The organism is Telmatospirillum sp. J64-1, assembly GCF_006980715.1.
Taxonomy (GTDB): domain Bacteria; phylum Pseudomonadota; class Alphaproteobacteria; order Rhodospirillales; family Magnetospirillaceae; genus Oleiliquidispirillum; species Oleiliquidispirillum nitrogeniifigens.
Genome location: NZ_SBHN01000009.1, coordinates 1 through 57,671, shown reverse-complemented (window position 1 = coordinate 57,671; position 57,671 = coordinate 1). Strand labels below are relative to the sequence as shown.

Here is a 57,671-nt window from a genome sequence, read left to right as displayed (position 1 = left end):
GTTCCGTCTCAGTCCTGGCGCGGAGGAGTGCCGGGATTGCGGAACTGATCGCGGCTTTGCCGGATGACCTGGCGCAGTTCCGCTGCGCAGACGGGCTTGACCAGGGACTGATGCCCGGCGTCGCGGATGGCTTCTTCCTGTTCATGATCGGCGGCCAGCACCACGGCGGGAACGCTTTCCCCGAACCGGACCCTTAAATCATCGAGGGCGCCCAGGGTGAAGGACGGGTGCTGCGGATTGAGGTCGAAGAGGATCACGTCCGGCGGGCGGGGCATCACGCTTGCGAGAGTGTGGGGATCGTCGCTTTCGATGACCGTGGCACCGGCTTCTTCCATCATGATGCGGGTCACGGTGCGAAGTTCGCGGTCGTGATCGAGAAGTCCCACGACGACGCCATCCAGGCTGGGGCCCCCGTCCCCTGAGGCCTCGGCGGGATCGGTCTGGGCCAGCGGCAGTTCGATGGCGAAGACGCTGCCCTTGCCGGGCGTGGAGCGGACATCCAGGGAATGGCCCAGCAGCCGCGACAGGCGCAGGACGATGGACAGGCCCAGCCCCAGTCCCCCGGCGGCAGCCGCCCCGTCCGGCCGTTGGACCTGATAGAATTCATCGAAGATGCGGTTCAGCTGTTCGGGGGCGATGCCCTCGCCGGTATCCCAGACCTCGACCCTGATGCGTTCGCCCCGCCTGCGGCAGCCGATGAGGATGCGGCCCGTGCGGGTATAGCGCACGGCATTGGTGATCAGGTTGCGCAGGATCCGCCCCAGCAGCACGGGGTCCGAGCGGATGACGGCGCCGCAGGGCATGACGCGCAGGCGCAGCCCCTTGCCTTCGGCTTCCAGGCGGTTCTGGTCGCCTATTTCGTGCAGCAGGGGGCCAAGCGTCAGGGCTACCGGCGAGGGCTCGATGGCCCCGGCTTCCAGGCGGGCGATGTCCAGCACGGAATTGAGGAGTTCTTCCGAGGACCGCAAGGCCTTGCCCATCATGTCGATCAGGCGGCGCTGATGGGGCGGCATCTCTTCCTGTTCCAGCACACCGGCGAACAATGTGGCGGCATGCAGCGGCTGGCGCAGGTCGTGGCTGGCGGCGGCGAAGAATCTGGATTTCAGGCGATTGGCGTTTTCGGCTTCCTGCTGCGCGGCCAGCAGGCGGATTTCGGCATTCTTGTAGGCGGTCAGGTCGGTCACGCTGCCGACGAATCCCGCGCTTCCCTCGCCGGGCATGATCTGCGGTATCGCTTCGACCAGGATCCAGCGGATGCTGCCGTCGGGGCGGAGAATGCGGTACTCGCCCTGGACAGGCTGCTGCGATCTGGTCGCCTCGACCCAGCGGGCCTCGACCTGGGGGCGGTCGTCGGGATGGATGGTGGACAGCCAGCGTTCCATCGGCAGGGTGGTGCTGTCCAGTCCGCCGATTTCCACGCAGCGCTGATTGAGGAAGAAGGTCCGGGCCTCGATATCGGTCCAGAAGATGCCGGTGGGGACGACGCGGGCCAGGGTCTGGTAGCGGCTTTCGCTCAGGGCCAGCGCCTCGTTGCGTTCGGCCAGCGCCTGGGTGATGCAGCGGAGGTCCCGCGTGTCGCGCTGGATGCGCAGCCATAACGCCGTGGCAAGGCCGCCGATCAGTGTCACGCCGATCAGCAATGGGGGCAGGGTGGCGCTCAGGAAGGCGCCGCCCGGCATTTCCATGGACCAGCTCAGTCCTCCCACCACCCTGCCATCGGGGTCGTACAGGGCCAGGAAGGGCTGGTCCCGGACCTCCTCGTCTTGAGTGCCCAGCAGGCGCATGTCGCGGAAGGTGGTCTCGATGCGCAGGAGGTCCGGGATCACGGCTGTTTCCACATCCTCGGCAAGGATCAATACGGCCCCGGTCGGGTGGACCGGTTCATCGCGATAACTGAACACGGCCGCTGCACTGGCGAGGAAGACCCGGTCTCCCAGGGGCAGGAAAGCGTCGACGGAATAGGGACGTTCGCCCGCGCGGTCGCGCGCGGCGGTGATCAGGGCGGCGAGAGAGGGATTGAGGGCCGGGTCGAGGTCGGCTTGCGGGGAAGCCCCGGACACCCAGGCCGGCGAGGAATCCTGGCCGATGAGGATCAGAAGGTCGGTCTGGGGCGTTTGCAGGGCATGCCGTCCCAGGTGCTTCGTCAGCCATATCTCATCATAGGGAGGCTGGGCGGTGGCATCGGCCAGGGCGTCCCACCAGGCGAAATCCAGGGTGCGCAGGCTGAGATTGTCCGAGATCGCCACGATCCGCGATTCCACCCTTTCCATCGCCATCTGGCGATGGATGGCGTCTTGGCTGGCGGCTGCATAGAAGACGAACAAGGCGACCAGCACCCCGACGGCGAGGATGAGCACCAGGGGCAGCACGGAAGTCGCACTACGGACTTTCCAGCTGTTGTCCTTTCCCCCATCGATCATCATGACTCCGGCAGTCGTCACCAAAGCTGGGCCAAGCTTCAAGGATACGGAGCGTTCCACACTGCATCAATGGCAGATGGAAGTGTAACCTGAATAGTTATCGGGGATATCCGCAGCGTCATTCTGAGTAATATTGTTTTTCTCTTTATATCTGCTGTTGTTTTTCGAGTTAAAATGGAGAGAAGGGAAAATAAGGCTGATATTAAGGGCGAGGTTGCCTCACTGAAGGGATGGCTTTCCGGCGCGAGAGGCGATGCCGGATATTGAAAGGGGAAAGGTGGGCGGACCGGAAGCACAATGTCCATGAATAAAATAGGTGCTTTACCACGGTTCGGCGCTATGATGCGGGCAACCCGTGGCGGCCATGGATCCGTTCGGTAGAAGTACGTAGGATGCTTCTGCTTGCCTCGGCGCATCTTGCGTCATAGCTTGCGTGGCTTGGCACGGTTTGTTCCACAAATTCCGGGCATCCGGAAGCGGAGCAGGGGGGGGACGTGCGCAAGATCATTGCCGTGGCAGAAACTGCTTTCCGGCGGGTGTTCGGGGACCTGCGAGTGTCGGAAGTCCGTGATCTGATTTTTCTCCGGGATCAATCGCCGCTCGTCCAGCGCCGACGGGCCGTCCTGGTTATCTCGCGCATCAGGATGGTGGCTGCGGTCTTCGCCATCCTCACCCCCCTCTGGATCCCGGTGGATATCCTTGTCTTCGACAAAGCCCTGGGGCTTTCCCTGGCGGCGTTACGGGTCTTGGCGACCCTGGCCTTCGCCGGAATCGCCTTGTCCTTCCGCGCCTCCGAGGATATGTGGGCGGCGCGGCGGGCGCTGGTGCTGCTGCTGGCGGTCCCCACCTGCTTCTTCCTGATCAGCCATCCCTTGCTGGCCCAGTTCGACATCGATGACCCGCTCCAGCAGGTCATCGCCGCAGGCTACGCTTTCCTGCCTTTCGTCATGGTGGCGGGACTGAGTGTCTTTCCCATCACGATGCTGGAAGGGGCGCTGCTTGCAACACCGCTTTGGCTTGCCAATCTGCTCATTGCAGGAACCGGCTATCAGCTGCTGACATTCGCCTCGCATCTGGGGGCGCTGTGGCTGTTGGCCCTGCTGGCGGTGGTGGCGACCTTGGCGGGAATGAGTCAGCTTCACTTCATGATGCAACTGGTCACGCAGGCTTCTCATGACGGGCTGACCCGCGCCTATACCCGGCGTACCGGGGAAGAGCTGCTGGACCTGCAATTCGCCCAGGCCCGGCGGACCGATACGCCGCTGGCCGTGGCCTTCATCGACCTGGACCATTTCAAGGCCATCAATGATTGCTACGGCCATGAAGAAGGAGACAACAGCCTGCGCGAAGCCGCCGCCGCCTTGCGCCGCATCCAGCGGCGGGGCGACATCCTGATCCGCTGGGGCGGCGAGGAATTCCTGCTGGTCCTACCCAATACCGATCTCGGCGGTGCCCGGATTGCCGTGGACCGCCTCTGCGCCGCCGGCTTGGGCAAACGTCCCGACGGCAAGCGCCAGACGGCCAGTATCGGCATCGCCGAACGCCTGGCCGATGGCTGCCGCGAATGGGACAGCCTGGTGGAGAAGGCCGATCACCGCATGTATGTGGCCAAGCAATCCGGCCGGGACCGGGTGGTCGCCAAAGACGAAATGGCCGCGCCGGTCGCGTGACGCAGGAGGTTCCTCCCTTCGACGCGGCGGTGGTGCTGGGCGCCAAGGTGTATCCGGACGGGACGCCCAGTCCCGCCTTGTTGCGGCGGATCGAGAAAGCCGAAGAGCTGTGGCGCCGGGGCAGGGTGGGCCATCTGCTGCTGTCGGGTGGGGTGGGGGAGCCGCCGTTCCGCGAAGCCTGTGTCATGCGCGATATCCTGCAGGCGCGGGGCCTGCCCGGGCCGATCCTGCTGACCGAGGAAACCTCCAGGAATACGCTGGACAATGCCCGCTTCTGCGCCAGGATACTGGCGGAGCAGGGCTGGCGGCGGGTGCTGCTGGTCACCGACGACTTCCATCTGCCCCGTGCCCTCTATGCCTTCCGCCGGTTCGGTATCGCGGCGCGGCCTTGCGCGGTCCGGTCGCCGGCGCCCTGGCGTCTTCCTTTCCTGCTGGCTTGCCTGCGCGAAGCGGTGGCCTTCCCAGTCTATCTGTGGCGCGTGGAACGGGCGCGCCGCAAAGGGTAAGGGGCGGAAGACGCACGCCTTCTTCCGCCCCCGTGCCGCCCGTCAGACGGAGGTAGCGGCGCCGCGCTTATGCATTTTGCGCAGCACGGCCTTCTCGGTCTCGACGGCCAGGAAGACGACCACCATCGCCACGCCGATCAGCGCCCAGGTGTCGCCCCTGATTCCGGTGGTGCCGAACAGCAGCTGCATGGGCGCCGCATAGGTCCACAGCAATTGCAGCACCACGACCACGGCGATCGCACCCAGGGCGATGCGGCTGCCGAACAGGCCGTTGGTGTTCAGCGCCGATTTCTCCAGGAAGCGGGTATTGATCAGATAGGCGATCTCGCAGAAGACCAGCGCATTGACGGCGGCGGTGCGGGCATATTCCAGCGAGGATCCGTCCTGAAGCTCCATCATCAGCATCCCGAAGGTGACGCCGACCAGCAGGACGGTCACGAAGAAGACGCGCCAGATCAGGAAGGGCGAGAGGATCGGCGCGCCCGGCTTGCGCGGCGGATGCTGCATCACGTCCGGTTCCGGCGGCTCGAAGGCCAGGGCCAGGGCCAGGGTGACGGCGGTGACCATGTTCACCCACAGGATCTGCACGGCGGTGATGGGCAGGGTAATGCCGAGCAGGATGGCGAGCACGATGGTGAAGCCCTGGCCGCCATTGGTCGGCAGGATGAAGGTGATCGCCTTGATGATATTGGCATAGACCGTACGGCCTTCCTCCACTGCATGGGAGATCGAGGCGAAATTGTCGTCGGCCAGCACCATCTCGGCGGCTTCCTTCGCCGCCTCGGTGCCGTTGATGCCCATGGCGACGCCGACATCGGCGCGTTTTAGGGCCGGAGCGTCGTTCACGCCGTCGCCGGTCATCGCCGCGACCTGCCCCGAGGCCTGCAGGGCCTTGACCAGGCGCAGCTTGTGTTCCGGGCTCATGCGGGCGAAGACGTCGACGTCGTTGACCACCTGGCGCAATTCCTCGTCCGACAGCTTCTCGACATCGCTGCCGGTCATGATCCGGTCGGTCTGGCGCAGGGCGAGCTGCTGGCCGATGGCGCGGGCCGTCAGGCCGTGGTCGCCGGTGATCATCTTGACGCGGATACCGGCTTCATGGCAGCGGGCGACGGCACGAATGGCTTCCTCGCGCGGCGGGTCGGCGATGCCGAACAGGCCGAGCAGGATCATCTCTCCTTCCACATCGGCGAAGGCCAAGTCCACATGCTCCGTGGTGGTGTGGCGCACCGCCAGGGCCAGGGCCCGTTGCCCGCGCGAGGCGATGTCTTCGATCCGTTCCTGCCAGTATTCCATGTCCAGCGGCGCTTCGCCGCCGTCGTTCAGGCGCTGCCAGGAACTCATGCGCAGGATGACCTCGGGCGCCCCCTTGACGAAGATATAGCCCTTGCCGTCATGGTCGTGATGGAGGGTCGCCATGAAGCGGTGCTCGGATTCGAACGGAATGCTGTCGGTGCGCGGCAGGTTCTTGGCCTGGAAGCCCAGGTCCATCCCCGCCTTGGCGGCGACGGCGAGAAGCGCGCCTTCGGTGGGGTCGCCGTCCACGCTCCAGACGCCGTCACGCTGGGACAGCTCGGAATCGGCGCAAAGGGCGGCACCTTGGGCCAGTTCGCGCAAGACCGGCATGTTCTCGCAGGTGATTTCCCTGCCTTCGACGGTGAAGCCGCCTTCCGGCGCATAGCCGGTGCCGGATACGTCGATCATGGACTGGGCGGTGGCGATGACCTGCACCGTCATTTCGTTGCGGGTCAGGGTGCCGGTCTTGTCCGAGCAGATGACGGTGACGCTGCCCAATGTCTCGACGGCGGGCAGGCGGCGGATGATAGCGTTGCGTCCGGCCATGCGCTGCACGCCGATCGCCAGGGTGATGGTCAGGATGGCGGGCAGGCCCTCGGGGATGGCGGCGACGGCCAAGCCAACCACGCTGAGGAACAGGTCGGACAGAGGTACGTCATGGACGATCGCCCCGAAGGCGAAGGTGATGCCCGACAGGACCAGGATGGCAAGCGTCAGCCAGCGGCCGAATTGCCCGATCTGGCGCAGCAGCGGCGTCTGCAGCACCTCGACATCGGCAATCATGGTGCTGATGCGCCCGATCTCGGTATTCTCGGCGGTCGCCACCACCAGGCCGCGCCCCTGGCCGTAGGTCACCAGGGTTCCGGCATAGGCCATGGCCGAGCGGTCGCCCAAGGCCGCCGATTCGTCGACCGGCCGGGCGTGCTTTTCCACGGCCACGGATTCGCCCGTCAGGGCTGCTTCCTGGATTTGCAGGGTCTTGACGTCGAAGAGCCGCAGGTCGGCCGGGACCTTGTCGCCCGATTGCAGCAGCACCACGTCGCCTGGCACCAGGCTTTCGGCGGGCACGACCTGCCGCTTGCCGCCGCGCAGCACCATGGCCTGGGGCGAGAGCATGTTGCGGATGGCATCCAGCGCCTTTTCCGCCTTGCCCTCCTGGATGAAGCCGATCAGGGCGTTGATCACCACCACGCCCAGGATGACGCCGGCATCGATCCAGTGCTGCAAAAGGGCCGTGGCGACGCCGGCGGCCAGCAGCACATAGATCAGCACGTTATGGAATTGCAGCATGAAGCGCATGAATGCACTGCGCTGCTTCGGCGGGCGCAGGCGATTGGGGCCGAAACGTTCCAGCCGGTTTTGCGCCTCGCTTTCCTCAAGACCGTCGGGTTGGGCTTCGACCCGTTTCAGCACCTCCTCGACAGGAAGTGCGTGCCAGGGCTTTGGCTCTATGACGGACATGCGGCGTCTCCCAAGCTATCCTTATAAGCGTTGGGGATATAGTGACCAAACTTCGCAACTGCGAAAAGGAAAATAGGACGAAAAAAATATGGCAGGCTATTCGCCTTATTCGCACGCCCGCCCTTTGGCCGGTTCGCCGCCGCTGGACAGGTTATGGGCGGAATTGATCAGGCCGACATGGGAAAAGGCCTGCGGAAAGTTGCCGACCTGGCGCTTCAGCCTGGGCTCGTATTCCTCGGCCAGCAGGCCGAGATCGTTGCGCAGGGACAGCAGGTGCTCGAACAATTCCTCGGCTTCCTCGCGCCGCCCCTGGAGGACCAGGTTGTCCACCATCCAGAAGGAACAGGCGATGAAGGTACCTTCGTCGCCAGGCAGGCCGTCCACGTTTTCGTCGGGCGTATAGCGCAGGATCAGCCCATCCTCGCATAATTCGTCCTTGATGGCGTTGACGGTATTGACCACGCGCTCGTCGTCATGGGGCAGGAATCCGATCAGCGGGATCATCAGCAGCGAGGCGTCCAGCTGGTGGCCGCCATAGAACCAGGTGAAGGCCTTCCTGTCGGGATTGTAGCCCTTCTTGCAGACATCCCGGTGGATGCGGTCGCGCAGCATGCGCCACCGGTCCACCGGCCCGTCCTTGCCGAAGCGTTCCACCGCCTTGACCGCGCGGTCGTAGGCGACCCAGCACAGGATCTTGGAATGGGTGAAGTCGCGTTTCGGGCCGCGCACTTCCCACAGGCCCTCGTCGGGCTCCTCCCAGCGTTGTTCCAGGAAATCGAGCATGGTCTTCTGCACGTCCCAGGCCTCGTCATGGGGATGCAGGCCCATCTTTCGCGCCACATGGAAGACGTCCATCACCTCGCCATAGACGTCGAGCTGCATCTGCGGATGGGCGTCGTTGCCGATGCGGACCGGGCGTGATTCCTCGTAGCCGCTGAGCCAGGAAAGCTCGACCTCGTGCAGCCGCCGCTCGCCGCCGACGCCATACATGATCTGCAACTGCTCGGGCTTTCCGGCCACGGCGCGCAACAGCCATTCCCGCCATTCCATGGCTTCCTGACGGAAGCCGGTGACCAGCAGCGAATAAAGGGTGAAGGTGGCGTCGCGCAGCCAGCAATAGCGGTAATCCCAGTTGCGCACGCCGCCGATCTTTTCCGGCAGCGAGGTGGTGGCGGCGGCGACGATGCCGCCGGTGGGGCTGTAGGTCAGTCCCTTCAGCGTGACCAGCGAGCGCACCACCGCCTCCTTCCACTTGCCGCGATAGGTGCATTGGTCGGCCCAGTTCCGCCACCAGCTTTCCGTTTCCTCCAATTCCCGAAAGGGATCGCTGGGGGTGGGCAGGGGGCGGTAGGAGGGATACCAGATCATGCGAAAGGGCAGGCTTTTCCCGGCCTCGATCACGAATTCCGAGCGGATGCGCGAGCCTTCGCCCTCGAACTCGACGGGCATGCACATGCGGATACCGTCCGGCCCGGCAAAGGCGTGCAGGCCGCATTCGTCGCGCCGCAGCCAGGGCACCACAAGGCCGTAATCGAAGCGGAAGACCAGGTCCAGGCGCATATGCACCTTGCCGCGCCGTCCTTCGACGATGCGCACCAATTCGCGCCGGTCGCGGTCGGTGGGGCGGGGCATGAAATCGATGACGGCGACCACGCCTTCGTCGGTTTCGTATTCCGTTTCCAGGATCAGGGTGCTGTCGCGGTAGCGGCGTCTGGTCCTGCGGATTTTATCGCTGGGCGCGATCAGCCAGCGGCCGTTGTCCAGTGTGCCCAGCAGGGAACAAAAAATGGCCGGTGAATCGAAACGCGGCATGCAGAGCCAGTCGATCGAGCCATTCTTGCAGACCAGCGCGGTCGTGTAGGTGTTTCCGATCAGCGCGTAGTCTTCGATCCTCGCCGTCATCGCCGTCTCCGCTGCTTCCGGGCCGATGTCCTTAAGCTGGGGACAGGGGCCCGGATTGTCAGCGGTTTATTCGGCGTAAGTGCTTGCCGTGAAGCGGAACCAGTCGGACCAGTCCGACCCGTCATGGGCGCGGACATACAGCGCGTCGCTGCCCGGCGCGCTGCCGGCCCGCCACCAGGTTTCGGCCAGTTCCGAGGGAGAAAGCTGCACCGCCTTGGCGGCCGGTTGGTATTGGCCATGGGCATAGAGGCGCCCACTGTCGCTTGCGCTGGTGGCGCCCCAAAGCTGCCATGCGGTGATGCTGTCGCCGTCGGCATCCGAGGCGGAAAGCTTGCCGCCGATCCGGGTCCAGCTTCCCACTTCGCTGGAGAAATTCTCGCCGGAGGCGACGGGGGGCGTATTCTGCTTGGCGCTGACGCTGAATTTGCTCCAGGCGCTCCAGTCGCTGCCGTCCCAGGCCCGCACCCACAAGGAATTGGCCGTACCGGGCACGCCGGCGGTGAAGTAGACGTCGGCCAGGCTGTCGGCATCGACCAGGATATTGGCCTTTTCCGCCTGGGCCGCGCCATTGATCACGATGCGGCCGTTTCCTGGCGTGGCGTCCCAGAAGGTGTAATGGGTGATGGCATCGCCGTCGGCATCCTTGACGCTGAACCGATCCGCCAGCGGAAGGGAGGTACCTGCCTTGACCGTCGCATCGGTGGCGGTGACCGTCGGCGGCGTGTTCTTCTGCGCCGAGACCTTGAACGAGGTCCAGGCGCTCCATTCCGTGCCGTCCCAGGCACGGGCCCATAGGGAATCGGCGCTGCCGCCGGTTCCGGCGATATAGGCGACCGTATCCAGGGCCGAACTCGGGACGGTGATGGCGGTCTTCTCAGCTTGGCGGATGCCGTTGACGGCGATGTGGCCGTTGCCCGAGGTGGCATCCCAGAAGGACCAATGGGTGATCATGTCGCCATCTGCGTCATGGGCTGAGACGATGCCGCCCAGTTTCAGCGAAGCCCCGGCCTTGACCGTCTGGTCCGAAGCGCTGACCACCGGCGCCCGGTTGGCCTGCTGGAGCGGAACCGGAATGCTGGTATCGGCGAAGCGCAGAGTGTCGATCTGGTACAGCAGGTTGGTCCCGTCCCGTCCGTTGTTCAGATGCTCGACCCGCAGGCCGTCATTGGCGACATGGGTCAGGCGGTATTCGGCGCGGCTGCCCGAGAAGATGGCGGTGTTGGTGCCCGAGCCGCCGATCAGGATATCGTTGCCGCCGCCGCCCGAGAGGATGTTGTTGCCCGCACCGCCTTCCAGCCGGTTATCGGCATCGTTGCCGATCAGGATGTCGTCGCCGGACCCGCCTATGGCATTCTCGATGACCACGCCATAGGCGATGGTCAGGTTGCTGGTGCCGTCATAGCTCGGCTGGACCGGGGCGTTGTACCAACTCGGCAGCAGGTCGCGGGGGCTATCATGCTGGCCGATGCTGCTGAAGCTGCCGGGGCGCAGGTCGATCAGGCTGGGTCGGCTGAAATTGCTGGTGTCGATCGTGTCGTTGCCGCCGCCATCCCAGAGGGTCATGAAGAACGGGCGGTCCTCGAAACGGTAGATGTCGTCGCCCGCGCGGGTTTTGGTATTCGCCCCGTACAGGTGCTGGATCGCCGCCACGTCGTAGAGCATGGGCGTTTCCGGCTCGAGATGGTACCAGGTGTATTTGTAGCTGCGGCTGGTGCCCTCGACACTGACCATCAGGGAATCGGGCGCGGCATTGTAGGACATGACGGAATAGAGCTTGTTGTCCTCGATGCCGGGCAGGAAAGGGCCGGTATCCGACGCGGAATAGGCGCCCGGATGCTTCAGTCCCAAGGCATGGCCGATCTCATGGATCAGCGTCTGGTAACCATGCGATCCCGGCGTCAGGGTCTGGTTGCCTTCGCTGTGGCTGATCCAGACGTCGCCGCCGCGCGGATTGCCCAGCCAGCGCGAGCCGTTGTCGGCGGTATAATCGACGCTGGGATAGTAGGCATAGCCCGCGCCTTCGAAGGGGGCGGTGCCGAAGCGCATCTGCCCGCCATTCCCCGTGTCCGGGACTTCGACGAAGGTGATGTTGGCAATGTCTTCGTAAAGCTCCAGCACCGTGCGGACGGCCTGCTTCTGGGCTTCGCTCATCGGGGCGAAACCTGCGAACTCTCCTGAATCGTAGTAGCCCGGGACCCGATCCATGAAGCTGTAGCTTATGGTGACGGGACTGCCCGCCGGCTGTCCCGCATTCCAGCGCATGTGGTCTGCGGGGAGGAGGGCTTGGATGAAATATTCGGCCATGGCGCTACCTGCGAATCCGGGGAGAGCGGAAGCGCAGTAAACTATTGTCCGAAAGTTACGAAGCTGTGTTCGTGGGTTGTGTCAAATATGAGGCAAGTTTTGGCAGTGTATGGATAGGTCTATGCAAATAAACCTATGGTTAATTTCCTCTATTTAAAAATAGTTAACATAAGGTTATCGATATATAGTTTAGTTCTATCTGTCTGATGGGATAGGGTGGTATATCTCTCACGTCCAAGTTTCATTAAATCGCTACTTCTGGACTCGAATCTTCCCGTATGGTCGCAGACCTATAGGGTTACACGTGCAACGGGAGGGTTCATGCTTACGCATTCTGCCGACCTTAGGACTACTCTTCTCGAACAGGCCGCTGCCCAAAGGGCAGCGGTCCAGGCACAAGCCGAGGCCGCCCGGGCCGCGGCACAGGAGCAGAGGCAGGCAACCTTGGATCATGCCGCAGAAGTCCGTGAAGCCCGGACGGCCGACGAGGAAACGGGGGAAACCGAGTCGGGCTACAACCAGATCACCGGTTCCGGGGTCATTCTCGGCACGGCCGGACCCGATAGCATCACAACCGTCGATGACCAGCCCCCTCATGTGAATATCGGCTTCCGCATCGAGGCCGGAGGCGGGGCCGACATCATCGACACCACGGTCGGGGGGCGCGACGTCAACGAGATCTACACCCATTACGGCCTGTCCGAAGGCAGCGACACGATGGTCGGCGGCACCGATGCCGACACGGTCTATCTCGGCGCCCGCGATCACACGATCTGGGCGGGTATGGGCGATCACATCGAAGTGGTCGGTGAATTGGCGGGCTGGAACACGGTCAATCTCTATGGCGATGTCAGTGCCCTGGATGCCAGCGATTGGCAGGGCATCAGCGTCATCCGCCAGCATGCCGAAAGCCGGACGGCGGTCGATCTGCGCGGGCCGGATTCGGGCAATGCCGGGAATGACGGAACCGGCGTCCACCTTTCCGCCCATGTCGCCGGTTCGGCGGTCCATGGCGGCGCTGGTGGCGACGACATCACCATCCGCAGCGGCGTCGATGCTTTCGGCGGCGGCGGGGATGACCGGATCAACATGGGCGACGGTTTCCTGTCCGGCGTCACCGTTGATGGCGGCACCGGCTACGATACGCTGTTCCTGGCCTATCCCAGCACGCAGCCGCGCGTGACCGAACTGGCCGAGAATGTGCGGCTGACGAATATCGAGGAAATCAGCGGCGGCGGCGGCAACGGCTTCATCGCCTTCGCCGAGAATTTCGTCGCTGATCACCAGGGCGAAAGCGAGGTCATGCTCAATCTGGGCGGAACCAATTGGGGCGGCGACGACAGCTTCATGGAGCTGAAATTCGACAGCCGCCTGGGCCAGGCGGCGGAATTCGACGAAGCCACCAACAGCCTGCGGCTGACGGATACGGACAGCACGATCTGGCTGAATTTCGACACCAGCGGCGGCGCCACCGCCTTTTCCCTGACCGACATGGCAAGCCAGGAAGCGCAGACTTTCTGGATCGCGTGAGGATGCGGCGGGGGCAAGTCCCCCGCCTATTCCGAATAAGCGATGGTCGTGATCAGTCCCAGTTCCGCCTGGCGGGAATCCAGGCGGGTATGCTGGCAGACGATGGGCTGGTCGGACTCGATGAGGCTGGCATAATCGGTATCGCGCGGCACCGGTTCCGGGTCCTGCAATTCGTTGAAGCGCAGATGCATTGTCCGCTTGGCCGGAACGGTGACGCGATAGGGGCCGACGGGGTCGCGATCGGTGAAATAGAGGGTAATCCTCACCTGCGCATCGGTCTCGCCAGCATTGAGCATGCAGATTGTTTCATGGCTGGTCATCGCGGGTTCGGGGCCGGTGCTTTCGCCAGGGATATAACCCTCGGCGATGGCCCAGAGACGGCGTCCGATGGCGGGCATGGCAGTCTCCTTCTTCTTCTCAAATGTCACGGTTATGCAGGGCCATCCGGAGGACCTGTGCGGAATGCAGTGCTTGGCGGCCGGTGGCGCCTGCGATCTGTTCGCGGCAGGAAAAACCGTCGCTGATGATCAGGGTGGAGTCGTCGGCCTGGCGCACCGCAGGCAGCAGCACCCGTTCCCCCGCCTGCATGGCGACGCCGTAATGGGACTTCTCGAAGCCGAAGGACCCGGCCATGCCGCAGCAGCCCGAGTCCAGCTTGTGCCAGTCCAGCCTCATGGCATCGAGCAGATCCTCGTCATGGGCATAGCCGAAGACGGCATGGTGATGGCAATGGAGATGGAGCAGGGCGCGGCGTTCCAGCACAGGCGGCGCATAGCCCCGCCTGATCAGGAAATCCGCCAGGGTCCGGGTGCGTTCGGCGATGCGCGCCGCCCGTTCGTCATCGGGAAAGAGGTCCGGCAATTCGTCATGCAGGGCCGACAGGCAGGCCGGTTCGGGACCGACGATGGCCGCGCCGTCCTCGATCAGCGGCGCCAGTTCGTCCATCACCTGGCGCAGGTTTCGCCGTGCCAAATCCAGCATGCCCCAGGCGTAAAGGGGACGTCCGCAGCAGAGGGGACGCCTGGGCACGACGACGCGGAAGCCCGCATCTTCCAGCACTTCGGCGGTGGCCATGGCCACGTCGGTATGGAAATGATTGGTGAAGGTATCGACGAACAGGATCACCGGCGGGCAATGGGCATTGCGCGCCGCCCGCCGTTTCCAGCGCTGGCGGAAGGTCTGCGCTGCATAGCACGGCATCGCGCGTTCCGGGGCGATGCCGCCGATCGCCTTGACCATTCCCGCCAAGGCCGGGGTCTGAAGAATGAGGTTGCTGAGGCCCGGGAACAGCGAGGCGAGGCGCGACCACCAGAAGATCAGCCCCATGGAATAGGCCTCCCTGGGGCGCAGACGGCCCTTGTAGTAATGATGCTGGAACTCCGCCTTGTAGGTCGCCATGTCCACATTGACCGGGCAATCGCGCTTGCAGCCCTTGCAGGACAGGCAGAGGTCCAGCGCCTCGTGGACGGCTTCAGAGCGCCAGCCTTCCTCCTTCAGTGCGCCATGCATCATCTCGAACAGCAGATGAGAGCGGCCCCGCGTGCTGTGCATTTCTTCCCGCGTAACCATGTAGCTGGGACACATCACCCCGCCTTCCTTGCGCCGGCATTGGCCGACGCCGACGCAGCGCATGCTGGCATGGCCGAAACTGCCGCCATCCTCGGAGAAGGCGAAGGCGGTCGGGGGCTTGGCCGGCTTGAAACCTTCGCCGAGGCGCAGATGTTCGGTGCGGGAATAGGGCGAGACGATGCGGCCCGGATTCATCCGGTTCAGCGGGTCCCATAGAGTCTTGAAATCGCGGAAGGCCTTGATCAGTTCCGGGCCGAACATCCTGGGCAGCAATTCCGCGCGCGAGATACCGTCGCCATGCTCGCCCGACAGCGAGCCGCCATATTTCAGGACCAGGTCGGCGGCCTGTTCGGTGAAGCGGCGATATTTTCCGATCCCCTCTTGCGTGGTCAGGTCGAAGGGGATGCGGACATGGACGCAGCCATCGCCGAAATGACCGTAGAGCGAGCAGGGATAGCCGTAGCGTTCCAGCAAGGTGCGGAAATCGCGCAGGTAAGCGCCGAGACGGGCGGGCGGGACGGCGGCGTCCTCCCAGCCCTCCCAGGTATCGGGATGGCCGGGGACGAAGGCGGTGGCGCCCAGACCCGCTTCGCGGATGGTCCAGATGTCTTCCTGTTCGGTGGGGTCCTCGAACAGTTTCATCTCCGGCGGGTCGGTTTCCCGGCGCAGGGTGTCCATGCAGGCCCGGGCCTTGTCCTCGGCCTCTTCCGGGCTGTCGCCGCCGAATTCCGCCAGCAGCCAGCCTTTTCCACGGGGCAGGGCGTCGAGCATCTCCACATGGATGTTCTTGCGCCGCATGTATTCCGTCAGCGGGGCATCCATCCCTTCCAGCCCCACCGGCCCGAAACCCAGGATGCGCAGGACATGGTCACCGGCATGGTAGACATCGGGATAGCCCAGCACCAGCAGCACGCGGTGGGGCGGGCGGGGGATCAGGTTGACCTCGGCTGAAAGGATCGTGACGCAGGTGCCTTCGCTGCCGACCAAAGCGCGGGCGAGGTTGAAGCCGTTCTCGGGCAGCAGGGCATCGAGATTGTAGCCCGAAACCAGGCGCGGAATCTTCGGATAGCATGCGCGGATCAGACCGGCATAACTGTCGCGCAGGTGCTTCAGCCCGGCATAGATTTCGCCGCGCCGTCCCCCCAGGGCGATCAGGCGGTCCAGTTCCTCTTCCGGCGTCGGGCCGACGCGCAGGCGCAGGCCGTCATAGGTCAGCACCTCCATGCTTTGCACATTGTCGGCGACACGTCCGGCCATGATGGAATGCACGCCGCAGGAATTGTTGCCGATCATGCCGCCCAGGCCGCAGCGGCTATGGGTCGAGGGATCGGGGCCGAAGGTCAAGCCATGGGGTTGGGCCTCGTCCCGCAGCGAATCGAGCACGCAGCCCGGTTCGACGCGGGCTAGGCGCTTTTGCGGATCGACCGAGAGGACGCGGTTGAAATATTTCGAGCAATCCAGGATCACGGCGGCATTGCAGCTCTGACCGGCCAGGCTGGTGCCGCCCGCGCGGGCCAGGATGGGCACGCCATGATCGCGGCAGACGGCAATGGCCTCGATCAGGTCGCGCTCCGTTCTCGGCAGCACCACACCGATGGGAATTTGCCGGTAATTGGAGGAATCGGTGGCGTAGAGGGCACGCGCGCCCGTATCGAAGCGGACTTCGCCCGAGACGCGCCGGGCCAGGTCACGGGCCAGCGACTGCGAAGCCTCGGCCGAGAGGGAAACAGGCTTGGGCTGGGGCAGGCGCGCCATGTCTCTCCTTCTCGATCGGGACTGTCAGGCGGCCCAGCGTTCGACGACGTCGCGGCGCGGTTCCAATCCCATGCCGGGGCGGGAAAGATCGGGGGCCAGCTTGCCGTTGCGCGGCTTCGTCACGCCCTCGAACAGCATTTCCTCGATGCGCACATGGTCGTGGAAATATTCCATATGCCGCAAGGCGGGCAGGGCGCAACAGGCGTGGAGATGCAGGGCCGGGGCGGTATGGGCCGAAAGAGGCGTGGACATGGCTTCGCACAGGGCGCCGGTGCGCAGGAATTCCGTCAGGCCCATGCAGCGCGTGGCGTCGGCTTGCAGCACATCCACCGCGCCCGCCTCCAGCATCCGGAAGAAATAGCTCAGATCGTAGCCATATTCCCCGGCGGCGATCTCGACGCAGTGCGGCACCCTCGTCCGGATCATCGCAAGCCCTTCAAGGTCGTCCGAGGAGACGGGCTCCTCGAACCAGATCACGTCATGCCGGGCAAAGCCCTCGGCCATGGCGCAGGCCTGCTTGCGCCCATAGGCGCCATTGGCATCGACCATCAGGGAGACCGAAGGGCCGATGGCCTGGCGGGCGGCGGCGACGCGATCCAGGTCTTGGGCCGGGTTGCTGCCGACCTTCATCTTGACCATGGCGATGCCGCTTTCAGCCCAGCGGCCGAGTTGTTCCGTCAGTTCCGCGATGGACATGGATGTGAAGCCGCCGCTGCCATAGACCGTCACCGACTCGCGGACCATCCCCATCAGCCGCGCCAGCGGTACCGACAGCAGCCGCGCCTTCACGTCCCAAAGGGCGGTATCCACCGCCGCGATGGCTTCCGAGGCCAAGCCCGGGCGGCCGAGATTGCGCACGGCCTCGACCATGGATTTCCAGGCCGCCGGAATCGCCATGGCGTCGCATCCCACCACCAGCCCTGCCAGCTTGTCGCGGATCAGTTCAGCGGCGGCCTTATGGGCATAGGTATAGCCGAAGCCGGTGCGCCCGCCCGCCGTGACCTCGACCAGGATCATGGTGGTCGAGGTCCAGTCCAAGGTGCCGTCGGATTCCCTCTCCTCGGTCGGGATGGTCAGGGCATGGACCTTGACGCTGCGGATCGGGACAGGGGCGAGCATGGCCTCAGATGATCTCACGCGCCCTCGATCCCATGATCGTGGTTGCGATCTTCCCGGCATCGGGGGTGCCGCGAACCAGGGATTCCGCCAGCTTCTCGGCCTGCTGCAGGCTGACCTTGGGCGGCATCGGCGGTTCATGGGTGTCCACCAGGGCGTTGATGATCACCGGGCCGGGCTCGGCCAGGGCCTGGCTCAGGATGTCGCCGCAGGTCGCCGGGTCGTCGATGGTATAGCCCTTGGCACCGCAGGCCCGGGCAAACATGGCGAAATCGATGGGTTGCAGGTCGCAGGCGAATTCCGGATTGCCCAGGAAGACCATCTGCTCCCACTTGATCTGGCCCAGCGAGGCATTGTTGACGACGACGATCTTGACCGGCAGGCCGTATTTCACGCAATTGGCGAATTCGCCCATCAGCATGGTGAAGCCGCCATCGCCGACCAGCGCCACCACCTGCCGCGCGGGAAAGGCGACCTGGGCGGCGATGGCATAGGGCAGGCCGCAGGCCATGGTCGCCAGATTTCCGGAAAGGCTGCAGATCTGGCCCCGCCGGTATTTGATCTGGCGGGCATACCAGGTGGCGATGGTGCCGGAATCCGAGAAGAAGATGGCGTCGCTCTTCAGCCGCTTGCCCAATTCCCAGGCCACTACCTGGGGCTTCATCGGCTTGGATTGGTTGGTGGCGCGCTTCTCCATCAATTCCCACCATTCCTTCATGCCCGCCTGGGCCTTTTCCAGGAAGGAACGGTCGGGCTTGCGCTGCAACAACGGGATCAGATGGCGCAGGGTCTGGAGCGAATCGCCCACCAGCCCGACTTCGGCGGGATAGCGCAGGCCGATGCGTTCGGCCTCCAGGTCGATCTGCACGCAGCGCGCTTGGCCCGGCTTGGGATAATATTCGATATAGGGAAAGGTGCTGCCGATGATCAGCAGCGTGTCGCAACTTTCCAGCGCCTCCTGCGAAGGCTTGGTGCCCAGCAGCCCGACGCCGCCGGTGGTATAGGGGCTGTCGTCCGGCAGCACCATCTTGCCCAGCAGCGGCTTGCCGATGGGGGCGGCCAGTAGTTCGGCGATCTGTTCGAGCTCGTCGGTGCAGCCGATGGCGCCGCGCCCGGCCAGGATCATCACCTTCTGGCCGTCATTGAGGATCGCGGCGGCCTGGTGCAGGGCGCTCTCGTCGGGCAGGCCGGCGCTCTGGGCGAAGACCTGCGAGACATGGGCGGGCTTGTTGCGCTTGGAGGGCGTGTCCTTGCCCAGCGGCATGGACTGGATGTCCACCGGAATGGTGACATGGGCCACGCCCTTGCGTGCCAGGGCGGTACGGCAGGCCTGCGAGATCACGTTCCCCATATGCGCCGGTCCCATGACGCGGTTGTTGTAGACCGCGACATCCATGAAGACCTTGTCCAGTTCCACATCCTGCTGGGTATGGGTGTTCAGCAAATCGTGGAACTGCATTCCGGTGATGGCCAGGACCGGCACGCCGTCCAGCTTGGCGTCGTAGAGCCCGTTCAGGAGATGGATGCCGCCCGGCCCCGAGGTGGCGACGCAGCAGCCCAGCTTGCCCGTGACCTTGGCATAGCCGCAGGCCATGAAGGCGGCGGCTTCCTCGTGCCGGACCTGGACGAAACGGATCTTGTCCTGGCGTTTGCGCAACGCCTCGAAGACCCCGTTGATGCCATCGCCGGGCAGTCCGAAAATGACCTCCACACCCCAGTCGATCAGGGTGTCGACAAGCAGGTCGGACGCGGTTTCCGCCATGTCTCGGGCTCCTTTCCGTTAGCAGGCTCCTGCTTGGTCAACGAGCGAGACTTGTGCTGGTTCCCCCTTCTTATCAGGCGCAAATGGCTTTTTGTGCCGCCTCTTCGGGCCCAAATGGCGAGCTATCTCAACCGGCCAAAGGGAGATGGAAGCCATGAAGGACAAGGTCGTCGTCGTGACCGGGGCCTCGGCAGGGGTGGGGCGGGCCATCGCCCTCGAATTCGCCCGGCAAGGCGCCCATGTCGGCCTGATCGCCCGTTCGCGCGAGGGATTGGAAAAGGCGCGGGCCGAAGTCGAAGCCCTGGGCGGTTCGGCCCATGTGGTGCCCTGCGACGTCACCGATGCCGAAGGGCTGGAAAAGGCCGCCGAGGAGATCGAGCATGTGCTGGGGCCCATCGACATCTGGGTCAATTCTGCCATGGCGACGATTTTCTCGTGGTTCGAGGACATCACGCCCGAGGAATACAAGCGCGCCACCGAAGTCACCTATCTGGGCGGCGTCTACGGCGTGCGGACGGCGCTGAAGCGTATGAAGCCGCGCGACTGGGGGACGATCGTGCAGGTGGGGTCGGCGCTTGCCTATCGCGGCATTCCGCTGCAATCGGCCTATTGCGGGGCCAAATTCGCCCTGCGCGGCTTCCTCGATTCGGTGCGTTCCGAACTGATCGCCCAGGACAGCCATGTGAAGGTGATCAGCGTCCATCTGCCGGCCCATGACACGCCGCAATTCGAATGGAGCCTGTCGCATCTGGACCGCCATCCCCAGCCGGTGCCGCCCATCTTCACCCCCGAACTGGCGGGGCGTGCCGTCGTCTGGGCGGCGGATAGGGGCAAGCGCGAGACCTGGGTGGGCTGGCCCGCAATCCAGACCATCCTGGGCGCGCGTTTCCTGCCCGGTGCCTGGCTCGACCGCTATGCCGCCTCCCATGCGGTGGACAGCCAGTTCCTGACCGAGACGGTTTCCCCTGACCGCCCCGCCAATCTGTTCGAGACGCCCCCGGCGGAGATGCACCGGACGGCGGGCCGTTTCAACGACCAGGCCGAGGATGACAGCCTGGCCTTACGGCTGAACATGCTGCCCCGTCCGGTCAAGGCATTGGCCATTGGGGCGGCGGCAGGTTTCCTGCTGGCGCCGATGATGATGTTCCTCTCCAAAAGGAGGGCGACGGATGAGGAATTGGCCCTGCGTTCCAAGCCCTTACCTAGAGGACGAGGAGCAATGGCTGGAAACAGGGGGCATCGCCCATGGCCCAGGACGGCCCGGTCGCGCGGTTCGACCGTCGGCTATCGCTGATCGTCGTTTTGGTCGCCCTGGCGATGGTGGTGCTTTCGCTCGTTCTGCTGCGCGGTCTCACGGCCGAGGCGGCGCGGACGGCACCGCCGCAGCCGGTGCCCTTCAGCCATGCGCTGCATGTGGGGGAACTGGAGATCGATTGCCGTTTCTGCCATGCCAGCGTCGAGTTCGGCGCATCCGCCGGATTTCCGCCCATGACCACCTGCATGGGCTGCCACTATCCGGCGGAGGAACCGCCCGAGGTCGAGCCCTTGCGCTGGCAGCGCGTCGCGCCCTTGCCCGAGCACAGCTATTTCCATCACGGCATCCATGTCTCCAAGGGCGTGGGCTGCGAGACCTGCCATGGCCGTATCGACGAGATGGTGGCGACGCGGCGCGACAACGACTTCACCATGAGCTGGTGCCTGGACTGCCACCGGGATCCCGAGCCGCATCTGCGCCCGCGCGAGGCGGTGACCGTGATGGATTGGGAACCGCCGCGCGATCAGGCGGAATTGGGACCGGAACTGGCGCGGCTTCATGGCGTCCGCGATCCGGAATTCCTCACTCACTGCAATGTCTGCCACCGCTAGGGAACTCATGGACGACGAAACCGCCGATTTGCCCAGCCGCCGCGAATTCCTGAAGGTCATGGCCGCCTCGATGGCCATGGCGGCGCTGGCCGGTTGCGGCGAGGGGCCGCCGTCCGAAGCGATCCCCTATGTCGTCCAGCCCGAGGACGTGGTGCCGGGCCGTCCGCGCTTCTATGCCACCGCGACACTGTTCGAAGGCTATGCCCAGCCGGTGCTGGCGGAAATCCATGACGGGCGGCCGACCAAACTGGACGGCAATGCCTTGCATCCGGCGGCGTCGCGGGGCAGCGACCCCTTCCTGCAGGCTGCGGTGCTGGAACTCTACGATCCCGACCGCTCGGGCGAAGTCATCCGCGAGGGCGTGGTGGCGACCTGGGAAGAGGCCTTCACGGCCCTGGCCGACATCCCCGCCCCCCTGCGCCTGCTGACCGGCAGCGTCACCTCGCCGACCCTTCAGCGGCAGATCGAGGACCTGCTGGCCCGGCGCCCCGATGCCCGCTGGCATGTCTTCGAGCCGGTGGGGCGTGGCCTGCGCGCCCAGGCCACGGAACTGGCTTTCGGGCAGCGACTGGATGTGCATTGGCGCCTGGACCGGGCGCCGGTGGTGGTCAGCCTGGGCGAGGACCTGCTCGGCCCTGGTCCCGACCAGATGCGCCATGTGCGCGATTGGGCCGATGCCCGCAGGGAGGCCGAGCGTCCGCCGCGCCTGTGGGTGGCGGAGGCCACGCCCAGCCTGACTGGGGCGGGGGCTCATCGCCGCCAAGCCGTGTCGGAATACCGTCTGCCGATGATGGTTTCCGCCCTGGGTGCGGCCTTCGGACTCGCCGAGGCGCCGCCGGGCCTGACGGAGGAAGAACAGGACTGGATCGCCCGTGCCGCTGCCGACCTGCGGAACCGGGGCGGCATCGTCGCCGTGTCCTCGACCTTGCCGGTGGAAGTCCAGGCCCTCGGCTTGGCGATCACCCGGCAGACTGGCGGCGATGCCATGATCCTGACCGAGCCGGTGGCCGTGCCGGGGCAGGGCGGGCTGGCCGACTTGGTGGAGGAAATGGCGGCGGGGCAGGTGGGATCGCTGCTGATCCTTGATGCCAATCCGGCCTATACGGCCCCGGCCGATCTCGATTTCCCCGCGGCGCTGGAACGGGTGCCGTTGAGAATCCATGCGGGCCTCTATCAGGACGAGACGGCCTTGCTCTGCCAGTGGCATCTGCCGCTGGCCCATGCGCTGGAAAGCTGGGGCGATGCCCGGGCCGTGGACGGCACGGCGATCATCATGCAGCCGATGATCCGTCCCTTGCGCAACGGAATCGAGGCGGCGGCGATCCTGCCGGCGGTGCTGGGGCAGAGGGTTTCCGCGCTCGACGAGGTCCGCGCCACCTGGGCCGGGCCGTTGGGCAGCGAGGATGCCTGGCGGCGGGCCCTGCATGACGGGCTGGTGGAGGGCTCGGCCCCGCCGCCCGTTGCCGTCCAGGTCCGGCCGGTTCCGCCCGTTCCGCCGCCGGAGGGGCCACCGCAGGGACTCGAGATCGTCTTCCGGCCGGACCCCACCATCTGGGACGGGCGCTTTGCCAACAATCCCTGGCTCCAGGAATTGCCCAAGCCGCTGAACAAGATCGTCTGGGACAACGTGGCCCTGATTTCGTCCGGCACGGCCCAGGCGCTGGGGGTGCGGAACGGTGCCCTTATCCAGGTCACGGCCGGTGGGCGGTCGGTGAACGTCCCGGCCTGGATCATGCCCTTCCAGGCCGAGGATACGGTCACGCTGTTCCTGGGCTATGGCCGGAGGCAGGGCGGGCGCCTGGCGACGGGGATCGGTTATGACGCTTATACTCTGCGTCCCGCCGCTTCGCCCTGGCGGCTGACGGGGGCGAGCCTTGCGCGGGCCGGGGGGCAGGCGCGGATCGCCGAGACCCAGCTTTATCATGAAATGGGCGGGCGCGACCTCGTGCCCGTGGTGGCGCCGGGCGAGGCCATGCCCCAGCCGACGGAGCGCCAGCCCTCGATCTATCCGCCCTGGACCTATGAAAGCTATGCCTGGGGCATGGTCGTCGATACCGATCTTTGTACCGGCTGCAATGCCTGCGTGGTCGCCTGCATGGCCGAGAACAACGTTCCCGTGGTCGGCAAGGACGAGGTTCTGATCGGGCGCGAGATGCATTGGCTGCGGGTGGATTCCTACGATTTGAGCGGCGATACACGCTTCCTGCCGGTGCCCTGCATGCATTGCGAGAAGGCGCCCTGCGAAGTTGGCTGCCCGGTCAATGCCACCGTGCACGGGCCGGAAGGGCTGAACCAGATGGTCTATAACCGCTGCATCGGCACCCGCACCTGCTCCAGCTATTGCCCCTACAAGGTCCGGCGCTTCAATTACTACGAATATTCCGCCCGTCAGCCGGAGACGGCGCCGGCCCAGCGCAACCCGGATGTGACGGTGCGCGGGCGCGGGGTGATGGAGAAATGCACCTATTGCGTCCAGCGCATCAATGCCGCCCGCATCCAGGCAGAAATGGAGGGCCGCCCGATCGCCGAGGGCGAGGTCACCACCGCCTGCCAGGATGCCTGCCCGGCCGGGGCCATCATCTTCGGCGACCTGAACAATCCTGACTCGGCGGTTTCGCGGGCGCGGGCCAATCCGCGCAATTACCGGCTGCTGGAAGAACTGAACACCTGGCCGCGCACGACCTATCTGGCGGCGGTGCGGGACCGGGAGGGCCAGGCCTGATGTCCCGGCTGCTCTCTAGCGAGGAAACCTATGAAACCGTCACCCAGCAGGTGACGGACATCACCCTACATCCCCCGGCACGGCGGCGCTGGTGGATGCTGATGGCCCTGTCGCTTCTGATGCTGGGCATCTTCTTCCTGTCCACCGGCTGGCTGTTCATCGCCGGGGTGGGGATCTGGGGGCTGAATGTCCCGGTCAATTGGGGCCTGGATATCGTCAATACCGTGTGGTGGGTGGGGATCGGCCATGCCGGGACCATGATCTCGGCCCTGCTGCTGGTGATGGGCCAGCAATGGCGCAACTCGCTCAACCGCTTCGCCGAGGCGATGACCCTGTTCGCGGCCATCTGTGCGGCGCTGTTCCCGATCCTGCATCTGGGCAAGCCGGAACTCTTCTATTGGATGTTCCCCTATCCCAATACCATGGACCTGTGGCCGCAATTCCGCAGCCCGCTGGTCTGGGACGTCTTTTCCTTCACGGCCTATATCACCGTGTCCTTCCTGTTCTGGTATGTTGGCATGATCCCCGATCTGGCGACCATGCGCGACAAGACCACCAAGCCGCTGGCGCGGGCCATCTATGGCCGTCTCGCCTTGGGCTGGCGGGGCACGGCGCAGCATTGGGAACGCTGGCGCCAAGCCTATGTCGCCATCGCCTTGATCACCTTCCATCTGGTGGTGACGGTCCATAGCGGTGTCGCCATGCTGTTCGCCGGCGGGCCGGTGCCGGGCTGGCACACCACCATCTTCCCGCCCTTCTTCGTGCAGGGCGCCGTCTTCTCGGGCGTTGCCGTGGTGATCCTGCTGGCGGTGGTGCTGCGCCATGCCTTCCATCTGGGCAATCTGCTGACCCTGAAGCATCTCGATATCCTGGCCAAGCTGCTGCTGGCGACCGGATTGCTGACCGCCTATGGCTATCTCGCCGATGCCTTCCACGCCTGGTATTCCGGCGACATCCACGAGATGCAGACCCTGCATGACCGCCTTTTCGGGCGCTATGCCTGGAGCGCCTGGGGCTCGCTGTTCCTCAACATCGTGCTGATCCAGCTTCTGTGGTTCCGCCGGATCCGCCGGTCGGTGCCGATGCTGTTCGTGATCGCCCTGGGGGCGGCGGTGGGCATGTGGCTGGAGCGCTATCTGCTGATCGTCACCGGCCTGTACCGCGATTTCCTGCCGTCTTCCTGGCATGGCTACGAGACGACCATCTGGGAATGGGGGCTGTTCATCGGCTCGATCGGCCTGTTCGCCGTGCTATTCCTGCTATTCGCCCGCTTCCTGCCCTTGGTGTCGATGTTCGAGCTGAAGGAGGAACTGGCGGCGGAGCGGCGGATGAAGGGGGACGAGGAATGAACCGTCCCTGGGGGCTGCTGGCCGAATTCGACGATTCCGACCGCCTGATCGAAGCCGTGCGCCGCACGCGCGAGGCCGGTTACACCGAATTCGAGGCCCATACGCCTTTTCCCGTCGAGGGGCTGGCCGATGCCTTGGATTTCCAGGAGAACAAGATCGACCCCCTCCATCTGGCGGGAGGCATCGTTGTCGGCGGGGCGGCGCTGTTGCTGCAATGGTGGATCAATGTGGTCGATTACCCCCTGAATATCGGCGGGCGCCCGCTGGCGGCTTGGCCTGCCTTCGTGCTGCCGACCTTCGAGATCGCCACGGTCGGCGCCACGGTCGTCGGTGTGGCGGCGATGCTCTATCTCAACGGCCTGCCGGGCCGGAAGACGCATCCGCTGCTGAAGATGGAGCGCTTCCATCTGGCCTCCGATTCCCGTTTCTTCCTGTCCATCCAGGCCAGCGACCCGGTCTACGAACCGCGCCGCACCCGTGCCTTCCTTGAAGGGCTGGGGCCGGTCGCCCTGGACGAGGTGCCGCGATGAGAACGGCCTTCGGATTGCTGGGCATGGCCCTGTTTTTGGCCGGATGCGACGACATGGCCAACCAGGACCGGTACCGAACTTATGATCCCGCCCCCGACCTGCCCGGTGGACGGACATGGCAGATGCCGGTCGAAGGGACGGTGGCGCGCGGCCAGCTGGAAAGCCCGGCCCCGCCCGAGATCACGCCGGACCTGGTGGCGCATGGCCGCGACCGCTACGCCGTCTATTGCACTCCCTGCCACGGCGCCGATGGCGGGGGCAACGGGCATGTCGCCGGGCGTACCATGCCCCATCCGCCGCCTTTCACCGCTGCGGAACATGCAGCCAGCCTGGAAGAGATCGTGGAGGTCATCGAACGGGGCGTGGGGGTGATGTATCCCATGGCCGACCGCATCGGCCATGCCGACCGTTGGGCGATCGCCGCCCATGTCATGGAATTGCGGAACGGGGGAGGTGCCCCGTGACTTTGCGGATGGCGATCGCGGGCGGCGGGCTGGCCGCCTTCCTGCTGGGCATGGCCGCCGCCCTGGCCGGATCGGCCTTCTGGCTGGGCCTCTATCTGGCGCTGCTGGTGGGGCTGACCGCCGTTCCGCTGGGGGCGCTGGCCTTGCTGATGATCCATCAGCTGGCCGGGGGGGAGTGGGGCCGGAACCTGGGGCCGCTGCTGCGCGGTGCGACCCGCCTGCTGCCGCTTGCCGCCCTGCTGTTCGTCCCGGTCCTGGTGGGGCTGGAGGTCCTCTATCCCTGGGCCCGGCCGGGCTGGGAAGGCCCGGGCGGCAAGGGCGTGTGGCTGCAGGACTGGTTCTTCATCGCCCGCAGCGTCGTCTATTTCGCCAGCTGGATCCTCACCGCCTGGCTGCTGCTGCGGCCGGGCCGTCATCCGGTGGTGGCCGGGCTGGGGATGGCGGCCTATACCATCACCGCCTCGCTGGCCGGGGTGGACTGGCTCATGACCCTGGAGCCCGAGTTCAATTCCTCGGTCTTCGGCCTGCTGTTCATGAGCCAACTCGTGCTCGGGGCGCTGGCGCTTCTGGTGGCGGTCGCCTTGCGCAGCCCGATGGCCTTGCCGGCCCGGAAGACGCTGGCGAGCCTGCTGCTGGCGGCGGTGCTGCTATGGGGCTATCTGGCCTTCATGCAATATCTGGTGATCTGGTCGGTCGACCTGCCCCATGAGGTGAGCTGGTATCTGCAACGTTCCGAAGGAGTCTGGGCTCTTATCCCCTGGGGCCTGGTGCTGCTGCAATTCCTGCTGCCGCTGATCCTGCTGCTGTCCTGGGCGCGCAGCAGCCGCCGTATCCTGGCCGGGGTGGCGGTGCTGCTGTTTGCCATGCATATGCTGGAAGCGGGCTGGATGGTGCTGCCCGGCCTGCGGCTGTAAGCTATTCTGGCCGCTGTCGGGCGAACCAGGCGGAGACCGCCCTGACATCTTCGGGCGAGAGCAGGCGGGCGATATGCTGCATGCCGCCCACGGGATCGTTGCTGCGTTCGCCTTCCAGCCAGTGGCGGAACTGGAGTTCCATGTAGTTCCGTCCCTGTCCGGCCAGGTAGGGAACCGAATTCATCGCCCCTTCCCCTTGCCGTCCATGGCAGGCGGCGCAGGCCGGGACTCCGCTTTGCGGCAGGCCGTGCAGGGCGATTTCCTCGCCCCGTTGCAGCATCGCCATGTCCGCCTCGTTGGGCTCCGGCGGCGGGGGCAGGGGCGTGTCCAGCCCTTCGTAGAAGGCCCCGACATCCCACCATTCCTGAAGGCTCATCTCCTCGGCGATGGGCGTCATGATGTCGTTGTGCCTGGTGTCCTCGGTGAAGTTCTTCATCTGCTTGTAGATGTAATAGGCGCTGAGGCCGGCGAGGCGCGGGGCGCCGTTGGCGTCGTCGCCCTCGCCATGCAGGCCGTGGCAGGTGAAGCAGGGCCCGGCGCGTTCATTGCCGCCCGAGGCCAGGCGGTGGCCGTTCTCCGGGTCCGGGGTGACCGGCTGGGCGGCGGCCGGATGTAGGGCGGCGGCCAGGAGAAGGATCAGGCTGGTTCGGATCACATGCATGCCGGCACCAGGAAAATAGGCAGGGCCACCCAGATGGTGGCGACCAGCGAGGACAGGCAGAGCAGGAAGCCGATCTGGCCCAGGAAGGATTCGGTGCCGTCGCGGGGATTGCGCCTCCAGCGCCGCCAGGCAAAGACGGCCACTACGATGATGGCCAGGATGGTCAGCGCCGATACCGTCAGCCCCACGCCCGCGATCAGGCCTCGGTCCAGTTCGAACCGGCAGCCCATGATCTCGAAGACATAGACGACCAGGAAGAACAGGATCCAGATCGCAGGGGCAAGGGTGACGGCGAACAGGCTTCGCATCATCCCCCCTGCAGCATCAGCGGATAGAAATGGACCACGCCCACACCGACCAGGGCGAAGGCGAGGGTGGTGTGCCAGAACAGGGCGGTATTATCGATCATGATCGAGCGCTCGGGCGTGACCAGGCCCAGCCACAGGCGCAGGGTCACGACCAGGGCCATCAGCACGGCAACCAGTACATGGAGCATGTTATAGGCCAGCACCGCCCAGGCCATGGTCGGATAGTTATGCGCCTGCGGCTCAGGCCATGCATCCAGCGCCACCCCCAGTTCCAGGCCGATCCAAGCCAGCCCGGCGAGGGCCGCGAGCGGCATCGCCAGCTTGGCGATCCAGGCATGGCCACGGCGCAAGGCGATGACCGAGCCCTGCACGATGACGCTGCCCAGGATCAGGATTGCGGCGGCGATGGCGACGGGAAGCCTTTCGCCGGTCGCCTCGATGCCCTCCGGCGGCCATTCCGGCGCCACGGTCCACATGTAGAAATAGCAGAACAGCAGCCCGCCATAGGCCGCCAGATCGGCCAGCAGCGCCGTTGCCAGCCCCCACCAGGCATGACTGTCCGGGGCGGAACCGTAGGTCGGCAGGCGCGTATTCATGCCGACATTCACGATTTCCTCGGGATGGCGGTAATCGGTGCTCCAGGACCAGCGCACCAGCAGAGAGAGCGTCACTACGCCCCCGACCAGGATCATCCAGCCTTCGTAAAGCAGACCGCCGACGATCATGAAAGCGACGGAGATAGCTGCGGCGAGGGGAATCCAGGTGGGGCCGGGCAGGACGATCACCTGTTCGGGCTCGCCGCTGATCGAGCCGGTGCGCATGGTTTCGCGTCCCCCGGTCGCGGGGATCGCCATGTAGAATTCCCCGGCCTGCACCCTGTCGTTCAGGCTGCGGTCCTCCCACAGGGGATAACGGCATTGGACGGGAGGGAGGCTGGTGCTGCCGCTGGGCGCCATCGGGGTGGTGCCGGCCCATTCCAGGCTGCCGGCATTCCACGGATTGCTGCCGGCGATGGGGCCGTGACGATGGTGGCGGATCAGGTCGATGATGAACAGCAGCGCCGCCACGCCCATCATGAAGGCGCCGATGGTGCTGACGAAATTGATCGGCCCCAGCCCCAGTTCCTCGGGATGCAGATAGACGCGGCGGGGCATTCCCAGCAGACCGGCGAAATGCAGCGGCCCGAAGGTCAGGTTGAAGCCGATGAATTTCAGCCAGAACACCCACTTGCCGACCCGTTCCGACATCATGCGGCCGCTATGCAGCGGCATCCAGTAATAGAGGGCGGCGAAGACGGGAAAGATCATGCCGCCGACCAGCACATAGTGGAAATGGGCGACGACGAACTGGGTGTCGTGGACCTGCCAGTCGAAGGGCACCGAGGCGACCATCACTCCGGTCAAGCCGCCGAAGCTGAAGATGAACAGGAAGCCCAGGATGAACAGCAGGGGCGTGGTCATCTTGGGCCGCGTGCCCCATAGCGTGGCGATCCAGCCGAAGACCTGGATGCCCGAGGGAATGGCCACTGCCATGCTGGCGGCGGAGAAGAAGTTCAGCGACAGATGGGGAATGCCCACCGTGAACATGTGGTGAACCCACAGCCCGAAGCTGATGAAGCCGGTGCTGACGGCGGACAGGATGAACAGGTTGTGGGCGACCAGGGGCCTTCCCACCATGACCGGCAGGATGGTCGAGACGATGCCGGCGGCGGGCAGGAAGATGATGTAGACCTCCGGATGGCCGAAGATCCAGAACAGATGCTGCCACATCACCGGGTCGCCGCCGCGCGCGGCATCGAAGAAGGGAAAGCCGAAGGCGCGCTCGCCCTCCAGCATGGCGTCGCCGACCAGCAGCGGCGGGAAGGCGAAGATGATCATCAGCGCCGTGACCAGCATGTACCATCCGAAGATCGGCATGTCCTGCAGGCGCATATGCGGCGCGCGCGTCTTCATCACGCCGACGATGATCTCGACGGCGGCAGTCAGGGCCGAGATTTCGACGAAGGTGATGCCCAGCAGCCAGAAATCGGCATTCACGCCGGGCGAGAATTGCGACAGCGACAGCGGCGGATACATGAACCAGCCGTCCAGCGGCGCGGCGCCGAACAGGAAGCTGGAGAACAGCAGGATGCCGCCCAGCACATAGCACCAATAGCCGAAGGCCGAGAGGCGAGGAAAGGGCAGGTCGCGGGCGCCCAGCATCTGCGGCAGCAGATAGACGGCGAAGCCCTCCATGATCGGCACGGCGACCAGGAACATCATGGCCGTGCCGTGCATGGTGAAGATCTGGTTGTAGGCGACCGGGTCCAGCAGGTCGTTGTCGGGCACGGCCAGCTGCAGGCGGATCAGCAGCGCCAGGATGCCCGCGAAGATGAAGAAGGTGAAGGCGGTGGCGATGAAATAGCGCCCGACATAGACGTTGTTCACTTCCGTCAGGGCACGGATGCCTGCCGGGCGTCGCCAGACTTCCGTCAGCAGGTCGCGCTTGCTCATTCCAGGCTCTCCAGCCAGGCGGCGATGGCGCGCAGGGTTTCACCGTCGAAATTGTTGAAGTTCGGCATCAAGTTGCGCGGCTTGATCGATTGGCTGTCGGCGATCCAGCCGGCCAGCGGCCCGATGCCGTTGGGCAGGGTGCCGGCGCCGATGGTCAGGCGCGAGCCGACATGGGTGAGGTCGGGGCCAAGCACTCCGTCGGCGGTCGTGCCGCGCACGCGGTGGCAGGTGCCGCATCCGGCATCCAGGAAGGCGTCGCGCCCCCGCGCCAGGAAGGGATCCTCGGGCTCCGGCGCCGGACGGGCCTGCGCCTCCAGCCATGCGGCATATTCCTCGGGAGGCTGGGCGACCAGCATGAAGGCCATCAGCGCGTGCTGCTCGCCGCAGAATTCGGCGCATTGGCCGCGATATTCCCCCGGCTCGTCGGCCTGGATGACCATGCGGTTCAGGCGGCCGGGGATCATGTCCAGCTTGCCCGCGATGGCCGGAACCCAGAAGCTGTGGATGACGTCGGTGGTGCTGAGATAGATCTCCACCGGCTGGCCGGCGGGGATACGGATCTCGTTGGCGGTGATGATGTCGCTGCCGTCGGGCGCAGCCCCGGGATAGCGCACTTCCCACCACCAGCGCTTGCCGACTACTTCGATGGTGGCCGCCACAGTGTCGCCGCTGCGCGAGCGGGTGGTGAGATCGACGCTGAAATAGATCAGCGCCGTCAGCGTCACCAGCGGCAGACCGATGCCGAAAAGATAGATCATGGTCTTGCCCGCCAGCTTTTCGTCGCCCCGGGCGCGCAACAGGCCCCAGGCGATCATGCCGACCACCAGGATCATGATCAGGATGCTGCCGACGAACATCGCCCACCACAGGTTTGCGACCTCGGCGGCTTCTGGTCCGGCTGGGTGCAGGGCCGACTGCATGGGCCTCCGTCAGCGTAAGGTATAGAGATAGGCCGCGACATCCCGCTTCTGCTGGGGCGTCAGGCCGACACCGGGCATGGCCGTGCCGGGAATCATGGCTGGCGGATCGGCCAGCCATTGGATCAGCTCTTCCGGGCGGTTGGGAATCTGGCCGGCGATATAGGCCCGGTGGCTGAAACCCTCCAGCGGCGGGCCCACGGCGCCACGGGCCCCGCGAATGCCCGGAATGACATGGCAGGCGCCACAGCCATAATCCCTGATCGCCTCGCGCCCGGCACGCACGTCGCCGCCCGGAACCATCAGATGGTCCGGCACCTCGCTCTCGCATCCCGTCAGCAGGGCGAGGCAGGAAAGGGCAACGAGCATGGCCGCGGGCGCGGCCAGCGGGGAGAGCGGATGGTCCATCGCGTCCTTTGTCCACGGCAGCGGTCTCGCCAGCATATGGGGGGCGGGACGTGCCGCAGAAACACCCCGTCCGGCGGGGTCGCTGGAGCGGATGGAGAATCGGGTTCGTTTATTGCGCGATCATGCTGCAATGCGGAATGACAGAACGACAATATTGATGCTAGGGTCTTTCCTTGGGATCCCCCGGGGAAGGGGTTCCGAGACGAGGCGTGTGAATGCGGCTCAAGCAAGAAGGGGAGGCGGTATGCAGACAGAGTTCCGCTTCGAATATGTCAGGGTAGGCCTGGCTGATCCCAATACCCAAGTCCGCCAGGCCCTGCGGGCCATGCTCCAAAGCGCCGGTTTCCGCGACATCGGGGATTACCCGAATGTCGAGCGGCTGGAACAGGCCATCGCCGCCGACCGGCTGGACCTTCTCATCGTCGACGCGCAACTGCCCGGCGGCGATGTCTGGAACCTGATCTATCGCCTGCGCCATCACCGGCTGGGCAAGAATCCCTTCATGCTGGTCATGGCCCTGTCGGCCGAGCCGGACGCAGGCTTGGTCCGCCGGGTGGTGGATTCGGGCGCCGACGACATGGTACTGAAGCCGGTTTCTGTGGGCACCCTGATCCAGCGGATCGCCGCCCTGGCGCGCAAGCGGAAGCCTTTCGTCATCACTCACAATTATATCGGCCCCGACCGCCGTAGGGCGCCGCGCCCGCGCGGCAGTGTCGCACCCATGATGGAGGTGCCCAATCCCCTGCGCAGCAGGGCCGTGGGCAGCAACGACAGGGATCTGCAAAGGGTGATCGACGCGGCGGCGGCGCGCATCAACGAACACAAGATGGAACGCTATTCCGTCGAGATCGGTTTTCTGGTCGAACGCATCCAGGCCGCTTACGAGACCGGTACGGGCGAAGATCCGCAGCGTGACGAAGACCTGGACCGGCTGCATTACGTGGCCGAGGATCTGGGGCGGCGCATGCAGGGAACGGCCTTTGCCTATGTCTCGGAACTGGCGCTGTCGCTGAAGGTGCTGGTGGAAAGGGTGAAGGCGCGGCCCTCAGCCTCACACCGGGCCGATCTGGAATTGCTGCCCAAGCTGGCCGCTTCCATTCGTCGGGCCTTCGAGCCCGACCGGCCCCGCATCGACACCGCACCCTTGCCGCTCAAGCGTTCCCCGGCGCAGGAAGCCGAGGCCGCGGAAGCCTGAGGCGGAAAGCGAAAGGCCGCGCCCTTGCTGGGCGCGGCCTTTGTCGGAGCGCGGGGATCAGGCGAGCTTGGCCTGGGACTGACGGGCCAGATGGGCGAAGTGGCGCATTTCGCCGACCACCCGGCTGAGATCTATCTTTTCCAGTTTGGCGCTGACGCGTTCGATCTCGGCCCGTGCTTGGCTGGCCTGGGCGCGCATCTCGGCGCTACGGGTGGCGAGGTCAGCGGCTTCCTGGGCAAGTTTTCCGAAAGAGGCTACATCGATGCCGCGGGCGTTGTTGTTCATAGCCGTTTCCCCTGCATCGGGCTGGGAGGGGATCTCCCTGCCCATGATTTATTCCGAACCATTATCGCGCATGGAACGGAGCGGGGGCTATTGTCCCGCAGTATGGGAAATGTTCTCCCGAAACTGTGAAAAAGTATAAGAGGGCCTGCCGGACTCCTCTTGCGCCTTGCTCCCGCAGGGGCGGCGGCGGATACCGGAGGTTTGGCAGGACCGCACGCAATTCCTATCTTTCTTTCCGTCCAATCAAGAAAGAGGAGACGATTCCATGGAGCAACGGCAGCTTGGCCGATCGGGGCTGAAGGTGGCCCCTCTGTGTTTCGGCGGCAATGTCTTCGGCTGGACGGCCGACGAGGCGACGTCCCACCGTCTGCTCGACGCCTTCGTCGGGGCCGGGTTCAACTTCATCGACACGGCGGATGCCTATTCGATCTGGGCGCCGGGAAATAGCGGCGGCGAGTCCGAAACGATCATCGGCAACTGGCTGAAAAGCCGGGGCAACCGCGACAAGGTGGTGATCGCCACCAAGGTCGGTTCGGAGATGGGGCCGGGCATGAAAGGCTTGGCGCCGGGCTATATCCGCACCGCCGTCGAAGCCTCGCTACGCCGTTTGCAGACGGATTATATCGACCTCTATCAATCCCACTGGGACGACCCCGACACGCCCTTCGAGGAGACGCTGGGAGCCTATAAGGAACTGATCGACCAGGGGAAGGTGCGGGTGATCGGCTGTTCCAACCTTACCCCGGCGCGCTTGCGCGAGGCGCTGGAGGTCAGCGCGCGGACCGGCCTGCCGCGTTATGAAAGCCTGCAGCCGGAATACAATCTCTACGACCGCCAGGGCTATGAGGAGGAACTGGAAGGAATCTGCCGCGAGAATAACCTGGGCGTCATCAGCTATTACTCGCTCGCCAGCGGCTTCCTGACCGGCAAGTACCGCTCCTCCGAGGATGCCGGCAAGAGCGCGCGCGGTTCGGGCGTGGTCGGCAAGTATCTGAACGACCGGGGGCGGGCCATCCTGAAGGCGCTGGACGAGGTGGCGGCGGAGAGGGGGGCGACTCCGGCCCAGGTGGCGCTGGCCTGGCTGATCGCCCGTCCCGGCATCACCGCCCCCATCGCCAGCGCCTCGAAGGTCGAGCAACTGGAGGACCTGTTCGCCGCCGCCCGCCTGCAGCTCGACCAAGCGTCCATCGAGCGGCTGGACCGCGCCAGTGCTTGGGAGAAGGGCCATCAATAACAGGCTGTCCCTGCCGGTGGGCCGACGGCAGGTATTGATGGGAGGCGCCGGACTGGCGGCGTCTCTCCTGCTCCTGCCGCGCGGCTTGTCCTTGGCCCATGCTACCGGAACCGGGCCCCTCCGCAGCCTGGTTCCCGCTCCGGCACGGGTCCGCATGGTCGGTGCGGAGCATCCCGAGACGGCGGTCTGGGCCTATGACGGCCAGGTTCCCGGGCCGGAGATTCGCGTCCGGCAGGGGGAGCACCTCAGTATCGCCGTGACCAACGGGCTACCCGAGGAGACCACCGTCCATTGGCATGGCATCCGCACGCCCAACGCCATGGATGGCGTGCCGCACCTGACCCAGAAGCCGATCGCGCCGGGGGAGACCTTTCTCTACTCCTTCGACGTCGAGGATGCCGGGACCTTCTGGTATCACCCGCACCACAACTCGGCCGAGCAGGTGGAAAGGGGGCTTCACGGCGCCCTGATTGTCGAGGAATGCGAGCCGATCCGGGTGGATCGCGAGGCGACATGGGTGCTCGACGACTGGCGCCTGCTCCCCGATGCCTCCATCAGCGAGGATTTCGGCAATTTCCGGGACATGAGCCACGCCGGCCGCCTCGGCAATACGGTCACTATCAATGGCCAGGTCCTGGACGACATGCCGGTAAGGGCGGGGGAACGGCTGCGTTTGCGCCTGATCAACGCGGCCAATGGCAGGCTGTTCGGCCTGCGCTTCCAAGGGCACCGTCCGATGGTGATCGCCCGGGACGGACATCCGGTCGAGCCCCACGAGCCGGAAGAGGGCAGGGTGATCCTCGCCCCGGCCCAGCGCATCGACCTCGTGATCGATATGGAAGGCGCGCCGGGAAGCCGGGTTTCGGTCATTGACGACTTCTATCCCAACCAAGCCTACCGGCTGGTCGATCTCGTCTATGACGCGGGGGCGCCCTTGCGCGACCATCCGCTGGAGACGGGAATTTCCCTGCCGCCCAATCCGCTGGCCGAACCGGACCTGGGCAGCGCTATCCGCCATGAGGTGGTGCTGGGCGGCGGCATGATGGGAAGGATGACCGAGGCCATGATGGGCGGGCGGATGACCGACATCCGGACGCTGATGCGCCACGGCATGGCCTGGGCCATCAATGGCGTCGTGGCGGAGGGGCATCATCATGGGGGCCATGTCCTCGACCCGATCTTCACGTTGAAACGCGGGCAGACTTGCGTGATCGCCATGGAGAACGACACCGCCTGGCATCATCCCATGCATCTGCACGGTCATGCATTCCGGGTCCTGTCGCGCAACGGCCGTCCGACGCGCTTCCGCGAGTGGCAGGATACCGTGTTGCTGGCGCCACGGGAAAAGGTCGAGATCGCCTTCGTGGCCGACAATCCGGGGGATTGGATGTTCCATTGCCACATCCTGGAACATCAGGCCGGGGGAATGATGAGTACCATCCGCGTCGCCTGAGTCCCTTGGATCGTGATGCGGAAAACCCTAAGCCCGGCATCGGATTTTACGATTTTCCCAGACCTGCCGGAGCTTCCATAGTTTGGATGCCGCCCCCGTGCGGGGCGGTGTCCGAAAGCTGTTGGAGGCATTCCATGACCATCGCCGGAAAAATCCTGTTCCTGAACGGCCCGAACGCCAATCTTTACGGCCACCAGAATGTCGGGGTCTATGGCGCCGAGACGTTCGAGAGCCTGGGCGAGCGGGTGCGGGCGGCCGGGCGGCTTCACGGCCTGGAGGTCGATTTCCGGCAAAGCAACAGCGAAGGCGTACTGATCGACTGGGTGCAGGAAGCGGTGAAGGGCGCGTTCGACGGCATCTGCATCAATGCCGCGGGCCTGACCTATACCTCCATCGCCTTGCTCGATGCCCTGCTGGCTTTTCCCGGCCCGATTCTGGAAGTGCATATGAGCAACATTTTCAAGCGTGAGCCCTTCCGGCATCATTCCTACATCTCGAAGGCCGCCACCGGCATGATCTGCGGCCTGGGAGGAAACGGCTATGTCCTGGCGGTGCAGGCCATGGCCCAATTACTGGCAGAAGGGAAGGAAAAGAACGCATGACCGAGGCGCCGCAGCAGGGAGCCATCCTGTTCTACAGCGAATTCGACGATCCCGAGGAATGGCGCGGCCACCTGCGGGAGCTGGCGCCCTGGCTGGACTTCCGCGTCTGGCCGGATGTGGGCGATCCCGCCGATATCGAATGGGCGCTGGTCTGGAAGCCGCCGCCGGGGGAATTGCGGCGTTTCCCCAATCTGCGCCTGATCGTCAATCTGGGCGCCGGGGCGGATTCCATCCTGGCCGACCGGACCCTGCCGGAGCATGTGCCGATCTGCCGCATCGTCGATCCGGAAATGGGCCGGATGATGGCGCAATTCGCCCTGCTGGCCGTCATGCGTCATCATCGGGATTTCGTCTCCTTCGAACGCGCCAAGCGCCAGGCGGAATGGCGATACATCCATCCCAAACCGGCTTCGGCGGTGCGGGTCGGGGTGATGGGGCTGGGCAGCCTGGGACGGGAAGCGGCGGCGCTGATCGCTTCAATGGGCTATCGGGTCGCCGGCTGGTCCCGCAGCCCCAAACGCCTGGAAGGCATCGACACTTATGCCGGACAGGAGGAATTGGGCGCCTTCCTGGCGCGCAGCGATATCCTGATCTCGCTGCTGCCGCTGACGGAGGAGACGCGGGACCTGATCGGTCGTGACGTCTTTTCCCGCCTGCCCAGGGGGGCGGTCTTCATCAGCCTGGGGCGCGGCCATGTGGTGGACGAGGATGCCCTGGTCGAGGCGTTGCGTTCGGGGCAGGTCGGCGAAGCCACGCTGGACGTCTTCCGCCAGGAACCCCTGCCCAAGGAACATCCGTTCTGGGCCATGGAGCAGGTGATGATCACGCCCCATCTCGCCAGCGTCGCCATGGCCGCCACCAGCGCGCCGCAGGTGGTCGAGAACCTGCTGCGGACTCGTGCCGGCCAGCCACCGCTCAATGAAGTGGACCGTCGCAAAGGGTACTGAATTCCTTTTCGCCGAGGATGGCCGAAAGAATGCACTGGGTGCATCTCTCCACGGCCATCACCGGCTTCCTGACGGCCAGGCGTTTCAGCCGCAGGCTGACCAGCCGGGTCGGCGGCAGGTCTTCCTCGATGGGCAGGATGACGATTTCCTTGCCGTCATAGGTCATGTTCAGACGCGGCGTGACGTTGAGGATCGAGAAGCCGAGGCCGCGCCCCACCAGCCCGCGCACCAGTTCGTAGGACTTGCTCTGGTGCTGGATGCGCGGCTCCACGCCGCATTGATGAAACAGGCCGGTGAAGTAGTTCCGGCTATGCGGCAGGTCGAGCAGGATGAAGGGCTCGGAGGCGATCTCGGCCAGGCGGACGCTTTTCCGCTGCGCCAGCGGATGGCTGCGGGCCACCACCACCTGGGGCGGGAATTCGGCCAGGAGCTGGGTGTGGAACTCATCCGTCACGGCCAAGTCGTAGGTCAGCGCCAACTCGATCCGCCCGCTCAGGATCCCTTCCAGCATTTCTTCCTGGTTGCCCTCGCTGACGGTCAGTGTGATGCCCGGAAGCTGTGAGCCCAAGGCCGAGAGCAGGCCGGGAATGATTATCGGCGCCAGGGTCGAGAAGCAGCCCAGTTCCACATTTCCCTGAAGTCCTTCGCCCAGCATGCCTGCGCTGACGCGGAATTCCTCGGCATGTTTCAGCAAGGCGCGGGCCTCGTTCAGCACCCGCTGGCCCGACGGCGTCAGCGACAGGCCCTTGGCATGGTGGCGGATGAATAGCTGTACCGAAAGTTGCTGTTCCAGCTGCGCCACGGCGGCGGAAATGGAGGGTTGCGAGATGTTCAGGCGCTGGGCGGCGGCCGTGACGCTGCTCTCTTCTGCGGCGGCGACGAAATAGCTGAGGGCGCGAAGCGAGAGGTTCATAGGAAAAACCTATTCAGTTGGCCGGTAAACAATATTTTCCATAATCCTGGGCTCAGGCTAGCGTTGATTGCAACGGAAATCCGAGCGCTGGAGGGCACATGATTAGGACCGGGCAGCAATATCTGGATGGGATCCGGGACGATCGCGAAATCTGGATCGACGGCGAGCGCGTCAAGGATGCCACCAAGCATCCGGCTTTTGCGCCGATCATCAATATCCGTGCCCGCATGTACGACATGCAGCACGAGGAAAAGCATCAGGACACGCTCACCTACCTGAACGGCAACGAGCGGAATTCGATGTTCATGAAGCCGCCGACCACCCAGCAGGATTGGTGGGACAAGTGGCGCGGCGTCGATAACGTGATGAAGGATATCGGCGGTGTCGTCACCCGCGTCGGCGACGAGACCATCGGCGAGATGTGGTCGCTGTTCGATGGCCGCGACGTGCTGAACGAGATCGACCCGCGCTTCGCCGAGAACATCGACAACCATATCAAGGCGGTGCTGAACGACGATATCTTCCACGTCTCGGCCAATACCGATCCCAAGGGCGACCGGTCCCGCCGTCCGCAGGACCAGGACCCGGACATGATGGTCCATGTGGTCAAGGAGACCGATGCGGGCATCATCCTGCGCGGCGCGAAATACGAAACCGCCGCCGCCTATGCCGACCAGGCCTTCCTAAAGCCCACCGTGGCGAACTGGACCGACGACAAGCTGTCGGATTACGCCGTCGGCTGCATCGTCAAGATGAATGCCAAGGGCGTGAAGCATATCTGCCGCTCCAGCTTCGCCGGGCGCGGTTCGGTGGAGGATTATCCACTGGGCAACCGCTTCGATGAAGTCGACACGCTGATGGTGCTCGACGATGTGTTGATCCCCTGGGAAGACGTCTTCTTCTACCGTCACACCAAGGCGGCGACCTATATCCGCAGCACTCTGCACCGCTATTCGGCCTTTCCCTATGTGCTGCGCATTCTCTATGTCGCCGACATGCTGATCGGCGCGGCGCTGTGGAATGTGAAGCAGACCGGCCTGGACCAGCATCAGGGCGTGCGCGAGAAGCTGGCCGACCTGGTGTGCTACCGCGAAGGCATCAACGCTCATCTGGTGGCCTCGATCGCCCAGGCGGAAAAGAGTCCCGGTGGCCTGCTGATGCCCAACCAGTCGCTGCTCTATGCCGGCCGCGTCCATGCCTGCTCTAATCTCGCGCAGATGATGCATATCGCCCGCGAGCTGTGCGGCGGCCAGATCTGTGTGACGCCCAACGTGGCGCAGTTCAGGAATGCCGATACGTCGGGCTGGCTGAACAAGTTCTACAGCCTGAACGACAACTGGCAAGCCGAAGACCGCCGCAAGCTGCTGGCCTTCGCCCGCGACCTGCTGAATTCCGATTACGCGGGCCATCGCCTGACCTTCGTGCAATTCGCGCAAGCGCCGCATTTCAACCATCTCAACGCCGTCTATCACAGCTTCGACTTCTCCGGCCCGCTGGATTTCGTGCGCAAGGCCGCCGGTCTGTCGGAGCAGGTCGCCGGAGGTCGCTGATGGATGCGGAAGCGTTCAAAAGCGCCATGAGCCACTTCGCCTCTTCCGTCACCGTGGTCACCACGGACGGAGCGGCGGGGCGGGCCGGGGTGACGGTCAGTGCGGCTTGCTCTGTTTCGGCCGAGCCTCCCTCGCTGCTGGTCTGCATTCATCATCTCAGTCCGGCGGCCGAGGCGATCGTCAGGAACGGACGGTTCTGCGTCAATCTGCTGGCCGCCGGACAGGATCGCGTGGCCGATTGCTTCGCCGGACGCGTGGCGGAATTCCGCGAGGACAAATTCGCCGCCGTGCAAACCGTGCCGACGCCGGGCGGCTGCCCGGCGATCAAGGGCGCGACCGTGGCTTTCGACTGCAAGCTCGCCGAGGTCCATCGCTTCGGCACGCACCGGCTGCTTCTCGGCCTTGTCGAGGATGTGCGGGAAATCGACGACATCCCCTTGCTTTATGCCAATCGCAACTACCACACGATCGGCCCCATCGCTCCCGCCGGCCGTGCCTGAACGGAAAAGACATCATGGCTCATACGCGCATCAGAAAGTTCAACACCAAGGACGCCTATCCCGAGCAGTCGCTGGACAATGACCTGTGCATGGCCGTCCGCGCCGGCAACACCGTCTATCTCCGCGGCCAGACGGCGATGGACCTGGATGGCAATATCGTCGGCATCGGCGATCCCGTGGCGCAGACGGAAAACGCCATGAAATGCGCGCAGATCCTGCTCGAAGAGGCCGGCGCCAAGCTCGAGGATATCTGCAAGGTCACGATCTACATCACCGACCGCGCCTATCGCGAGCCGGTCTACCGGACGGTCGGGAAATGGCTGAAGGGGGTCTATCCCGTCTCGACCGGCATCATCGTGCCGGGATTGGCGAAGCCTGAATATCTGATGGAAATCGATATCATCGCTGAGATCCCTGAATAAAAGATACCTCAGGTCGCACACTATGCTGTGCGTGGTTGGGTGTGTCTTCAGTCTTCCTTGAGTATATCAAGGGGATGCGCTCCTGCGTGTCCCCTTTTTTATTTTGCTATTCTTAAATTATACTTTATTTATTTGCTCAGAGAATGTGCGAATGCCTAAGTCTGAGCCTCATAAATGAGCAGAATAAGAGGGTGGCGCGAAAATAGACTGCAAAAGGGCAGCGGAACCCTCGGGAATCGATTTGGCATGGCTCTTGCGATGGGAGTGGTGTGGGCGGAATGCCGCCCAGGCTTGCTACTTTTGAAGGGAAATGGCCCCATGCGGAACAAGACTTTTGCGTTCGCCTTCAGTCTGAGCCTCGGCCTTGGCGGAATCGCGGCAGAAGCGGCAGAGCCCTTGCGTGTCAGCATCTGGGGCGGGAGCTGGCGCGATACCGTTGCCGAAACCATTGGCAAGAAGTTTACTGAGGAAACGGGCGTTCCCGTCGAATATGTCACCGGCGGGACGATCGACCGTCTGAACAAGGCCCAGCTTGCCGGTGGGACTCCCGAAACCGACGTCACCATCACCACCAGCCATGTGGGCTGGCTCTATGCCAATTCCGGCCTGTTCGAGGAATTGGATGCCAGCCGCATCTCGCGCTTCGGCGACGTCATGCCCACGGCCAAGATCAGCCCCTATCACCTGGGCCTGTGGTCCTATGTCTACACCATCGGCTACCGGCCGGACCTGCTGCCCGAAGGCATCACCTTCGAATCCTGGAAGGATCTGTGGGATCCCAAGCTGGAAGGGCAGGTGGGTGCGCCGGACTTCGACCCCAGCCACCTGATCGCCGTCTCCGCCATCCTGTCGGGGGCCGAGGTCAAGGATTGGGAAAAGGGCACCGAGCTGCTGAAGCAGATCAAGCCCAACGTGAAGACCTTCTATTCCTCGGACGGCACCAGCCAGGAAAAGATGGCCACGGGTGAAACCTCGGTGCAGGTCATCCTGTCGGGCAATGCCTTCCATCAGATCTCGCAGGGCGTGCCGGTCGAACTGGTGATCCCCAAGGAAGGCGCCATCATCGGCATCGACGCCATCGGCATCAACAAGGGCACCCGTCAGCAGGAACTGGCCTACAAGTTCCTCGACGTCGCTCTCGATCCCGAGGTCCAGGCCGAAATCACCAAGCTGAAGAAGCTCGGCCCGCTCAACAGCAAGGCGGTCATCGATCCTGAACTGGCCGCGCTGCCCGGCGTCTTCACCTCCGAGGAGCAGATCCAGGAACAGGCGATCGTCATCGACCACAAGCTGCGTGCCGAGATGCTGCCGGTCTGGAAGACCTGGTTCACCGAAAACCTGATGAACTGATCGTCCTGAATGGTTGCGACTTAGGAGGAGACGACGATGACAAAACGTCAGATCCAGTTTCTCTTCGTAATTCCGGCAGTCTTCGTGGCCTTCCTCCTGGTCGCGTCCCTGTTCTCCATCTTGCAGTTCAGCGTGCGCGAGCATGTGCCGGGCTCGCTGGTGGTGGGCGGTTTCACCCTGGATAATTTCGGGCGCGTCCTGCGCCCGGTCTATGCCTCCGTGTTGCGCACCACCATGGAACTGGCGCTGTCCACCGCGCTGCTGACCCTGGTGCTGAGCTATCCGTTGGCCTATGCCCTGGCGCGCGTGCCGTCCAAGGCGATCCAGTCACTGATCCTGATCATCAGCATTACGCCGCTTTTCACCGGCGACATCGTCAGGACCTATGCTTGGCTGATCGTTCTCGGGAATAACGGCTTCGTGAACAGCACGCTGATGGCGCTGGGCATCATCGAGCGGCCCCTGCAGCTGATGTATACCCAGCTCGGCGTAACCCTGGCCCTGGTGCAGTATTCCATCCCCGTTATGGTGATGGTGCTGACCACGGCCATCGCGCATATCGACCGCAACTACGAGAAAGCCGCCGCCAGCCTTGGTGCCGGTCCGGTGCGGGTGTTCCTGAAAGTCACCCTGCCGCTGTCCACGCCGGGCATCATCGCCGGCGTCATCACCATCTTCGCCTGGACCCTCAGCGCCTTCGCCACGCCCCAGCTGATCGGCGGCGGCAAGGTGATGATGCTGTCGAACATGGTCTATCTGGTCGGCTTCTCGTCCTTCGACTTCCCCTTCGCGGCGGTTCTCAGCCTGATCGGCCTGGTCGTCAGCATCGCCTTGCTGGTGGCCATGAACTGGAGCTCGCGCCGGGTCGAAAAGATGGGATTGCACTGATGAAAGCCAAGCACAAGAAGCTCCTGGCGCGTACCGGCGCGACCGTCCTGATCACCCTGATCCTGCTTTTCGTGTCTGTCCCGTCGGTGGTCGTCATCATGTCGGCCTTCAATTCCACGGCCATCCTGTCCTTTCCGCCCCAGGACCTGAGCCTGCGCTGGTTCGAGCGGGCGGTGACCTACCGGGATTTCCAGCGGGGTTTCATCAACGGCCTGATCGTCACCGCCTGGACCTCGGGCATCGCCCTGGTGATCGGCACGGCGCTGGCCTATGCCATCGACCGCTTCCAGTTCCGGGGCAAAGACCTGCTGGAGACGATCCTGCTGTCGCCCCTGGTGATCCCGCATTTCACCATCGGCCTGGGTGTGCTGATGCTGGCCTCGCAAGTCAGCATGCGCGGCAGTTTCGCCACCGTGATCCTGGCCCAGGTCATCCTGGTCCTGCCTTTCGTGCTGCGCAGCGTCTATGTGTCGCTGCGCAACCTGGACCGCCGCTATGAACTGGCGGCCGCCAGCCTGGGCGCCTCGCCGCTGCAGGTGCTGCTGCGGGTCGATCTGCCCTTGCTCCTGCCCGGCATGTTCGGCGGCTGGCTGTTCGCCGCGATCCTGTCCTTCAACGAGTTTTCGGCGGCGCTGTTCGTGACCTCCCATGCCACCCAGACGCTGCCGGTCGCCATGTATACCTATGTGCGGGAATACACCGACCCGACCATGGCGGCGATTTCGACGATCTTCATCGTCACGACCTCAATCACTCTCGTCCTCGCCAACCGTTTCCTTGGGTTGCGCAAAGTCCTTGCCATCGAGGAGAGCAAATGATGCTCGATAGCACCACCTGCACCGCGACCGCGCCGTCCGTGTCCGCCAAGCATGCCGTCCGGCTGGACGGCATTGGCAAGTCCTTCGGCGACGTGACCGCCCTGCGCGATGTCTGGCTGAAGATCAATCACGGGGAATTCCTGACCCTGCTGGGGCCGAGCGGCTGCGGCAAGACGACCCTGCTCAACATGCTGGCGGGCTTCCTCACTCCCGATACCGGCGAGGTCTTCATCGGCAACGATTGCGTCACCGAGATGCCGCCGCATCAGCGCGACATCGGGCTGGTTTTCCAGAACTACGCACTCTTCCCGCATATGAGCGTCGCCGAGAATGTCGCCTTCGGCCTGAAGATGCGCAAGATCCCGCGCGAGGAGATCCGCCGCCGCGTGGCCGAGGCGCTGGAGAATGTGCGCCTGGGCGCCTTCGGCGACCGCAAGCCGCGCGCCTTGTCGGGCGGCCAGCAGCAGCGCGTCGCACTGGCGCGTGCCCTGGTGATCCGCCCGCGCCTGCTGCTGCTCGACGAAAGCCTGTCGGCCCTGGACAAGAATCTGCGCAGCGACATGCAGGTCGAGCTGAAGGAAATCCAGCGCCGGGTCGGCATCACCACCATTTTCGTCACCCACGACCAGGGCGAGGCGCTGAGCCTGTCGGACCGCATCGCGGTGATGGCCCATGGCGAGATCCAGCAGCTTTCGACTCCGGCGGAGATGTATCGCAGCCCGGCCAACAGCTTCGTTGCCTCCTTCATCGGTGACATCAACCAGATCGGCGGCATGGTCGAGCGTATCGAGGGCGAGGAGGCACTGCTGGTCCTGGGGGCGAACAATCTGCGCCTCGCGGTGCCGCTGTCCCGCTGCCAGGGCGTCAAGGCCGGTGACGGGATTCGCCTGTTCGTCCGTCCCGAGCATCTGCGTCTCACCCAGGAGGGCGGCCAATTGCGCGGCATCCTGCGTGCGCGGAGCTATCAGGGCACCCATGTCGAAGCCTTCCTGGACGTGGACGGCGCGGATCTCGTGCGGGTGCGCCTCAACCGGCCGGGATTGGCCGAAGCCTTGAGTCAAGGCGCGGAACTGGGGCTCGACATCGATGCCGCCGAATGCCTGGTCTTTCCGCAAGAGGACAAGCAGCCATGACCTATTCCATCGCCGCCCATTGCCCCGAGAGCAATGCCTTCGGCATCGCCATCACCTCGTCGAGCATCTGCGTGCCTAGCCGCTGCGCCTGGGTCTCGCCGAAAGGACTGGTGGTCACGCAGAATGTCACCGACCCCTCCTTCGGGCCGTCCGGGCTGGCCATGCTGCAAGAGGGGCGGACAGCGGACGAAATCGTGAAGACCCTTCTGGCCTCGACGCCTCATGGGGCGTGGCGGCAGCTTGTGGTGATCGACGGCAGCGGGAAGGTGGAAGCCTTCTCCGGCGACAAAGCCATGCCCGTCGTCGCCCTGAAGAAGGGCAAGGGCGTGATAGCCATGGGTAACATGCTGGCCAATGACGCGGTCCCGCAGGCCATGGTCGACAGTTTCGAATCCAATGCGGGCAAGACGTTGACCGAGCGCCTGTTGACGGCGCTGGAAGCGGGGCTGGACCAGGGCGGGGAGACGGGGGAGGAGCATTCTGCCGGGCTGCATGTGGCCGCAAAGCTGTCCTGGCCCATCGTCGATTTGCGGGTAGATTGGCATGACGAGCCCATCGCCGAACTGCGCCGCCTGTGGACCCTCTACCGGCCCCAGCTCGACGATTACGTGGCTCGTGCTCTCAATCCCGAAGCAGCACCGGCTTTCTGATGAATACTATCGACCTTTTGCGGCGGCTTATCGCCTTCGACACCACCAGTTCGAATTCCAATCAGGCCCTGATCGATTTCGCGACGGAATATCTGTCCGGCTTCGGGGCCGTCTGTTCCTTCAGCCATAGCGATGACGGACGCAAGAGCAATCTGCTGGCGACCATCGGCCCGCAGGACCGTCCCGGCTTCGTCTTTTCCGGCCATACCGACGTGGTGCCGGTCGCGGGCCAGGCCTGGACCAGCGATCCCTTCGAGATGGTCGAGCGGGACGGATTGCTCTATGGGCGCGGCACCGCAGACATGAAGGGCTTCATCGCCGCCGTCCTGGCCGCCGTGCCGCAGATGGCGGAACAAGGATCGGAACGGCCCTTCCATATCGCCCTGTCCTATGACGAGGAACTGGGCTGCCTGGGGGCGCCCCGGCTGATCGAACAAATCGCGAGCTTGCCGTATCGTCCCCTGGGCTGCCTGATCGGCGAGCCCACTGGCATGAAGGCGGTGACGGCCCATAAGGGCAAGAGCGCCGTGCGTTGCCACGTCCATGGCAAGGAATGCCATTCCGCCTTGCCGCAGAACGGTGTCAACGCCGTGGAATACGCCGCCCGCCTGATCGTCCATGCCGCCGATCTAGGTCGAAGGCAGCGGGAAAGCGGCCGGCAGGACCAGCGTTTCATGCCGCCTTACACCACGCTGCATACCGGCGTGGTGACAGGCGGAACGGCCCTGAACATCGTGCCGCGCGATTGCAGTTTCGATCTGGAGGTCCGCGCCATTCCCGGCGACGATGCCGCTTCCTTCATCGAGCAAGTGAAGGATTATGCCGAGACGGTCCTGCTGCCCGAGATGCGGCTTCAGGCGGAACAGGCGGGGATCCGCTGGGAGGGGCTGTCCTCCTATCCCGCCCTGGACATGGATGACGACCACCCGCTGACCCGCCTGATCTGCCAGCTCGGCGGCGACAATGCCACCGCCACGGTCAGTTTCGGCACCGAGGGCGGGTTGTATCAGGCGGCCGAGGTGCCCACCATCGTCTGCGGTCCCGGCAGCATTGAACAGGCCCACAAGCCCGATGAATATATCGCGCGGGAACAGCTCGCCCGCTGCGACGATTTCCTTTCCCGCCTGATCCGCCAGGTCAGGACCGGCCGGCTCGACTGGGGGGAGTTGTGAGCCGGCCGGATCGATTACTTCCCTTGGGCGGCGCGCCAGGCGAGGAAGGCCGCCGGGCCGGTCTGGGCGTCGCGCAGGGCGGTGTGCTGCATCGAGGGACGCTGGGTGAAGGCCGCATACCACGCGGCCAGGGCCGGGCGGGTGTCGCGCCAGTTCAGATCGCCCAGGCGGAAGTCCACGTAATCCAGGGCGCTGCCCGCCGCCAGCGTGCCGATCGTCACCACGCCGTCCAGTGCCGCCGCCTCGGCGTCCAGCACGTCGAGGGCATGGCTGACCGCCAGAACCTGGCGCTCGATCACGCTGGCGACCTGCTTCTCGGGGCTGCGCATCCGTTCCTGGCGCACGGCGCGCGTGGAATCCATCACGCCGTCGGCCAGGGCCTGAAGGCGGGCGTCGCGCAGTTGCGCGTCCGGGTCTTGCGGACGCAACGAGACGTTCCCGGCCTTGCGGCAGAGATAGTCGCATATGACCGGCGAATCGTAGACCGCCACATCGCCATCCACCAGCGTCGGAATGCGCGACAGCGGGTTGGCCTGGCGCAGGGCAGGCGTTTCCACCGAAGTATCCACGTCAACGCATTCTATTTCGGTGCCAAGTCCGACTTCGATGGCAACAGAAAGAACCTTCTTCACATAGGGTGAAGTCTGGGCGTAGAAGAGTATCACTGAATTAATCTCCGAAAATGTGATTAATTTTTATTATATTCAGAGAAGGGGTTGTTCAAGTGAAAACTAGAGAATTCAAGAAGCTTACGCATGAGGGTGCCTTCGTTGCCTTGAGCGCCGCCGTGGATTATGCAACCGAGATTGGCGTGCCGCAGAATATCTGTATCGTCGATGATGGCGGAAACCTGCTGGCCTTCATCCGCATGGATGGCGCCAAGTTCCTGAGCAGCGAAACCTGCATGAAGAAGGCCATCACCGCCGCTTCCCACAGCCGCCCCTCGGGCTCGCTGCTGCCGGAGCTGGAAGTCAAGCTGAGCCTCGCGACAAATGGCCGTTTGACCAATCTGGAAGGCGGTTTTCCCATCATCATCGACGGCTATACGGTCGGCGGGATCGGTGTCGGATCGGGCAGCGGCAGCGAGGACGTGGCCGTCGCCAAGGCGGCGCTGAGGGCCCTGGGGGCGGAAATTCCAGGCGAGGCCGCGTGATGCGGGCAGTCGAGACGGCGGGGACGGGAGGGCCGGAGGTCCTTTCCGTCGCCTCGGGCCTGGCGATTCCGGTGCCGGGCCCGGAAGAGGTTCTGATCCGGGTCGCCGCCGCAGGCGTGAACCGCCCCGACATCATGCAGCGCCGGGGCATCTTTCCCCCGCCGCCCGGTGCATCGCCCATCCTCGGGCTGGAGGTGGCGGGACGGATCGAGGCCCGGGGCGCCCAGGTCACGGGCCTGAAGATCGGGGATGAGGTCTGCGCCCTGGTGCCGAGTGGCGGCTATGCCGAATACTGCGTCGCCGATTCCGGCCTCTGCCTGCCCGTTCCGGCGGGACTGGGCGCTCGGGACGTGGCCGGGCTGCCCGAGGCGCTGTTTACGCTCTGGTCCAATCTCTTCGACACCGCCGGATTGAAAGCGGGCGAGCGGGTGCTGATCCATGGCGGGGCCAGCGGTATCGGCAGCATCGCCATTCAGCTTGCCAAGGCCTTCGGGGCGGAGGTCTTCACCACCGCCGGTGGCTCCGAAAAGACGGATTTCTGCCGCCTCCTGGGGGCCGATGTCGTCATCGACTACCGGAACCAGGACTTCGCCGCCCTGGTCCAGGAAAAGACCGGCGGGCAGGGCGTCGATGTCATCCTCGACATGGTCGGCGGGGATTACCTGTCCCGCAATCTGGTCTCGCTCGCCACGGGTGGACGGCTGGTGGTCATCGGTATGCAATCGGGCGCGACCGCGCCGCTCGACCTGTCCCTGCTGATGGCAAAACGGGGCGGCATCTTCAGCTCTTCCCTGCGTGGGCGCAGCCTGGATGAGAAGCGCCGGATCGCCCGCCGCATCGCCGAACACGCCTGGCCCAAGGTGGCTTCGGGCGAGATCCGCTCCCGCATCGACAGTGTCTATCCCCTGGATCAGGTCGCCGCCGCCCATGAGAGGCTGGAATCGGGGCGGCATCTGGGAAAGATACTGCTCGACCTCGCCTGATTTCCGCGTCGCGACACGCCGAAGGACGAAATACGAAATGCTTGCGACATTGAAGATTCGAGCCCGCATGCTTGCCGGGTTCGGCGCGATCCTGATTCTGCTCGTCATTGTTTCCGGCATGGCCGTCTGGACCTTCGACCGTGTCTCGGCGCAGGTGGAGCATTATGACCAGGCCGTGAGCGTCGCGACGGCGGCCGGGGCACTGGACCGCAACGTGGTCGATTTCCAGGGCCGCGTCTCCGCCTTCTTCATCACGCGGGCCGATAGCGAGCGCGTGATGATGGAGAATGCGCGCGAACAAGTGCTCCAGGACCTGGAGGCCCTGGAACAGAATGCCGCCAGCCTCGAATGGCGCGAGCAATACGATGCCCTGGGGGATGTCGTCGCCGCCTACAACGCGGAGCTTCTCGCTCTCAGCCAGGGGCTGGAACAGGCGAAGGAACAGATCGCCAGCCTGGAAAAAAGCGCGGTCATGATCGACAGTGCCTTTCCCGCTTTGCAGATCCAGTCGCGCCGGGCGGGGGACGTGCAAGGCGAGGAGGCGGCCGGCCGGGCGCGGGAATATTTCCTGCGTGCCCGGTTGTTCATGACGCGCAATATCGCGACCCGCGACCAGAGCGACGCCGAGACGACCCTTGCGAATCTGCAGGACGCCTTGAATGCCTTGCGCGGCATCGCACGCGCCGAGCGCCTGACCGGCCTGCTGACCGATTATTCCGCCGCCTTCAGCGAATTCACCGCTCTTTCGGCGCGGAACAACACCCTGGAGCGGAGCTTGCGGGACTTGGGGCCGCAGGTCCTGAGTCGAGCCGATGCCATCAAGCAGGAGGCGACGGAGCTTCAGGCGCAAGGGGCGGCGGCCATCCGGGATCAGGTTGCCCGCGCCATGGCCCTGACCTTGGGCCTCGCGGGGATCGCCCTGGTGGCGGGTATCGTGCTGGCCTGGCGCATCGGCCGCAGCATCGTCACCCCCATCACCAGCATGACCGCCACCATGGCTGCCCTGGCGCGCGGGGAGAAGACCACGCCGGTTCCGGCATTGGATCGTCTCGACGAGATCGGCGAGATGGCTCAAGCGGTGCAGGTCTTCAAGGACAACGCCTTGGAAATGGAGCGCCTGCAGGACGAGCAGGAGCGGATGAAGCGCCGGGCGGAAGAGGAGAAGCGCCAGGCGATGCTGCTTCTGGCCGAGTCCTTCGAAAGCAGCGTGAAGGGCGTCGCCATGGGCGTGACCGCCCATTCCGCCGAGATGGAAGGCGCGGCGAAGATCATGTCCAGCAGCATCGCCCAGACCAATCAGCGCGCCATTGCCGTGGCCGGCGCCGCGGAACAGGCCTCGATCAACGTGCAGACCGTCGCCAGCGCCGCCGAGGAACTGAACCGTTCAATCCGCGAGATCGCCCAGCAGGTCGAGCATTCCTCCGAGATCAGCAAGACCGCCGTCATCGCGTCCGAAAGGACGAATGTGACGGTGCAGGGGCTGGCCGATGCTGCCGCCCGGATCGGCGAGGTGCTGGGCCTGATCAGCGATATCGCGAACCGCACCAACCTTCTGGCCCTGAACGCGACGATCGAGGCGGCGCGCGCGGGCGAGGCGGGCAAGGGCTTCGCCGTGGTCGCCAGCGAGGTCAAGAGCCTCGCCCAGCAGACCGCCAAGGCCACCAACGACATCGCGGGCCAGATCGACGCCGTGCAACTGGCAACCCAGGATGCCGTGGGGGCCATCCGCGATATCGGCCAGACCATCACGCGGATGAACGAAATTGCCGCCGCCATCGCCGCTGCGGTGGAGGAGCAAAGCGCCGCAACCGACGAAATCGCCCGCAATGTCAGCCAGGTTTCCAGCGGGACGGGCGAGGTGACCAGCCATATCACGGCGGTCAGCGCCGCGGCGGGCGAAACCGGTCAGGCCGCCGAGAAGGTTCTGGCCGTGGCTTCGGAACTGTCCCTTCAGGCCGGACGGCTGGAAAGCGAGGTCGATAATTTCCTGAAGCGGATCAGGGGCTAGGGAAGGGGGCTGTCTCCGCTCCCGGGCTTGGTTGCTCAATACTTGTTCATGAATAATTATTGGGCACTATTTTGACTGCGGGTTGTGCATCGGGCGGAATGCGCAGCCTGACCGGAGAGTCCGTTTTTGACTAAACGGTCAGGTTTTCCGGGTGGGACGATTGCAGCGGGCGTCTGGCATGGGATTTGCGCGGTAAGGGCGTGTTCTGCTGAACCGTGACCGAAGGGACGTCTCGCCCATGACCGTGATTTCAGCCGTTGACAGTCAAACCTCCGTCTATGACGACCTCGTTCCACCGCTGACGCCCATGCAGGCGATGGCGGAAGCGAGCCGCTGCCTGTTCTGCTACGACGCCCCCTGCGTGCGGGCCTGCCCGACAAGCATCGACATTCCCGTCTTCATCCGCGGCATCGCTACCGGCAACATGAAGGGGGCGGCGACGACGATCCTGTCGTCCAACATCATGGGCGGCACCTGTGCCCGCGTCTGCCCCACCGAAATCCTGTGCGAGCAGGTCTGCGTGCGCAACACGGCCGAGGAAAGGCCGGTCGCCATCGGCCGGTTGCAGCGCCATGCCGTCGATCCGCTGATCGCTTCCGGCAGCCATCCTTTCACCCGCGCCGCGCCGACCGGCAAGCGCGTGGCGGTGGTCGGTGCCGGGCCCGCCGGTCTGTCCTGTGCTCATGGCCTAGCGAGGCTGGGCCATGACGTGACGGTGTTCGAGGCCAAGCCGAAATCCGGCGGCCTGAACGAATACGGTCTTGCCGCCTACAAGATGGCCGGTGATTTCGCCCAGCGCGAAGTCGATTTTATCCTGAAGATCGGCGGCATCACGGTCGAGCATGGCCGCCGCCTGGGCGGCGACCTGACCCTGGCGGGATTGCGGCGCGATTTCGACGCGGTGTTCCTGGGCGTGGGCCTGGGCGAGAGCAATCGTCTCGGCATTCCCGGTGAGGAATTCCTGGGGGTCGAAGACGCCATCACCTTCATCGGGCGCCTGCGTCAGGCACCCGGCGGCGCCGGGCTGTTCGTCGGGCGCAATGTGGTGGTCATCGGCGGCGGCAACACCGCCATCGACGCGGCGGTCCAGGCACGCAAGCTGGGCGCCGAGGAGGTGACGCTGGTCTATCGCCGGGGGCGGGGACAGATGCGCGCCACGGCGTGGGAGCAGGAACTGGCCCTGACCCATGGCGTGATCCTCAGGACCTTCGCCGAGCCGGTGCGGATCGACGGCGACGGCAGAGTGCAGGGAATCCTCTTCGAGAAGACCCGTCTGGAAGGCGGACGCCTGGTCGGCACTGGCGAGAAATTCTCCATCGCCGCCGATATGGTGCTGAAGGCCGTGGGCCAGAAGCTGGCCGTGCGCGAGCTTGCGGGGATCGACCTCGCCGGGGGAAAGATCGTGGTCGACCCCGCTTACCGCACCTCGATGGCGGGCGTCTTCGCCGGCGGCGACTGCATCGCCAGCGGCGAGGACCTGACCGTGCAATCGGTGCAGGACGGCAAGCTGGCCGCCCTCTCCATCCATTCCTTCCTGATGACTGCTTGAGGGGGAGCCTCCATCATGGCCGATCTGCGCTGTAATATCGCCGGCATCACCGCCCCCAATCCCTTCTGGCTGGCCTCGGCCCCGCCCACCGACAAGGCCTATAACGTCGTTCGCGCCTTCGAGGCGGGCTGGGGCGGCGTGGTGTGGAAGACGCTGGGCGAGGACCCGCCGGTGGTCAATGTCAGCTCGCGCTACGGCGCCCATTACGACATCGACCGCCGCCTGCTGGGCATCAACAATATCGAGCTGATCTCGGACCGCCCGCTGGAGGTCAATCTGCGCGAGATCGCCGAGGTCAAGAAGGCCTGGCCCGACCGCGCCATGGTCGTCTCGCTGATGGCGCGCATGGAGGAACAGGCCTGGGCCGATCTGGCTCGCCGGATCGAGGCGGCGGGGGCGGATGGGCTGGAACTCAATCTCGGCTGCCCGCACGGCATGTGCGAACGCGGCATGGGTTCGGCCATCGGCCAGGTGCCGGAAATGGTCGAGCAGGTGACGCGCTGGGTCAAGGCGGCGACCCGCCTGCCGGTCATCGTCAAGCTGACGCCCAACATCACCAATATCCTGTGGTCGGCGGAAGCGGCCAAGCGCGGCGGGGCGGACGGCATCTCGCTGATCAACACCGTCAATTCCATCATCAGCGTCGACCTCGATGCCATGGCGCCGACGCCGATCGTCGACGGCGTCGGCACCCATGGCGGCTATTGCGGCCCCGCCGTCAAGCCCATGGCCTTGAACATGGTGGCCGAGATCGCCCGCAACGGCTTCACCGCGGGCATTCCCATCTCGGGGATCGGCGGCGTGACCACCTGGCGCGATGCCGCCGAATTCCTGGCGCTTGGCGCTTCGGGCGTACAGGTTTGCACGGCCGCCATGACCTACGGCTTCAAGATCGTCGAGGACATGATCAGCGGCCTGTCCAACTGGATGGACGAGAAGGGCTATGAAAACCTCGACCAGGTGACCGGGCGCGCGGTGCGCAACGTGGTCGACTGGAATGCCCTCAACATGAACTTCTCGACCAAGGCGCTGATCGACCCGGCCCTGTGCATCGATTGCGGACGCTGCCACATCGCCTGCGAGGATACCTCGCATCAGGCGATCCGCATTGTCCAGGGCGAGGGCAAGCGCCTGTTCACGGTCGAGAACGAGGATTGCGTGGGCTGCAATCTCTGCCTGCATGTCTGTCCGGTGCCCGGCTGCATCACCATGCATCCCGAGGAAAACGGACTGCCCTATGTCACCTGGCCCGAAGATGCCCGCAATCCGATGAACCTGGAAAAAGTCTGAGGGGAGAGTCCGAGATGTCGCTTCCGCAAAACATGCAGATCAACGGCGTGCGCCTATGGCAGAGCCTGATGGACATGGCCAGGATCGGTGCCACGCCCAGGGGCGGCGTCTGCCGACTGGCGCTGACCGACCTCGACAAGCAGGGCCGCGACCTCTTCGTGCAATGGTGCGAGGAGGCCGGCTGCACCATCACCGTCGATGCCATCGGCAACATCTTCGCCCGCCGCCCGGGCCGCAACGACGACCTGCCGCCGGTGGTCATGGGTAGCCATCTCGACAGCCAGCCCACGGGCGGCAAGTATGACGGCGTCTATGGCGTGCTGGCCGGGCTGGAGGTCATCCGCAGCCTCAACGACATGAACTATGTCACCGAAGCGCCGGTCGAGGTCGCCGTCTGGACCAACGAGGAAGGATCGCGCTTCGCCCCTGCCATGGTCGCCTCGGGCGTCTTCGCCGGGGTCTTCGACCTGGAATACGGCCTGTCGCGGACGGATCTGGACGGCAAGACCATGGGCGAGGAACTGGCGCGCATCGGCTATGCCGGTGATGCCCCGGTCGGCGGGCGCAAGATCGGCGCCTATTTCGAGGCCCATATCGAGCAGGGACCGATCCTGGAGGCCGAGGGCAAGACCATCGGCGTCGTCACCGATTGCCAGGGGCAGCGCTGGTACGAGATCACCCTTACCGGCCAGGAAGCCCATGCCGGGCCGACGCCCATGCTGCGCCGCAAGGATGCCCTGCTGGGCGCAGCGCGGATGGTCGAGACCGTGAACCGCATCGGTCTGAAATACGGCCCCTCGGCCTGCGCCACGGTGGGGATGATGCAGGTCCATCCCAACTCGCGCAACGTCATCCCCGGCGAGGTCTTCTTCACCGTCGATTTCCGCCATCCCGACGATGCCATCCTGGCGAAGATGGACGAGGAATTGCGCCGGGCGGCGGAAGAGGTCGCAAGCGGCATCGGCCTGGAAATGGAATTCGAGCAGATCTGGTATTATGCCCCGATCAAGTTCGACGAATCCTGCGTTTCTGCCGTGCGCCTGGGGGTGGAGCGGACGGGCCATTCCTTCCGCGACATCGTCTCGGGCGCCGGGCACGACGCCTGCTATCTGTCCATGGTGGCGCCGACCGGGATGATCTTCATTCCCTGCGTGGACGGCATCAGCCACAACGAGATCGAGGAGACCACCCCCGCCTGGGCCGCCGCCGGCTGCGAGGTGCTGCTGCACGCGGTTGTGGAGCGCGCCAATGCCGAGGGCGCGAAAGCGTCATGACCGAATCGGAGGTCATGGTCGCGACCGGGCAGGATGCCGCCGAGCCGGGGCTGACCGCCCCGGCCTCGGGTCAGCGGCGCATCCGGCGCGAGAATGTCGAGCGCATCCTGAAGGCCGCCGAACTGGTCTTCGCCGAGGCAGGCTGTGCCGGTGCGACCATGACCGAGATCGCCGACCGCGCCGGCCTGCCCAAGGCCAATCTGCATTACTATTTCCGCACCAAGGAAGACCTCTACCGGGCGGTGCTGGACAATGTGCTGCGCATGTGGCTCGCCCCCGTGCGATCGATCCAGCCCGAGGCCGACCCGGCCACGGCCTTGGCCGAATATGTCGTCGCCAAGATGCGCCTGTCGCGGACCCGGCCCAATGCTTCGAAGGTCTTCGCCAACGAGGTCCTGCATGGCGGGGGGCAGATCCAGGATTTCCTGGCCCGGGACCTGCGCCAATTGCTCGACCAGAAGGCCGAGGTGCTGGACGGCTGGATCGCCAAGGGCCTGATGGCCCCCGTCGATTCCCGCCATTTCTTCTTCATGATCTGGGCCGTCACCCAGCATTACGCCGATTTCGACCTGCAAATTCGCATGGTCCTGGGCCGCAAGAAGCTGAGCCGCCAGGAATACGAGCGCATCACCGCCGAGGTGGTGCGCATGGTCCTGCGCGCGGCGGGGCTGAATGCGGCGGCCGACCTGATGGATTTGGCCGGTCGAACCGGCTGAGCCCGTAATCCACCACCCATATGAGGAGCAAGTCCATGGGGATCGTCATCAAAGGAGGAACCGTCGTCACGGCCGACCGGACGATTCGTGCCGACGTCTATTGCGAGGAGGGGGTGATCAAGGCGGTGGGCGAGGACATCGACGCCCCCGCAGGCGCCGAGGTGGTGGATGCCGGGGGCTGCTATGTCATGCCGGGCGGTATCGACCCGCACACCCATATGGAACTGCCTTTCATGGGCACGGTGACGACCGAGGATTTCTTCAGCGGCACCGCCGCCGGTTTTGCCGGGGGCACGACGATGATCATCGATTTCGTCATCCCCAATCCAAAGCAGCGCCTGATGGACGCCTTCAAGACCTGGAGCGGCTGGGCCGAGAAGGCGGCGGGCGATTATTCCTTCCATGTCGCCGTGACCTGGTGGGACGAGACGGTCCATGCCGACATGGGAACGCTGGTCGAAAGCCACGGCGTCAACAGCTTCAAGCATTTCATGGCCTACAAGAACGCCATCATGGCCGATGACGAGGTGCTGGTGAACAGCTTCACCCGCTGCCTGGAACTGGGCGCCATCCCCACCGTCCATGCCGAGAACGGCGAGCTGGTCTTCCGCCTTCAGCAGCAATTGCTGGCCCAGGGACTGACCGGCCCCGAGGCCCATCCCCTGTCCCGTCCGCCGGAGGTGGAGGGCGAGGCGGCCAACCGCGCCATCCAGGTCGCCAAGGTGCTGGGCGTGCCGGTCTATATCGTCCACGTCTCGGCCAAGGAGGCGCTGGACGCCATCATTCGCGGCCAGGATTCCGGGCAGCGCGTCTTCGGCGAAGTGCTGGCGGGCCATCTGCTGATCGACGACAGCGTCTATCGCCATCCCGACTGGGAGGTCGCCGCCGCCCATGTCATGAGTCCGCCCTTCCGCAGCAAGGAGCATCAGGAGGCGCTGTGGCGCGGCTTGCAGGCCGGGCATCTGCACACCACCGCCACCGACCATTGCTGTTTCTGCGCCGAACAGAAGGCCATGGGCCGCGACGACTTCACCAAGATCCCCAACGGTACGGCGGGCATCGAGGACCGCATGACCGTGCTGTGGCATCACGGCGTCAATACCGGCCGCCTGACCATGAACGAATTCGTCCGGCTGACCTCGGCCAATGCCGCGCAGATCTTCAACATCTATCCGCGCAAAGGCAGCGTGGAAGCCGGTGCCGATGCCGACCTCGTGGTCTGGGACCCCAAGGCGACCAAGACCATCTCGGCCAAAACCCAGATGCAGAAGGTCGGCTACAACATCTTCGAGGGCATGGAAGTCCAGGGCCTGCCGGTCTACACGATCAGCCAGGGCAGGATCGTCCATGCGCTGGGCGAAAGCCGGGCCGTGCGCGGCGCCGGGCGCTATGTCAACCGTCCGGCCTTCCCCTCGGTCTACGAAGCCGTGGCCAAGCGCAACGAACTGTCCCGTCCCAAGCCGGTGCTGCGCAGCGCGGCGGCGGAATAGGGGAGGTCCTTGGCCCGCTCTCCCTTCGAGACGCCGCCAAGGCGGCTCCTCAGGGTGGAGACCTTTGCACGGAAGGCATGATTGTGATTCGATAGCGGCCTGTTCGATCAACAGGAGAGGCCGTCATGGCACGCAAGCGGATTGGTCAGTTAGGCTGGGCCGATGCGGCAGTTT

At 64.8% G+C, this 57,671-nt stretch carries 48 protein-coding genes; 32 read left to right on the top strand and 16 right to left on the bottom strand.

The annotated features are described in order from the left end of the window. Positions 1–8: 8 nt before the first annotated feature. Positions 9–2,423, bottom strand: a complete 2,415-nt coding sequence (locus EPD66_RS10390; RefSeq protein ID WP_142848439.1) for an ATP-binding protein — start codon at positions 2,421–2,423, stop codon at positions 9–11. A 491-nt stretch (positions 2,424–2,914) separates the two neighbouring features. Here EPD66_RS10390 and EPD66_RS10385 point away from each other — a divergent pair, with 491 nt between their 5' ends. Together EPD66_RS10385 and EPD66_RS10380 are read left to right on the top strand one after the other, a co-directional pair. Next, entirely contained in the window at positions 2,915–4,090 is a 1,176-nt protein-coding gene (locus EPD66_RS10385; RefSeq protein WP_255448441.1) for a diguanylate cyclase, read from the top strand. After that, positions 4,087–4,596 (top strand): YdcF family protein, encoded by a 510-nt coding sequence (locus tag EPD66_RS10380; RefSeq protein WP_185961351.1) that lies wholly within the window; start codon positions 4,087–4,089, stop codon positions 4,594–4,596. Before EPD66_RS10385 ends, EPD66_RS10380 begins: the two co-directional genes overlap by 4 nt. Before the next feature lie 42 nt (positions 4,597–4,638). Here the strand turns inward: EPD66_RS10380 and EPD66_RS10375 are convergent, their stop codons facing one another. From EPD66_RS10375 to EPD66_RS10365, 3 genes are all read right to left on the bottom strand, one after another. Then, complete coding sequence (locus tag EPD66_RS10375; protein ID WP_142848437.1) at positions 4,639–7,353, bottom strand: cation-transporting P-type ATPase; 2,715 nt, start codon at positions 7,351–7,353, stop codon at positions 4,639–4,641. Between the two features lie 105 nt (positions 7,354–7,458). Then, entirely contained in the window at positions 7,459–9,255 is a 1,797-nt protein-coding gene (locus EPD66_RS10370) for a glycoside hydrolase family 15 protein (RefSeq protein WP_142848436.1), read from the bottom strand. 66 nt (positions 9,256–9,321) lie between these two features. Then, positions 9,322–11,406, bottom strand: coding sequence for a M10 family metallopeptidase C-terminal domain-containing protein (locus EPD66_RS10365; protein ID WP_185961350.1), 2,085 nt, complete (start codon positions 11,404–11,406; stop codon positions 9,322–9,324). A gap of 597 nt (positions 11,407–12,003) precedes the next feature. Between EPD66_RS10365 and EPD66_RS10360 the strand changes: the two genes are divergently transcribed. Next, a complete protein-coding gene (locus EPD66_RS10360) occupies positions 12,004–13,089 on the top strand; it encodes a hypothetical protein (protein ID WP_142848434.1) in 1,086 nt (361 codons plus the stop codon). A 26-nt stretch (positions 13,090–13,115) separates the two neighbouring features. On the opposite strand, the gene EPD66_RS10355 is transcribed toward EPD66_RS10360, so the two are convergent. The 4 genes from EPD66_RS10355 to EPD66_RS10340 are packed head-to-tail and all read right to left on the bottom strand — an operon-like array spanning position 13,116 to position 19,291. After that, positions 13,116–13,487, bottom strand: a complete 372-nt coding sequence (locus EPD66_RS10355; protein ID WP_142848433.1) for a sensory rhodopsin transducer — start codon at positions 13,485–13,487, stop codon at positions 13,116–13,118. A gap of 19 nt (positions 13,488–13,506) precedes the next feature. Continuing rightward, a complete protein-coding gene (locus EPD66_RS10350) occupies positions 13,507–16,413 on the bottom strand; it encodes an FAD-binding and (Fe-S)-binding domain-containing protein (protein WP_142848432.1) in 2,907 nt (968 codons plus the stop codon). A gap of 24 nt (positions 16,414–16,437) precedes the next feature. Further along, positions 16,438–17,532, bottom strand: a complete 1,095-nt coding sequence (locus EPD66_RS10345; RefSeq protein ID WP_142848431.1) for an enolase C-terminal domain-like protein — start codon at positions 17,530–17,532, stop codon at positions 16,438–16,440. A 4-nt stretch (positions 17,533–17,536) separates the two neighbouring features. Next, positions 17,537–19,291: a thiamine pyrophosphate-dependent enzyme gene (locus EPD66_RS10340; protein ID WP_142848430.1), complete on the bottom strand. Its 1,755-nt coding sequence runs from the start codon at positions 19,289–19,291 to the stop codon at positions 17,537–17,539. A gap of 154 nt (positions 19,292–19,445) precedes the next feature. Here EPD66_RS10340 and EPD66_RS10335 point away from each other — a divergent pair, with 154 nt between their 5' ends. Genes EPD66_RS10335 through EPD66_RS10305 form a run of 7 tightly spaced genes read left to right on the top strand, consistent with a single transcriptional unit; the run spans position 19,446 to position 27,136 of the window. Next, positions 19,446–20,585, top strand: coding sequence for an SDR family oxidoreductase (locus EPD66_RS10335; protein WP_142848429.1), 1,140 nt, complete (start codon positions 19,446–19,448; stop codon positions 20,583–20,585). After that, positions 20,537–21,157: a cytochrome c3 family protein gene (locus EPD66_RS10330; RefSeq protein ID WP_142848428.1), complete on the top strand. Its 621-nt coding sequence runs from the start codon at positions 20,537–20,539 to the stop codon at positions 21,155–21,157. The genes EPD66_RS10335 and EPD66_RS10330 overlap by 49 nt, the downstream gene beginning before the upstream one ends. A 7-nt stretch (positions 21,158–21,164) precedes the next feature. After that, complete coding sequence (locus EPD66_RS10325; RefSeq protein WP_185961348.1) at positions 21,165–23,879, top strand: 4Fe-4S dicluster domain-containing protein; 2,715 nt, start codon at positions 21,165–21,167, stop codon at positions 23,877–23,879. Then, positions 23,879–25,228 carry an NrfD/PsrC family molybdoenzyme membrane anchor subunit gene (gene nrfD, locus EPD66_RS10320; protein ID WP_142848426.1) on the top strand — a complete coding sequence of 450 codons (1,350 nt, stop codon included), beginning with the start codon at positions 23,879–23,881 and terminating at the stop codon, positions 25,226–25,228. The genes EPD66_RS10325 and nrfD overlap by 1 nt, the downstream gene beginning before the upstream one ends. Further along, the gene (locus tag EPD66_RS10315; protein WP_142848425.1) at positions 25,225–25,758 is read left to right on the top strand and encodes a DUF3341 domain-containing protein; all 534 of its coding nucleotides are present in this window, start codon (positions 25,225–25,227) and stop codon (positions 25,756–25,758) included. The genes nrfD and EPD66_RS10315 overlap by 4 nt, the downstream gene beginning before the upstream one ends. Further along, on the top strand, positions 25,755–26,222 hold the full coding sequence (locus EPD66_RS10310) for a cytochrome c (RefSeq protein ID WP_142848424.1): 468 nt from the start codon (positions 25,755–25,757) through the stop codon (positions 26,220–26,222). The genes EPD66_RS10315 and EPD66_RS10310 overlap by 4 nt, the downstream gene beginning before the upstream one ends. Then, positions 26,219–27,136: a hypothetical protein gene (locus EPD66_RS10305; RefSeq protein ID WP_142848423.1), complete on the top strand. Its 918-nt coding sequence runs from the start codon at positions 26,219–26,221 to the stop codon at positions 27,134–27,136. Before EPD66_RS10310 ends, EPD66_RS10305 begins: the two co-directional genes overlap by 4 nt. Before the next feature lies 1 nt (position 27,137). Here EPD66_RS10305 and EPD66_RS10300 read toward each other — a convergent pair whose 3' ends face one another. The 5 genes from EPD66_RS10300 to EPD66_RS10280 are packed head-to-tail and all read right to left on the bottom strand — an operon-like array spanning position 27,138 to position 31,922. Then, entirely contained in the window at positions 27,138–27,797 is a 660-nt protein-coding gene (locus tag EPD66_RS10300) for a c-type cytochrome (protein WP_142848422.1), read from the bottom strand. Then, positions 27,788–28,108: a hypothetical protein gene (locus EPD66_RS10295; RefSeq protein WP_142848421.1), complete on the bottom strand. Its 321-nt coding sequence runs from the start codon at positions 28,106–28,108 to the stop codon at positions 27,788–27,790. The genes EPD66_RS10300 and EPD66_RS10295 overlap by 10 nt, the downstream gene beginning before the upstream one ends. Then, positions 28,105–30,597 (bottom strand): cytochrome c oxidase subunit I, encoded by a 2,493-nt coding sequence (gene ctaD / locus EPD66_RS10290; RefSeq protein ID WP_142848420.1) that lies wholly within the window; start codon positions 30,595–30,597, stop codon positions 28,105–28,107. Before ctaD ends, EPD66_RS10295 begins: the two co-directional genes overlap by 4 nt. Next, positions 30,594–31,517, bottom strand: coding sequence for a cytochrome c oxidase subunit II (gene coxB, locus EPD66_RS10285; protein WP_142848419.1), 924 nt, complete (start codon positions 31,515–31,517; stop codon positions 30,594–30,596). Before coxB ends, ctaD begins: the two co-directional genes overlap by 4 nt. Positions 31,518–31,526: 9 nt before the next feature. Then, a complete protein-coding gene (locus EPD66_RS10280; protein WP_221930953.1) occupies positions 31,527–31,922 on the bottom strand; it encodes a cytochrome c family protein in 396 nt (131 codons plus the stop codon). A 244-nt stretch (positions 31,923–32,166) separates the two neighbouring features. On the opposite strand from EPD66_RS10280, the gene EPD66_RS10275 reads away from it, so the two are divergent. After that, positions 32,167–33,117: a response regulator gene (locus EPD66_RS10275; RefSeq protein WP_185961347.1), complete on the top strand. Its 951-nt coding sequence runs from the start codon at positions 32,167–32,169 to the stop codon at positions 33,115–33,117. A 57-nt stretch (positions 33,118–33,174) separates the two neighbouring features. Here the strand turns inward: EPD66_RS10275 and EPD66_RS10270 are convergent, their stop codons facing one another. Further along, a complete protein-coding gene (locus EPD66_RS10270; protein ID WP_142848416.1) occupies positions 33,175–33,402 on the bottom strand; it encodes a hypothetical protein in 228 nt (75 codons plus the stop codon). A 265-nt stretch (positions 33,403–33,667) separates the two neighbouring features. On the opposite strand from EPD66_RS10270, the gene EPD66_RS10265 reads away from it, so the two are divergent. The 4 genes from EPD66_RS10265 (at position 33,668) to EPD66_RS10250 (ending at position 37,638) form a co-directional block, all read left to right on the top strand. Continuing rightward, positions 33,668–34,636, top strand: coding sequence for an aldo/keto reductase (locus EPD66_RS10265; RefSeq protein WP_142848415.1), 969 nt, complete (start codon positions 33,668–33,670; stop codon positions 34,634–34,636). Positions 34,637–34,673: 37 nt separating this feature from the next. Next, positions 34,674–36,089, top strand: coding sequence for a multicopper oxidase family protein (locus EPD66_RS10260; protein ID WP_142848414.1), 1,416 nt, complete (start codon positions 34,674–34,676; stop codon positions 36,087–36,089). A gap of 134 nt (positions 36,090–36,223) precedes the next feature. Continuing rightward, positions 36,224–36,691 carry a type II 3-dehydroquinate dehydratase gene (locus EPD66_RS10255; protein WP_185961346.1) on the top strand — a complete coding sequence of 156 codons (468 nt, stop codon included), beginning with the start codon at positions 36,224–36,226 and terminating at the stop codon, positions 36,689–36,691. After that, the gene (locus EPD66_RS10250) at positions 36,688–37,638 is read left to right on the top strand and encodes a glyoxylate/hydroxypyruvate reductase A (protein WP_142848413.1); all 951 of its coding nucleotides are present in this window, start codon (positions 36,688–36,690) and stop codon (positions 37,636–37,638) included. Before EPD66_RS10255 ends, EPD66_RS10250 begins: the two co-directional genes overlap by 4 nt. On the opposite strand, the gene EPD66_RS10245 is transcribed toward EPD66_RS10250, so the two are convergent. Further along, positions 37,607–38,551: a LysR family transcriptional regulator gene (locus EPD66_RS10245; protein WP_142848412.1), complete on the bottom strand. Its 945-nt coding sequence runs from the start codon at positions 38,549–38,551 to the stop codon at positions 37,607–37,609. The genes EPD66_RS10250 and EPD66_RS10245 overlap by 32 nt on opposite strands. A gap of 98 nt (positions 38,552–38,649) precedes the next feature. Between EPD66_RS10245 and EPD66_RS10240 the strand changes: the two genes are divergently transcribed. From EPD66_RS10240 to argE, 9 genes are all read left to right on the top strand, one after another. Further along, positions 38,650–40,101 (top strand): 4-hydroxyphenylacetate 3-hydroxylase family protein, encoded by a 1,452-nt coding sequence (locus EPD66_RS10240; RefSeq protein WP_142848411.1) that lies wholly within the window; start codon positions 38,650–38,652, stop codon positions 40,099–40,101. Beyond that, the gene (locus EPD66_RS10235) at positions 40,101–40,601 is read left to right on the top strand and encodes a flavin reductase family protein (RefSeq protein WP_142848410.1); all 501 of its coding nucleotides are present in this window, start codon (positions 40,101–40,103) and stop codon (positions 40,599–40,601) included. Before EPD66_RS10240 ends, EPD66_RS10235 begins: the two co-directional genes overlap by 1 nt. Before the next feature lie 14 nt (positions 40,602–40,615). Further along, positions 40,616–41,023 carry a RidA family protein gene (locus tag EPD66_RS10230; protein ID WP_142848409.1) on the top strand — a complete coding sequence of 136 codons (408 nt, stop codon included), beginning with the start codon at positions 40,616–40,618 and terminating at the stop codon, positions 41,021–41,023. A 318-nt stretch (positions 41,024–41,341) separates the two neighbouring features. Further along, positions 41,342–42,373: a PotD/PotF family extracellular solute-binding protein gene (locus tag EPD66_RS10225; protein WP_142848408.1), complete on the top strand. Its 1,032-nt coding sequence runs from the start codon at positions 41,342–41,344 to the stop codon at positions 42,371–42,373. A gap of 36 nt (positions 42,374–42,409) precedes the next feature. Continuing rightward, complete coding sequence (locus tag EPD66_RS10220; protein ID WP_142848407.1) at positions 42,410–43,261, top strand: ABC transporter permease; 852 nt, start codon at positions 42,410–42,412, stop codon at positions 43,259–43,261. Beyond that, positions 43,261–44,079 (top strand): ABC transporter permease, encoded by an 819-nt coding sequence (locus EPD66_RS10215; protein WP_185961345.1) that lies wholly within the window; start codon positions 43,261–43,263, stop codon positions 44,077–44,079. The genes EPD66_RS10220 and EPD66_RS10215 overlap by 1 nt, the downstream gene beginning before the upstream one ends. Beyond that, positions 44,076–45,212, top strand: a complete 1,137-nt coding sequence (locus EPD66_RS10210) for an ABC transporter ATP-binding protein (protein WP_221930952.1) — start codon at positions 44,076–44,078, stop codon at positions 45,210–45,212. The genes EPD66_RS10215 and EPD66_RS10210 overlap by 4 nt, the downstream gene beginning before the upstream one ends. After that, positions 45,209–45,862 carry a DUF1028 domain-containing protein gene (locus EPD66_RS10205; RefSeq protein ID WP_142848405.1) on the top strand — a complete coding sequence of 218 codons (654 nt, stop codon included), beginning with the start codon at positions 45,209–45,211 and terminating at the stop codon, positions 45,860–45,862. Before EPD66_RS10210 ends, EPD66_RS10205 begins: the two co-directional genes overlap by 4 nt. Then, complete coding sequence (gene argE, locus EPD66_RS10200; RefSeq protein WP_142848404.1) at positions 45,862–47,034, top strand: acetylornithine deacetylase; 1,173 nt, start codon at positions 45,862–45,864, stop codon at positions 47,032–47,034. The genes EPD66_RS10205 and argE overlap by 1 nt, the downstream gene beginning before the upstream one ends. A 14-nt stretch (positions 47,035–47,048) precedes the next feature. On the opposite strand, the gene EPD66_RS10195 is transcribed toward argE, so the two are convergent. Beyond that, entirely contained in the window at positions 47,049–47,699 is a 651-nt protein-coding gene (locus EPD66_RS10195; RefSeq protein WP_142848403.1) for a glutathione S-transferase family protein, read from the bottom strand. A 59-nt stretch (positions 47,700–47,758) separates the two neighbouring features. On the opposite strand from EPD66_RS10195, the gene EPD66_RS10190 reads away from it, so the two are divergent. The 8 genes from EPD66_RS10190 to hydA all read left to right on the top strand — a co-directional run bounded on the left by EPD66_RS10190 (position 47,759) and on the right by hydA (position 57,497). After that, positions 47,759–48,187, top strand: coding sequence for a heme-binding protein (locus EPD66_RS10190; RefSeq protein WP_142848402.1), 429 nt, complete (start codon positions 47,759–47,761; stop codon positions 48,185–48,187). Further along, positions 48,187–49,170, top strand: a complete 984-nt coding sequence (locus tag EPD66_RS10185; protein ID WP_142848526.1) for an NAD(P)H-quinone oxidoreductase — start codon at positions 48,187–48,189, stop codon at positions 49,168–49,170. The genes EPD66_RS10190 and EPD66_RS10185 overlap by 1 nt, the downstream gene beginning before the upstream one ends. Positions 49,171–49,207: 37 nt before the next feature. Further along, positions 49,208–51,178 carry a methyl-accepting chemotaxis protein gene (locus tag EPD66_RS10180; protein ID WP_221930950.1) on the top strand — a complete coding sequence of 657 codons (1,971 nt, stop codon included), beginning with the start codon at positions 49,208–49,210 and terminating at the stop codon, positions 51,176–51,178. 238 nt (positions 51,179–51,416) lie between these two features. Further along, complete coding sequence (locus EPD66_RS10175; RefSeq protein WP_142848400.1) at positions 51,417–52,727, top strand: NAD(P)-dependent oxidoreductase; 1,311 nt, start codon at positions 51,417–51,419, stop codon at positions 52,725–52,727. A gap of 15 nt (positions 52,728–52,742) precedes the next feature. After that, positions 52,743–54,017: an NAD-dependent dihydropyrimidine dehydrogenase subunit PreA gene (gene preA, locus EPD66_RS10170; RefSeq protein ID WP_142848399.1), complete on the top strand. Its 1,275-nt coding sequence runs from the start codon at positions 52,743–52,745 to the stop codon at positions 54,015–54,017. Positions 54,018–54,031: 14 nt separating this feature from the next. Beyond that, on the top strand, positions 54,032–55,291 hold the full coding sequence (locus EPD66_RS10165) for a Zn-dependent hydrolase (RefSeq protein WP_142848398.1): 1,260 nt from the start codon (positions 54,032–54,034) through the stop codon (positions 55,289–55,291). After that, positions 55,288–56,007, top strand: a complete 720-nt coding sequence (locus EPD66_RS10160) for a TetR/AcrR family transcriptional regulator (protein WP_255448440.1) — start codon at positions 55,288–55,290, stop codon at positions 56,005–56,007. The genes EPD66_RS10165 and EPD66_RS10160 overlap by 4 nt, the downstream gene beginning before the upstream one ends. A gap of 35 nt (positions 56,008–56,042) precedes the next feature. Beyond that, complete coding sequence (hydA, locus tag EPD66_RS10155) at positions 56,043–57,497, top strand: dihydropyrimidinase (protein WP_142848397.1); 1,455 nt, start codon at positions 56,043–56,045, stop codon at positions 57,495–57,497. Positions 57,498–57,671 lie beyond the last annotated feature (174 nt).

Coding starts and splice junctions, on each gene's coding strand:
- argE (WP_142848404.1), top strand. CDS start 45,862: ATGAATACTATCGACCTTTTGCGGCGGCTTATCGCCTTCGACACCACC.
- EPD66_RS10250 (WP_142848413.1), top strand. CDS start 36,688: ATGACCGAGGCGCCGCAGCAGGGAGCCATCCTGTTCTACAGCGAATTC.
- EPD66_RS10375 (WP_142848437.1), bottom strand. CDS start 7,353: ATGTCCGTCATAGAGCCAAAGCCCTGGCACGCACTTCCTGTCGAGGAG.
- EPD66_RS10245 (WP_142848412.1), bottom strand. CDS start 38,551: ATGAACCTCTCGCTTCGCGCCCTCAGCTATTTCGTCGCCGCCGCAGAA.
- preA (WP_142848399.1), top strand. CDS start 52,743: ATGGCCGATCTGCGCTGTAATATCGCCGGCATCACCGCCCCCAATCCC.
- EPD66_RS10335 (WP_142848429.1), top strand. CDS start 19,446: ATGAAGGACAAGGTCGTCGTCGTGACCGGGGCCTCGGCAGGGGTGGGG.
- EPD66_RS10210 (WP_221930952.1), top strand. CDS start 44,076: ATGATGCTCGATAGCACCACCTGCACCGCGACCGCGCCGTCCGTGTCC.
- EPD66_RS10370 (WP_142848436.1), bottom strand. CDS start 9,255: ATGACGGCGAGGATCGAAGACTACGCGCTGATCGGAAACACCTACACG.
- EPD66_RS10215 (WP_185961345.1), top strand. CDS start 43,261: ATGAAAGCCAAGCACAAGAAGCTCCTGGCGCGTACCGGCGCGACCGTC.
- EPD66_RS10160 (WP_255448440.1), top strand. CDS start 55,288: ATGACCGAATCGGAGGTCATGGTCGCGACCGGGCAGGATGCCGCCGAG.
- EPD66_RS10220 (WP_142848407.1), top strand. CDS start 42,410: ATGACAAAACGTCAGATCCAGTTTCTCTTCGTAATTCCGGCAGTCTTC.
- EPD66_RS10280 (WP_221930953.1), bottom strand. CDS start 31,922: ATGGACCATCCGCTCTCCCCGCTGGCCGCGCCCGCGGCCATGCTCGTT.
- ctaD (WP_142848420.1), bottom strand. CDS start 30,597: ATGAGCAAGCGCGACCTGCTGACGGAAGTCTGGCGACGCCCGGCAGGC.
- EPD66_RS10240 (WP_142848411.1), top strand. CDS start 38,650: ATGATTAGGACCGGGCAGCAATATCTGGATGGGATCCGGGACGATCGC.
- EPD66_RS10295 (WP_142848421.1), bottom strand. CDS start 28,108: ATGATGCGAAGCCTGTTCGCCGTCACCCTTGCCCCTGCGATCTGGATC.
- EPD66_RS10330 (WP_142848428.1), top strand. CDS start 20,537: ATGGCCCAGGACGGCCCGGTCGCGCGGTTCGACCGTCGGCTATCGCTG.
- EPD66_RS10300 (WP_142848422.1), bottom strand. CDS start 27,797: ATGCATGTGATCCGAACCAGCCTGATCCTTCTCCTGGCCGCCGCCCTA.
- EPD66_RS10255 (WP_185961346.1), top strand. CDS start 36,224: ATGACCATCGCCGGAAAAATCCTGTTCCTGAACGGCCCGAACGCCAAT.
- EPD66_RS10235 (WP_142848410.1), top strand. CDS start 40,101: ATGGATGCGGAAGCGTTCAAAAGCGCCATGAGCCACTTCGCCTCTTCC.
- coxB (WP_142848419.1), bottom strand. CDS start 31,517: ATGCAGTCGGCCCTGCACCCAGCCGGACCAGAAGCCGCCGAGGTCGCA.
- EPD66_RS10185 (WP_142848526.1), top strand. CDS start 48,187: ATGCGGGCAGTCGAGACGGCGGGGACGGGAGGGCCGGAGGTCCTTTCC.
- EPD66_RS10165 (WP_142848398.1), top strand. CDS start 54,032: ATGTCGCTTCCGCAAAACATGCAGATCAACGGCGTGCGCCTATGGCAG.
- EPD66_RS10270 (WP_142848416.1), bottom strand. CDS start 33,402: ATGAACAACAACGCCCGCGGCATCGATGTAGCCTCTTTCGGAAAACTT.
- EPD66_RS10175 (WP_142848400.1), top strand. CDS start 51,417: ATGACCGTGATTTCAGCCGTTGACAGTCAAACCTCCGTCTATGACGAC.
- EPD66_RS10265 (WP_142848415.1), top strand. CDS start 33,668: ATGGAGCAACGGCAGCTTGGCCGATCGGGGCTGAAGGTGGCCCCTCTG.
- EPD66_RS10340 (WP_142848430.1), bottom strand. CDS start 19,291: ATGGCGGAAACCGCGTCCGACCTGCTTGTCGACACCCTGATCGACTGG.
- EPD66_RS10275 (WP_185961347.1), top strand. CDS start 32,167: ATGCAGACAGAGTTCCGCTTCGAATATGTCAGGGTAGGCCTGGCTGAT.
- EPD66_RS10325 (WP_185961348.1), top strand. CDS start 21,165: ATGGACGACGAAACCGCCGATTTGCCCAGCCGCCGCGAATTCCTGAAG.
- EPD66_RS10315 (WP_142848425.1), top strand. CDS start 25,225: ATGAACCGTCCCTGGGGGCTGCTGGCCGAATTCGACGATTCCGACCGC.
- EPD66_RS10345 (WP_142848431.1), bottom strand. CDS start 17,532: ATGCTCGCCCCTGTCCCGATCCGCAGCGTCAAGGTCCATGCCCTGACC.
- EPD66_RS10180 (WP_221930950.1), top strand. CDS start 49,208: ATGCTTGCGACATTGAAGATTCGAGCCCGCATGCTTGCCGGGTTCGGC.
- hydA (WP_142848397.1), top strand. CDS start 56,043: ATGGGGATCGTCATCAAAGGAGGAACCGTCGTCACGGCCGACCGGACG.
- nrfD (WP_142848426.1), top strand. CDS start 23,879: ATGTCCCGGCTGCTCTCTAGCGAGGAAACCTATGAAACCGTCACCCAG.
- EPD66_RS10365 (WP_185961350.1), bottom strand. CDS start 11,406: ATGAGCGAAGCCCAGAAGCAGGCCGTCCGCACGGTGCTGGAGCTTTAC.
- EPD66_RS10225 (WP_142848408.1), top strand. CDS start 41,342: ATGCGGAACAAGACTTTTGCGTTCGCCTTCAGTCTGAGCCTCGGCCTT.
- EPD66_RS10350 (WP_142848432.1), bottom strand. CDS start 16,413: ATGGCGCGCCTGCCCCAGCCCAAGCCTGTTTCCCTCTCGGCCGAGGCT.
- EPD66_RS10260 (WP_142848414.1), top strand. CDS start 34,674: ATGGGAGGCGCCGGACTGGCGGCGTCTCTCCTGCTCCTGCCGCGCGGC.
- EPD66_RS10390 (WP_142848439.1), bottom strand. CDS start 2,423: ATGATGATCGATGGGGGAAAGGACAACAGCTGGAAAGTCCGTAGTGCG.
- EPD66_RS10230 (WP_142848409.1), top strand. CDS start 40,616: ATGGCTCATACGCGCATCAGAAAGTTCAACACCAAGGACGCCTATCCC.
- EPD66_RS10310 (WP_142848424.1), top strand. CDS start 25,755: ATGAGAACGGCCTTCGGATTGCTGGGCATGGCCCTGTTTTTGGCCGGA.
- EPD66_RS10205 (WP_142848405.1), top strand. CDS start 45,209: ATGACCTATTCCATCGCCGCCCATTGCCCCGAGAGCAATGCCTTCGGC.
- EPD66_RS10355 (WP_142848433.1), bottom strand. CDS start 13,487: ATGCCCGCCATCGGACGCCGTCTCTGGGCCATCGCCGAGGGTTATATC.